Origin of the sequence: Sphingomonas sp. (assembly GCF_050725575.1) — a bacterium.
In the GTDB taxonomy this organism is placed as follows: domain Bacteria; phylum Pseudomonadota; class Alphaproteobacteria; order Sphingomonadales; family Sphingomonadaceae; genus Sphingomonas.
In genome coordinates this window covers 1-56621 of record NZ_JBOHHW010000012.1, presented here as the reverse complement: position 1 = coordinate 56621, position 56621 = coordinate 1, and the positions used below count along the sequence as shown (strand labels likewise).

Below are 56621 nucleotides of genomic sequence, written 5' to 3'. Positions count from 1 at the left end.
CGCGCACGATCGTGATCGAGCAGGACGGCAATCCGGTCGTTGGGCTGCCGATGGTCCGCTTCGGCCCCGGGCCGGCGCGGCTGGCAGCGGTGCCGGGCTGTTACTGGCCGTTCCGCAGCTTCCCGGCGAGCCGATCGGCCGACGCAACCGCCTTTGAAGCGCTGGTCGAACGGCTCGGCGCAGAGATCAACGCACTGCGCATCGGCCCGGTCTATGATGGCGACCCATCGCTCGAACCCCTTTTGGTGGCAGCGCGGGCGAAGGGGTGGGCGGTGCTCGACCGTTTCGTTGCTGACAGCTATCGGCTCGACATGGCAGCGGCCCGGACCGACGGCACCTGGCCGCGCAACTCGACGCTGCGCAAGAACCGCTTCCACGAAAAGCATCTCGGCGAGCATGGTATGCTCGACTGGCGCTTCCTGAGCGGCGAAGACTGGGTGGCGGGCGGCTTCGACGCACTCGCCTCGGTCGAGGAGAAGAGCTGGATCGCGGCGCGCACCGACGGCCGCGATGCGAAGTTCACCGAGAGCGGACACGGCGCTTTCTGGCGCGCCGCGGCGGCGGACCCAGCATTGGCGGCGATGATGTGGGCGGGGTTGCTCACCGTCGATGGCACACCTGCCGCTTTCTCGTTCGACATCAATGCCGGGGCGCTGAAATACGCCATCGCCAACAGCTATGATCCAGCTTTCGGTAAGCATTCGCCGGGCAAGCTGCTCTATTACCGCAATCTTGTCCGCGCACTGGGGGACGGGATCAGCACGGTCGACTGGGGTGCGGGCGACAGTGGCTATAAACGCGTTATCGGCGCCGAACGGGGGCCGGCGATCCGCGACTGGCTGCTGGTGCGGCCGGGACTGCCGGCACTGCTCGGCCGTGCGCTGAAAAGCGTGTGGGAGCGCAGCGGCAATGCGCCGGTCCACACCGACGCCGACGCTGCGGAGAGCTGAAACTTACCCTCCCGTTACCGCCACCAGATTGTCGTCGCTGTTGCGGTCGATATAGGTGTTGTACGGATCAATCCCGGCAAAGGCCGGTTTGCGCTTCGATACCACGCGGATCACTTGCTGCCCTGATTTGACCGGCAGGCGAGTCATCGAGATCACGTCCTTCGCGGCAAAGGCGCCGAGCCCGGGACGCTGGTCGAACAGGCCGATATCGATGCTGTCGGCCAGTGCTGCGGGCTTTTCGACGCCGGTGCCGTTGGCATAGAATTTCGCTGCATTGACCGTGATCGCGGTTTCGAAACTGCCGTCGGCCAGCTTGCGCGTCGTCGCGCTCGTCGCCTTCAGATCGTAGATGGTGATGCGGTCGAGCAGATCGAGCACCAGCTCGCGCTCGGCAGGGGTCCGTGCCAGCGACAGAAAGCCGTTCACCAGGTCGAGCGAGCGGGCATAGGGCTGGCTCTTGAAGCGGTATTTGTCGAGCAGGCCGGCAAGCATGTGGTTGACCCGATCCTCGCCGAGGCGATCCTGCAGCAGGTACATCACCACGGCCCCCTTGCGGTAATGGATATAGGGCTGGTTCTCGACCCGATCGAGCGGCAATTCCTCGATCCGTTCCGACCCGCGCGCGCGCAGATAGCTGTCGAGCTCATATTTCAGGAAGCGGCGGATCTTGTCCTCGCCATACATGTGCTTCATCACCATCAGCGCGGAATATTGCGCCATGGTCTCGACCAGGATGGTGCCGCCCTGCATGTCCGCGCTGATCAGCTGATGCGCCCAATATTGATGGCCCAGCTCATGCGCGGTGACATAGGTGACATAGTCGATCTTGTCGGGGTTGCGGGTGTCGGCGATGAAGCCGATCCGTTCCGAATAGGGGATCGTGCCGGCGAACGCCTGGGCGAAGGTCTGATAGCCGGGGAATTCGATGATCCGCGCATAGTCGAACTGATAGGGCCCGAAATGGGCGCGGTAATAGCCGAGCGACGCCTTCATCGCGGCGAGCATGCGGTCGACGTTATAGCTGTGCTTGGGATCGTAGAAGACCGACAGCTTCACGCCGTCGGCCATTTCCGATTTCTCGGCATAGCGCGCCGACTGGATCGAGAAGAAGGCGAGGATCGGTGCGCCCGATACGAAGTGCGCGGTGCGCCGTCCGTTCACGGTCGTGTCCGCAACCTTGCGACCCGGCGCGATCGGCACCTGACCCGCATCGGTCGACACGGTGATGTCGGCATGTACCCAATCGGCGTCGCCGACATAGTTACGGCGCTGCGCCGCGACATCCTCGAGCTTGGCCGGGCGCAATTCGGGCGTCAGGCCGTATTGGCGGCGCTTGGCCCGGTCGGTCAGCAATCCGTCGCGGTTCATGCCAATCTGCGGCATGAGATTGAAGTTGTTGAGGAAGGTACCGTTGGCGATCAGCGAGGTGTCGTCGCCATTGGCGCGCAGGCCACGCTGTCGGCGCTCGGTCCGGAAAGTGAGGGTGCCGGTGGCGCCGGGCGCGAGCGGGGTGGCGAAGCGGTAGATGCGGTACTTCATGTCCGCATCGTCCATTGCCAGCGTCGCGCCGGGAATGCCGATCGCGACGATCCGGGTATCCTCGTCCGTCAGGCGGACATGCAGCGCCGGCAGCGGTGCGCCGGTATCGTTGACGAAGCGGTAGGTGCCACTGGTCTCGGCGCGCCGCTCGGCGGGATAAAGCGCGACATTCATCGTGATGTCGGTCAGCGACGGCTGCAGCAGTTTTTCGTATTTGAGATATTTCTTCTCGAATGCCGCGAGCCGCTTCTCGCCGTCTTCCTGGGTACGGTAGGTGTTGAGGATATCCATGTTATAATAGAGGAACCCACCCGTCACCGCTGCGACGACCAGCGCGCCGCCGAGGATCGCACCCGGCGGGCCGACCAGCCGCCGCGGCAATTGCGCGAGACGGGGCTTCAGCCGTGTTTCGGTGCCGCGCCGCCAGAGCAGGTGCGTCAACACCGCGAGGATCACCGCGAACGCGCCCCAATAGAGCCGCAGCCACCAGCCGAGCGCGCCGCCGATCTGCGCGCCGTTCATGTCGGAAAATTGCTGTGATCCGACACTGCCGTAATTGTACAGCGGGTGACCGAAGCCGATATTGCTGAGCGTGATGGTCCCGACGAGATAGATGACCATGACGGCCCAGCCAGTATATTTGTTCGGGCTGAGCGCCTGGACGAACACAGCGAGGATCGCCGTGATCGCCAGATCGACCGCTTGCGGTGCGATGTACCAGGCGAGGTAGTGGCCCAGGGCGAGGTCGTGCTGGCCACGGAATAACTGGACGACTATCGCCGCGATGACCGAAATGACCACCGTCGAGAGCAACACGCCAGTGACCGCCAGCGCCTTGGGCAGCAAATATGCCCAGTTGGGAAGCGACGTCGCGTCGATGATCTCATGCATCTTGCGCTCGCGGTCGCGCCAGACGAGTTCACCCGAATAATAGATTGCGATGATTATTGGGATAATCCCGAACGCGCCGAGCAGCGTGTCGATGATGGCAAAGGTCAGTGGGCGAGCGGGCGTACCATAGATCTGGTTGGAGAGAAGCAGGCCCGACACGGCGTTGAACAGTCCGAGCACCACCAGCACGAAATAGGCCGGGCTGCGGAACACCTGCCGCATCTCGAACCGGCATCGTGCCGACAGGCGCGCCCAGGTCGCGGCCGCGGGCCGCACCGGCGGCAATGTTGAAACGATCAGCGGTTCGGTGGCGGCGAGCTTCGCGTCCTTGCGCGCCTGCTTGCGCAGTGTCCGCTTCGACGTACCGCGCTCAGTGAAGCTGAAACGAGTATAGGCGAGCGCCAATGCCGCGAGCCCGATGGCGAACCAAACCAGGCGGTTGACCATCATTATGCCGGTGATTGCAGGGGTCGATCCGTTTGCTTCGCTCGCCGTCCAGTAGCGTGTGGCGTTGCGGAATGCGGCGATGCCGAACGGCTCGATATAGCCCGACATGTCGCGCAGCTCGGGTTTCGACCCCATGACGGTGAGGAGCACGGTGTAGAGGATAAGGAAAACGACGACGCCGAGATAGCTGTACATCATCGACCGGGTCATGGTTGCAACGGCGAAGAAGATCGCTGACGTCATGAACAGGTTGGGCAAGGCGAAGAGCAGGTAGGCGTAAAGAAAGTCGCCCCAGCGGTTCGGCCCGAGCGTTTCCGAATCGATCCAGGGCATCAGCGACCCGATCCAGATCGCCAGCGGTACCGCGAGAAAGGCGACCGCCGCGGCAACGAATGCGCCAAGGAAGCGCGCCATCAGATAATCGAACTTGTTGACCCGGGTCGATCGGACCATCGGCCCGAAGCCGCTTTCATCATCGCGGACGATCACATTCGCGACGAACGCGGTCGTCACGAACATGAAGAACAACGACAGGATCATGTGCGTTTGCGCAATTGCGACCGGCGCGTTCTTGTGGATGTTGCCGCCGCTGCCGATCTGGATCTGGTCGACCGTCATCGATCCGAAGGTCATCAGGAAGAACAGGATGGCGACCACCCAGAAAACCGGGTTGCGGAGTTGATAGCGGAGCTCGAACCGCGCGATCTTGCCGAACATGTTCCTGGCTTCCCTTAAGCGGCGAGCGGCGGGGCGACGCGGCGTGTGCGGGCCAGCGTCGAGAAATAGACGTCCTCCAGGCCGCCTTCGGTCGGGGCGAACCCGTCCTGCGGATCGCGGTCGGACAGGATATGGATGATCGTCCGGCCGCCGAACAGGCGCGTCGAAATGATCTCGTGCCGGGTGCGATACTCCTCCAATGCCGTCCGATCGATCGTCTTCGCCCAGACATTGCCGCGCGTCTGCGCAATCAGGTCGAGCGGCGCCCCTTCGAGCTGGATCCTGCCCGCCGCCAGCACCGCCATGCGCGGGCACAGGTCGGCGACATCGTCGACGATATGAGTCGACAGGATCACCACGACATTCTCGCCGATCTCGGCCAGCAGGTTGAGGAAGCGGTTGCGCTCCTCCGGATCGAGGCCGGCGGTTGGTTCGTCGACGATGATCAGCTCGGGATTGCCGATCAGCGCCTGGGCGATGCCGAAGCGTTGCCGCATGCCGCCGGAAAAGCCGGCAATAGCCTTTTTGCGCACTGACCAGAGATTGACCTGGTTGAGCAGGGTCTCGACCGTTTCCTTGCGCTCGCGTGCCGACGCGACGCCCTTCAGCACCGCCATGTGATCGAGCATGTCGTAGGCGGAGACGCGCGGATAGACGCCGAAATCCTGTGGTAGATAGCCAAGCCGCTCGCGCAGTTTCTCCGGGTTTGCGACGATGTCGATCTCGCCGAAGCGAATCGTGCCCGACGTCGGCGTCTGCAATGTCGCGACCGAGCGCATCAGCGTCGACTTGCCGGCACCGTTCGGACCGAGCAGTCCATACATCCCTTTGGGAATGCTGAGCGTCACATTATCGAGTGCGCGGGTTCCGTTCGGATAGACATGAGTGACGGCGTTGAGTTCGAGCACGCTGAATCTCCCTTTGCGCGGTATCCTATCGCGTGTGTTAGAAAGCTAAAGCACTTATTTGCCCATTCTGGACGTTTGAACGTGCGCCGTCCGTCTAACTTCTTCTTAACCGCGTTTTCCTAAGGGTCGGAAGTCCGCTCGCTGTTCGAAGCGGCCATCTTGAATGGAAGCGCCATGGCCAAGCACCTCCCCGAACCCGGCAGCATCAGCGAGATGCTGGATATCACCGAAAAATTGTCGCTGTTCGGCTTTACCCCGGCCGACCTCGATGTCGCGGCGACGATCTGGGAGATTCTCGAACCCGAAGCGCGGGCGGTGTCCGAAACGCATTGGGAGCAATGGCACCGATTCTTCGGCGATCAGCAGCGCTTCGTGTCGCACGATCATGAACGCGCCATCAAACTGGGCATCGATTATCTGCGCAACCGATTTCGCCACCCCGACCAGCTCGAATGGGTGCGCTCGGCCGAGCGTACCGTGGCCGCCGCGTTCGGCACGGACGTTTCGCTTACTGCCTTGCTCTCGATGACCTGTGCCGGGGCGTCCAGGGCGCTCGACATATTGTCGAACCGCCATGATTGCTCGAAGGAAGAGCGCCAGCGCATGAACGAAGTCTTTTCACGGCTGCGTTCGCTCGAATGCGACATCTACGCGACGCTCTACGGCGCCTATACGATGTTCGATGCGCGGCATCAGCGCGACATGCTGGCCGATAGTTTTCGCGACGGGATTGCGGCAACGGTCGAGTCCGCGACACAGGAAAGCAGCGATCTGCGCAAACAGGCGGCGCGCAGTTCCACATCGGCGCGCGGCATGCTGACCAAGACATCGGAAGTTGCGGCCGCGGCCGAACAATCGGCCGTCGCGATGCGTGAGGCGGCGCACACTGCCGCCGGCCTGATCCGCGCGATCGAGGATGCGCGCAGCGAAGTCGAGGCGGCGACCGGCATTGCGATGCGTGCCTCGGTCCAGGCGGGGCAGGCGGTCGGCATGTCCGAGACGCTGTCCGATCATGCCAAGTCGATCGAATCGATCCTGGCGCTGATCCGCGACATTGCCGGGCAGACCAATCTGCTTGCCCTGAACGCCACGATCGAGGCGGCGCGCGCCGGCGATGCCGGACGGGGCTTCGCGGTCGTCGCGCAGGAAGTGAAGTCCCTGGCCAGTCAGACTGCCCGCGCCACCGACGATATCGCCGCCAAGATCGCGGCGATCCAGTCGGCCACCCGTTCGACCGTTGACACCAATGCCGGCATCAAGGCGACGGTTGCCGAGGTGCAGGAAAGCGCCAACCGCATCCGCGTCGCGATGGAAGCGCAAGCGCAGACCGTCACCGCAATCACCGCAGCGGTCGACGAAACCGCACTTGCCGCGGATTCCATGTCGAACACCATCGCCGCGATCCGTGAGGATACCGAAACCGTGGCCGCGGATATCGACGGTGTCGGGCGCGGGTTCGATGTGCTTGATGGCCGGTTGAGCAATCTCAAGGGCAGCGCGGGCGATTTCGCGGCCAGGGTCGCCGCCTGATTGCCCGGCTCTAGCACCTCGAACTGGCTGTTATTGCGGAAAATAATTTTTCCTGGCTGTTAAGTTGGATTTCCGAGGACGAATTCTGATTTGTTTTCAGCATCTTACGTCCGGCCTGGCTGTTATCGAATAACAGCCAGCTAACAGCCAGCATAACAGCCAGGTAACAGCCAGTTAACAGCGAAGAAGCTGGCTGTTCTCGCAGGAACAGCCAGTGCCAACCAGATCCATTTCACGATGAGAAAGAGCGCGCCGGATTCCGCAAAGGAAGAGCCGTCCAGCAAGGTCTGCCTCAAGTGGCGTTTGCGTTGAATCGCGGCGCACACGGACCTTCTGCGGATGATCCGTGTTTGGCTATCGTTGCAGCCATGACATCGGCATGTGCATAGCGGCTGGGCACGCCACCCCAACGGGGGCCAGGGGAGAATGCCAGGGGAGAATGAATGTCGCATCACTGGTGTGCCCGCGTTGCGGCCTGTCTCGCGCTGCTTGCGCCGTTCCCGGCCATCGCGTCCGAATGGTGGTATGTGAACAGCGGGCCCGGCCGGGTGCTGTTCGTCGATGCGCGGTCGATCGAGCGGCGCCAGGATATCGTCACCTATTGGACGATGCATGTCATCCGCCCCGGCGAGCCGGAGGTCATGACCAAATCCCGGATGCGCGCCGATTGCGGCAAGCGCAAGCTCGGCCTGCTCACCATGGTGCGTTACGACGAGCAGGGGCGGGGGATCGGGCAATCGGTGACGCGCCCCGGCCCGATGCGGACGGTCCCGCCGGATACGCTGGGCGATGCCGAGTTCCGCTTCGCGTGTGGCGATGAAAGTCATCGGGTCGCGAACGACCTGTTCCCGCTTGCGATGGACGAGGTAACCTTTGCCGAAGCGTTGATTGCACGCGGCAACAAGCCCGACGAAGCACATACCCTGCACGAAGCGCTGACGGGTCAGGCGGCTCTTGTTGCGGACTCCGTTTCACCGCCTGCCGAGGCGCCTGCGTCCGCGGGCGAAGAGACTCAGCCGCCCCCCGAAGAAGATGTCGCGGAGCTCAAGCAACTCGAGGAGGCGTGCGGCGCCAAAGACGCGGTGGTTTGCCGACGGCTCGGGACCAGGTTTGCCGAAGGAGATGGCGTCGCGAAAGATCAATTCCGTGCCGCGGCGCTGTTCGATCAGGCCTGCACGATGGATGAGGCCAATGGCTGCACCTTGCTCGGCATTGCCTACCATAATGGCGATGGCGTCACGCGCAATGCCGAGCGCGCGGCCGCCTTGTTCGCGCAAGCCTGTGAGAAAGGCGGGCCGGCCGACTGCGGCAATATTGGGCTCGCTTATGTGAAGGGCGAAGGGGTGGCGAAGGATGTCCGACGCGGGGTCGGCTATTTCAAAATGGCGTGCGACAAGAAGAATGCCGCCGCCTGTTCCAGCCTCGGCGCGGCCCATACGCTCGGGATCGGGACGAAGATCAATTTGAAGCGCGCACGACGCCTGTTCGAAAAGGCCTGCGACGGTGACGACGCCGGCGGATGCTATAATCTTGGCGTGGTCTACGATCAGGGGCTGGGCGTGACAAAGGATCCGGTGCGTGCAGCATCGCTCTATGTCGGGGCGTGCGACCGGGACGATGCCGCGGCGTGCGGCAATCTCGGATCACTGACCCAGAATGGCAGCGGCGTTGCGAAGGATGTGGGGCAGGCGGGTCTATTGTTTGCCAAGTCCTGCGATCTGGGAGATGCCGATGGCTGCCTCAACCTTGGCCGTGCCTATCAGGCCGGCTCGGGCGTGACGCGCGACCTGGCCCGCGCCGCCGACTTCTTCCGGCGTGCGCTCGTGATCGAGCCCGACAAGGCTGATGCCCGCCGCGCACTCGCCGCCGTCACCCCGCGCTAAGCTCGCGTCACCAGCCTGAGCCGCCGCCGCCGCCGCCACCACCGCCCGAAGAGCCGCCACCGGAGGAGCCACTTGACGAGCTGTCGCTCGAACTGTCGCTGCTGGACGACGCCGGCGACGTCGCCGCCGAAGCGATCGTCGACGAGAGTGATGCGCCGACTGTCGAGACGAACGCGGTGGTGCTGTTCCAGGGGTCGCTGCTGCCGCTGTACCAGCTGACCGATGGCGTCGTCGTGCCGTCTGCCGCGGCGGCCGCCAGCACCCCGGTAAAGCGCTTCGCCCAGCGATTCTCCACCTCCAGCGCGATCGCATAGGGCAGATAGCGTTCGAACAATGCCGCGGTCTTTTCCGGCGGATTGAGTGCTTCCAGCCGCTCCTCCTCGGTCACCGACAGATAATGGCGAAAGCCAAGTATCCGGTCGCGCATCGGCCATCCTTCGGCGGTCGGTGCGCGCAGCCGCGATTGCGTGACCGCGATGAACGGAATCGCGATTAGCGGCAGGATCAGGGCCAAGGGGTTATAGCTCGTCACTGCGATGGCGATCAGCGCGACGGCGAACATGGGCACCGTCATCCAGATCAAGACCGTTGCGATCCATGAAAGGATGCGCCAACCGCCTTTACGCGCGCGGGTCTTCTTGCGCGCCCAGCTGAGCAAGCGCAGCGCGACCAGCCCGGCGACGAGCCCACCGACAACGCCGAAAATGGTCAGCAGCGGGTTCGACGTATCGACCAGCGCCACGAACAGCGCCACGAGCAGGAACAGGCCGCCGAACAATGTCCAGCCCAGGAAGCTCTTCTTTGCGGCATCGGAAAAATAGCGATCCTCACCCAGGCTGCGATCCAGGCCGTCACCTAGCGCAGCACGGGCGTCCGATAGCGATTCGTAATTATCCTGGGTCAGTTCGATCGTCGTCCGGCGGCCCTTGAACAATTGCCCGAACATCTTCTGCTCGGCGGCCGGCAGGGGCGTGCTTCCCGCGGTCTCTTCCAGCGTCCGGGACGGCTTGCCCCAGCTACCCGGCGCCTCGACGATGCGCAGCCAGCCGCGCACGGCGACATCGACGATCGCGGCGGAAAAGGCGCGGTTGTCGAAGTCCATCCGCCAGATCAGGCGTAGTGCCGCGGCCGAAAGATCGTCCGGCGGGGAAAAGAGCGGGACGACCGGGCGAGGGTCCGGATTGCGCTTCACCCGCCACCAGGTGAGCGCGAGATAGGCGAGAATCCCGAGCAGCCCGACAATCGCCAGCAGCATCGCGCCATTTTCGCGCAATGCCCAGCCAAGCCGGGTCGCGGTGCTCGGTTGCGCCACCACCCCCTTGCGCCATGCGACAGCGATGGTGAGGCCTTCATATTGACCAAGCGGCTGTGTCGTGCGGAAGACGATCCGCCCCGGCTGTTCGTCCACGACCGCCGCATCCTGCGCGGTTGCGCCCTGCTCGCCAGTATAGACGGCGCGCTTGCCGAACGGCACCGCGGCGGGCAGCGTGATCCGCGCCTCCGCCTGCTCGATCGGGAAGGCCCAGCCGGTGCCGGTGGCGTTCCAGTAAAGCTCGTCGAAATCGCGGTAGAAGCCGATCTGGCGCGTGGTGCGATACTGAATGCGATAGACATGCTCGCCCGACGGCAGCAGCGTGTCGGCATCGCCGATCTGCACCCGCCGGCCATTAGCCATCCCCATCAGCTTATAGGGTTCGGGATGCCCGTCGCGCGCCACCGAGACCATTTCGAAGCCGACCACGATGTTCCGCCCGATCCCGTTGCGATAGCTGGTGGGGAAGTCGCGCCGGATGCCGCGTTTGATCTGGTCGCCCGCGGCGACGATGTGGATCGTCTCGACCACGTCGAGTGTGCCGTCGGCCCCGACCTGCACGTCGCTGACGAAGCTGGTGATGCGTTCCTGCGCCCCGGCAGGGACAGCGACGAGCAACGCCAGCGCGGCGAGCAGCCTCGGCAATCCTCGCATGACGATCAGCTTTTCCAGTCGAAATGAACCGCAGGGGCGGTCGCGATCGCGGGGTCGTTATCCTCGAAGAACGCTTCCTCGCGAAAGCCGAGCGGGCGCGCCACCAGCAAGTCGGGAAAAGAAGCGATCCGCGTGTTCAGGTCGCGGACGGTGGCGTTGTAATAGCGCCGCGCACCCTGCAATTCGCTCTCTATTTCCGAAAGTTCATCCTGCAGCTGGCGGAAATTCGCATCTGCCTTCAGCTCGGGATAGGCCTCCGCCACGACCATCAGCCGGCCGAGCACGCCGCCGAGTGCGCTGTCCGCGCGGGCGGCATCGCCGGGGTTGGCCGCCTGGGTCGCTTCGCTGCGCCGGGCGGTGACTTCGTCAAGCAGGCCGCGCTCGTGGTCGGCATAGCCGGCGACCGTATTCACCAGATTGGGGACGAGATCGGCACGGCGGCGCAATTGCACGCTGATGCCGCTCCATCCTTCGCGCACCAGCGCACGGGCACGAACCAGCCGGTTATAGATCAGCACGACGCCGATGAGCGCGAGGGCCACGATGATAATCGGTAACCATAGGGCAATATTCATCGGGTTCGTTTTCCTATGCAGACCAGGATGGCCTACCATGCGGGCTGACGCCGGCTTTGAGAAGGCCGGACATGGCCGTTGGCGAATTTGGCCACGGTGCGCTGACATCGCGCGATCCATCCCTATATCGGCCGTACCTCCTCACTAGCGGTGCCCGACATGACCAAGCCAATGAAGATCGATTTCGTTTCGGACGTCTCCTGCCCCTGGTGCATCATCGGCCTGCGCGGGCTCGAACAGGCATTGGCCAACGCATCCGACGTGGTGACGGCGGAGATCAGCTTTCAGCCATTCGAGCTCAATCCGGCGATGCCGCCCGAGGGGCAGAATATCGTCGAGCATGTCGCGGAGAAATACGGCTCGACACCCGAACAGTCGGCTGCCAATCGCGAGGCGATCCGCGCCCGTGCCGCGGCACTGGGCTTCACCATGGCGGGCACCGACCAGAGCCGGATCTACAACACGTTCGACGCGCATCGCCTGCTGCACTGGGCCGGGCTGGAAGGGCGCCAGGCGGCGCTGAAGAATGGCCTGTTCGAAGCCTATTTCACGCATGGGCGGAATCCCGGCGACCATGACGTGCTGGTCGAGGCGGCCGAGCGCGCCGGGCTCGACCCGGTGGCGGCGCGCGAGGTGCTCGCCTCGGGCCGCTATGCGCAGGAGGTGCGCGATGCCGAGCGCCTGTGGCAGGGGCGCGGCATTTCCGCCGTGCCCGCGGTGATCGTCAATGACCGCTATTTGATTTCAGGTGGCCAGCCAGCCGAAGCGTTCGAACACGCCATTCGCGAGATCGCGGCCGAAGCCTGATCCAGCGTTTGATTCAGCAAGCCGGCACCGGCTTTCGGCGCAGCCGGATCAAACTCTAGCCCGAAAGCGACTGGCCGTCGTCGATCGTCATCACCGAGCCGGTCATATGCGCGCTGTCGTCCGATGAGAGATAAAGCAGGGCGCTGTCGAGTGCGTCCTGGTTCATCAGGCGGCGACGCGGCCATTTGGCGATCTGGCGCGCGCCGCCCTCGGTTTGAAACCAGTCGGCGTTGAGATTCGTCTCGATATAGCCCGGGCATAAGATGTTGACGTTGATGCCCTGGCGCACCCAGTCGCGCGCCAGGGTGCGGCCAAGCTGCAGCGACGCGGCTTTCGATGCGGCATAGAGCGCGAGGCCGGGCGAGATCGCCGTCGCGGTGATCGACGAGATGATGACGATGCGCCCGCGTCCATTATCCGGCGAGCCGGCTGCGATCATCCGCCGCGCACCCTCACGCACGGTCAGGAACACGCCGCGCACATTGACCGCCATCACGGCGTCGATCGCATCGGCATCGACCTCAAGCGCAGGGCCCGCCACGTTCATCCCGGCATTGGCGATCACCGTGTCGACGGCGCCGAAGCGCGTCTCGGCCGCATCATAGGCGGCGATCACCGATGCTTCGTCGGTCACGTCCATTGGCACGGCGAGCGCCGCGCCGCCCTTGTCCTCGATCGCCTGAACGAGATCGGCGAGCTGCGCCGTGCGCCGCGCGCCGACCACCACCCGCGCACCGGCACTGGCGAGGACCTGCGCAAAGCGTGCGCCGAGCCCCGAAGACGCCCCGGTTACCAGCGCGACGCGCCCCGCAAGCCTGTCCATGGTCACCGACTCCTATCTGCCTTGCGACGCCTGAGCATCGCGCTTGATCTTTTTGGCGAGGCTCCATTTACGCTCCTCGGTCAGGCCGTCATAGATGCGGAAGGCGCGCACCTCACGGAAGATCTGTTTGACGATCGTGTCGCCCGACACGTCGGTGCTGCCCATCACCTTGCACGCAGTGATCGGCGACGTGGAACAGTGCGGCTGCAGGGTCCTATCCTGCATAAGTCAGCCGGTGGTGGCGAAGCGAAGTGTTGGGGTCTCGTGCAACGGCGCCATCTGGTGGCGCAGAGCGAAATCGACGACTTGCCGCCCGACCATCGAAAGCTGCTCGACGATCTCGGGCGCGCTGGCCCCGTCGGCGTCGCATTTGGTCTCGCGGCTGTTGATCGCGGCGGCGAATGGTGTCGGCCAGCCGCGGAAGGCATGGGCGATCGAGCGGAGCGCAGCGATTGTGCTGCCGGTCGCCTGCCAGCCATAGGCAGTGGCGATCAGCCCGACCGGCATATCACTCAGATAGGGGCGGCAAGTATCTCGCGCCGTATCCTCAAGCAGGTCGAGCGCGTTCTTCACCAGGCCCGAGACATTGCCGTGATAGCCGGGGCTGGCGACAATCAGCCCGGCCGCGGCGCGGACAGCCTCGACCAGCGCGCGCTCCTCGGCCGTGCGGGCCGGCGACTTGGGATTGTAATGCGGCAGCAATGCCAGCGCCGCGCCGTCGAAGAGCATGGTCCGTGCCCCGGCAGCCTCTGCAGCGGCGAGAGCGATGCGCAGCGCGGATTCAGTCGATGAGGGTCCGCCGGTCGTCCCGCCGATTCCAACGATCAAGGGCCTGTCATCGTTCATGACGCACTCGCCTATTATTCAAACAGTGATTGGTTTCTACGCAACCCGCCGGATTGTCAACGCTTGCGGCCGCAGCTCAGGGTCAGAAACCCGGCGTATGATCGCTGCGCAACACCACGCGCGAGGTGGCGAGCAACAACGGGGACGGGCCTTCGAGAAAGTTGATCTCGTCGGCACGGGTCCGCCGATACGCCTCGATCCGAGCGGCTGAGCGCATATCGTCGGTCGTCTCGAACCAGGTAATGGCGGCGCCGTGGAACGGGATCGCCGGTGCTGCCGCGGCGGCCGGCGTCAGATGATTCTGCTCATAGCGCAGGAACGGAATCGCGCGCGCCAGCGGGCCATGCCGTTCGAGCCAGTAAAGATCGAAATCCGCCTGCGAGACATCGGGCCGGCGGCGGATCAGTTCGATGCTCTTGATCGCCCCTTCGGGCACATCGCCGGGTTGCAGCACCGCCACCGTCACCGGCAGCGTGACACAGCGTGCCTTGCACTCCATCGCGATCGGCGACCCTGCCGGTGTGCCGCGCGCATCGCGTTCTTCTGGTGTGGCGTAATATTCCTCGGAATAGCCATCGAAGATCGGCTCCATCTTGCGATAGGCGCCGGGCAGGCAGTGATTTTGCACATAGCCCACCAGCCCCGGAATCTCCTGCGCATGCGCCTGCGCGTCGGCCAGCCACTTGGCCGCGAACGTGGTTGGGTCGAGCCCGCCCGGGCGCTTGAGCAATCGTATCAGCTTGTGCATCTGTGCCTCGCGTTCAGCTTTCCTGCGCCTGGGGGCGGATCAGGATTTCGTTGATATCGACCTCGGCGGGTTCACCGATCGCATAGGCGATGGCGCGTGCGACCGTATCGGCGGGCAGTGCGATCTCGGCGGCGCTGGCCAGGCGGCGTTGCGCGGCGGGATCAGTGAGCTTGTCGAACAATTCGGTCTGGGTTGCGCCGGGCGAGATGATCGTGGTGCGGATGCCGTCGGCGGTGACTTCCTGGCGCAGAGCTTCGGAGATGACGCGCACCGCGTGCTTGGTCGCGGCATAGACCGCCGACCCGCCGTTGATGCGGTGCCCGGCGACCGACGAGATCGAGATGATATGCCCGCTGCGCTGCGCCTTCATGCCCGGCAACACCGCGGCGATGGCATAGAGGACGCCTTTGATATTGGTGTCGATCGTGCGGTCCCAGCCGTCCACATCGAGCAGGTCGAGCCGCGACAGCGGCATGATGCCGGCATTGTTGACCAGGACATCGACCGTGCCGAAGCGGGCGACGGCGTGGGTGACAAGCGCGTCGAGGTCCGCACGCCGGGTCACGTCGGTCGCTACCGCCATCGCCTTGCCGCCGCGCGACTCGATCGCCGCGACGAGCGTGTCGAGCCGATCGGTGCGCCGCGCCGCCAGCGCCACCGCGGCGCCGCTTTCGGCCAGCCGGATCGCGGTCGCCTCGCCGATCCCGCTGCTCGCGCCGGTGATGATCACGGTCTTGCCGGCGATGATGCCCATCGATCCCCCCCTGATTTTCGGCCAGACACTGTCTGTCGTTATTATCATTCGTGGTAGCACAGAGGCGCCACATGCTGTGCTTCTCCGCTGAGTATATTATCTAACATTGATTGGAAACAAGCTCGCTGATAGAGGCCGGGTTAAACAAAGTTTCAACCGGAAGAAGATTCTTGGCCCAGCCGACCGCCTATATCGTCGACGCCCTGCGCACCCCTGGCGGGCGGCGCAACGGCAAGCTCGCCGGCTGGCACCCGGTCGATCTCGGCGCTGCGGTGCTCGATGCGCTGGTCGCGCGGACCCGCATCGATCCCGGCGCGGTCGAGGATGTGATCATGGGCTGTGTCAGCCAGTGCGGGCAGCAGGCGGGGCAGGTCGGGCGCAACGCGGTGCTTGCATCACAACTGCCCGACGGCGTGCCGGCGGTGACGATCGACCGCCAATGCGGATCGTCGCAACAGGCAATCCAGTTCGCCGCGCAGGCAGTGATAAGCGGCACGCAGGACATGGTGATCGCCAGCGGCGTCGAGAGCATGACGCGCGTACCGATGTTCTCGCCCAGTACGTTGTTCGAGCAGGCAGGGCTCGGCACGTCCAAGTCTCCGGGTCTGGAACTACGCTATCCCGGTATCCAGTTCAGCCAGTTCAGCGGCGCCGAGGCGATCGCCCGCAAATATGGCCTCTCGCGCGACGATCTCGATCTTTATGCGCTGGAAAGCCATCGCCGCGCGGCGGCGGCGACCGATCGCGGCGATTTCACCGCCGAGCTGGTGCCGCTGACGATCGAGACGCCGGATGGCGCCGTGCTGCACGACCGTGACGAGGGGATCCGCTACGACGCGACGCTCGAGTCGATCGGCGCGGTCCGGCTGTTGCAGGAGGGCGGGGTGATCTCCGCTGCCAATGCCAGCCAGATTTGCGATGGCGCGAGCGCGGTGCTGATCGTCAGCGAACAGGCGCTGAAGGATCACGGCCTGACGCCGCTCGCGCGGATCCATACTCTGACCGTGACCGGCGGCGATCCCGTGATCATGCTGGAGGAGCCTTTGTTCGCGACCGACAAGGCGCTGAAGCGTGCCGGCCTGCGCATTCAGGATATCGACCTTTACGAGGTCAATGAAGCGTTCGCGCCGGTGCCGCTTGCCTGGCTCAGGCACACCGGCGGTGACCCGGCCAGGCTCAACGTCAATGGTGGCGCGATCGCGCTTGGCCATCCGCTTGGCGCATCGGGCACCAAGCTGATGGCGACGCTGATCCATGCCCTGCGCAAAAGCGGCGGGCGTTACGGCCTGCAGACGATGTGCGAGGGCGGCGGCACCGCCAATGTGACGATCGTCGAGCGGTTATGAGCGTGCTGATCATCGAGCGCCGCGGGGCGGTGGATTGGGTGACGCTCAACCGCCCCGAGCGACTGAATGCGCTCGACGAGAATTTGACCACCGCGCTGAGAGGCTATTTCGAGCGCCTCTATCGCGATGAAGAATGCCGCGTGGTGGTGCTGCGCGGCGCGGGTCGGGGTTTTTGTGCTGGCGCCGATCTTGCCTCCGACCTGACGCGTGAGGTGCAGGAGGATGGCATCGGCGCGGCGATGCGCGTGCAGCGCGGCATCCGCGATATCATGGTGGCGATGCGCCGTTGTCCGCAGCCGATTGTCACTCTGCTCCACGGCGCGGCGGTCGGTGGCGGCTTCGTCCTTGCGCTGGCCAGCGACATCCGCATCGCCGCGACCGGCACGCGGATGAATGCCGCTTTCATCAAGATCGGGCTGGGCGGATGCGATGTCGGCGTCAGCTATCTGCTGCCGCGGCTGATCGGCGGATCGGCTTCGCATGAATTGCTGCTCACCGGGCGCGATCTCTATGCCGATCGCGCGCTGCGGCTCGGGCTGGTGTCCGAGGTGGTCGCGGAGGAAGCGCTGGCGGCGAGTGCCGCGCCCTATGTCGAGGCGATGCTGGCAACCGCGCCGCTTGCTCTCGCGATGACCAAGGAAGTGCTCGACATCAATCTCGACGCGCCGAGCTTTGCCGCCGCGCTGGCGCTGGAGGATCGCAACCAGGCGCTGCTGTCGCAGGGCGATGATTTCCGCGAGGGCGTCGCGGCCTTTCGCGCCAAGCGGACGCCTGAATTCAGGGGCCGATAGACGGCATCATCTTGCTTGTTATCTAACAGTGCATGGTTTAAGCTTTGGCAAAACAGGAGAGGGTATGACGCCGATCACGGTCGCTGACGCCGATGCCGTCACATGGGACGACCATGCCGATGTCGTGGTGGTGGGTTTTGGCGGTGCCGGGGCCAGCGCGGCGCTGCAGGCGCGCGAGGATGGCGCCGAGGTGATGCTGCTCGACCGCTTCGGCGGGGGCGGCACGACGGCGTATAGCGGCGGCGTGATCTATGCCGGGGCGACGCGGTTCCAGCGCGAGGCCGGGCTCGACGACAGTGTCGAGAATATGCTCGCCTATCTCAGGATGGAAGTCGGCGATGCGGTCCGCCCGGAAACATTGCGGCGCTTCTGCGAAGGCAGTGCCGGCGACGTCGAATGGCTGGTCGGGCACGGCGTCGGCTATGCCTCCGACACCTATCTCGACAAGATCACTTACCCGCCGGAGGGCAAATATCTCTATTATTCCGGCAACGAGAAATCGCCCGCGTTCGCGGCGCATGCCCGGCCCGTGCCGCGCGGCCACCGCGCCGTCGGTCCCGGTTTCGGTGGCGGGCATTACATCGCGGCGCTGCGCCGCGCGGCTGAGCGCGAGGGCGTGACGCTGTCGCTCCACACCCGCGTGACGCGACTGGTCATCGCGTCCGGCCGCGTTGTCGGGGTCGAGGCCGTCACCATGCCGGCAGAGCGGCATGCCGCGCATCAGGCGCTGTATGAAAAGGTCAGCCCCTATGTTCCGCACAATCACAAACGGACCGAGCACGCGCTGACCGCGATGCAGGCGATGGAAGCGCGCGACGGCCGCACGATCCTGATCCGGGCACGCGGCGGTGTGATCCTGAGCACCGGCGGCTTCGCCTATAGCCGCGAGCTGATCGGCCGGCACGATCCTGTGCTGGCGCAGCATTACGAGGCCAGCCACCGCCTTTCGACCATGGGCAGCGACGGATCGGGTGTGGCGCTGGGCATGTCCGCCGGCGGCGCAACGGCGCGGATGGACTCGCTCTATATCGCGCGCAACATCGCCCCGCCCGAGGCGCTGCTCGAAGGCATCCTGGTCAACCAGACCGGTGAACGCTTCGTTGCCGAGGATGCCTATGTCAGCCTGATTGGCGGGCTGCTCGCGCGCCAGCCGGAGGGCAAGGCGTGGCTGATCGTGCCGGCCCGCGCGTTCCGCCGGTCGATCCGGGAGGCACTCACCTGCGGGTGGCAGCGGTTCAAATATTTCGGCGTGCCGATGCTGATCAATTACGCGCTGGGCGGTACGCGGCGGGGGCGCGATGCGGCGGCACTGGCGCGCCGTGCCGGCATCGATCCGGCGGGGCTGAGTGCGACGATCGCGGCGCATGACGGCGATCTCGCCGCCGGCCGGCCGGACAGCGTCGGCAAGACCGAGGAGCTGCGCGCGTCGCTTGGTACCGGGCCATTCTATGCGGTCAACATGGCGATGGAGAACCGCCACGCGCTGACCAAGTTCATGACGCTTGGCGGACTGACCGTGGATGAGGAGAGTGGGGCGGTGACGCGCGATGATGGCAACAATATCCCCGGGCTATACGCTGCCGGCATGTCGGCGGTCGGGCTGCATTCGAACGGCTATATCAGCGGCCTGTCGCTCGCCGACGGCGTGTTTTCGGGCCGTCGTGCGGGACGTGATGCCGCTGCTGCGTCCGGCCCTAAACCCGCCAACCGTCCGGTTGAATCGGTCCCGGCGCTATGATGCCCGGTCAGCCACTCGCCAGCATCGAGGAGATCATCGACGAGGCCCGCAACGGCCGGATGTTCATCCTGGTCGATGACGAGGATCGCGAGAATGAGGGCGATCTGGTCATTCCCGCGCAGATGGCGACGCCCGATGCGATCAACTTCATGGCCCGCGAAGGGCGTGGACTGGTCTGTCTGGCGATGCTGCGCTCGCGGATCGAGGAGCTTGGCCTAGATCTGATGAGCCGCGACCACCGGTCGCCCTATGAGACCGCCTTCACTGTCTCGATCGAGGCGCGAGACGGGGTGACGACCGGCATTTCGGCGGCCGATCGCGCGCGGACCGTCGCCGTCGCGATCGATGCAGGGAACGGTGCGGAGGCGCTGGTCACGCCGGGCCATGTCTTCCCGCTGGTCGCGCGTGACGGCGGGGTGCTGGTGCGCGCCGGCCATACCGAGGCAGCAGTCGATATCGCGCGGCTCGCCGGGCTGAACCCGTCGGGCGTGATCTGCGAGATCATGAAGGACGACGGCACGATGGCGCGGATGGACGATCTGCTCGTCTTTGCCGAGCGGCATGGCCTGAAGATCGGCACGATCCGCGACCTGATCGCCTATCGCCTGCGCCGCGACCATAATCTCCGCCGTGTCGGCGAGGCGCCGTTCCACAGCATGTTCGGCGGCGATTGGACCGCGGTGATCTTCCGCAACAAGGCGGTCGACAGCGAGATGCTGGCGCTGGTCAAGGGCAGCGTCGACCCCAGCCAGCCAACCCTGGTGCGCATGCATGTCGTCGACGCCTTTACCGACATGCTCGGCGTGGAGGGCGAACGCCACGGCCTGCTGCAAAGCGCGATGGCCGAGATCGGGCGCGAAGGTGCCGGCGTGATCGTGATGGTGACGCAGCAGATGCCCAATATGCTGACCCGCTTCGTCGCACGCAAAACCGATGCGAGTCCCGGCGTGAGCGACCTGGAAGTGCTGCGCGATTACGGCGTCGGCGCGCAGATCCTTGCCGATCTCGGGGTGCATGACATGGTCCTGCTGACCAATTCGCCGCGCACCGTGGTCGCGTTGCAGGGCTTTGCGCTCAACATTGTCGGGCACCGCGCCATGACCAGCACGCCGCCGTCGAGCTGGATCCGCTGAGCGGTGGTCGCCGCGCTGCACGATCCGCTGGGTTTCCGCCGCGGGCCGGCGATGGCCAACCGCATGGTGCTGGCCCCGCTGACCAATTTGCAAAGCCATGACGATGGCACGCTGTCGGATGACGAGTTCGCCTGGCTGGTGAAGCGCGCGGCGGGGGGCTTCGGGCTGGTGATGACCTGTGCGGCGAGCGTGCACCCGCTCGGCAAGGGCTTTCCCGGACAGCTCGGCGTGCATAACGATGCGCATCTACCCGGTCTGGCACGGCTCGCCGCGGCGTTGCGCGCGGGCGGCGCGCTGTCCTCAGTTCAGCTCCAGCATTCCGGCATGCGTGCGCCGCAGGCGCTGATCGGGGCGCAGCCGGTGGGTGTTGTCGATGATCCCGAGCGCGGGGTGCGCGGTCTTTCGACTGCTGAGGTCGAGCAGGCGGTTGAGGATTTCATCGTCGCCGCGCTGCGCGCCGAACGCGCCGGGTTCGACGGCGTCGAGATCCATGGTGCGCATGGCTATCTGCCGTGCCAGTTCCTCGACGTGCGGCGAAACCAGCGCCACGACAAATATGGCGGCAGTGCGGACAATCGCGCGCGCTTGCTGATCGAGATCATCGCCGGCGTGCGTGCCAGCGCCCGACCGGATTTCCAGATCGGTGTGCGGCTCTCGCCCGAACGCTATGGCGTCGATCTCGGCGAGAGCCGTGCGCTCGCCGCGCGCATCCTGGCCGGGGGGCAGGTCGATTATCTCGACATGTCCTGCTGGGACGCATTCAAGCAGCCCGAGGATCCGGCCTGGGCGGGCCGCGCGCTGATCGACTGGTTCACCGATCTGCCGCGCCATGGCACGCGGCTTGGCATTGCGGGCAAGCTGACCGATGCGCGCAGCGCGCGCGAATGCCTGACGCGCGGCGCGGACTTCGTGCTGATCGGGCGCGGCGCGATCCTGCATCATGATTTCGCGCGGCGTGTTGGGCAGGACGCGGATTTTGCGAGCGTTGCGCTGCCGGTCGGGCGCGCGCATCTTGCCCGCGAAGGGCTGGGCGAGAAGTTCATCGATTATATGGCGACATGGCAGGGCTTTGTTGCCGACGGGCAGGATGCGCGATGACGAGAAAAGTGGAGATCGTTGAAGTCGCCGCGCGTGACGGGCTGCAGAACGAGAAGATCCTGGTGTCGACCGCCGACAAGGTCGCGCTGATCAATCGCATGATCGACTCCGGTGCGCGCCGCTTCGAGGTCGGCAGCTTCGTCAATCCCGCGCGCGTGCCGCAAATGGCCGACACGCCGCAGGTGATCGCCGCGCTGCCCGATCGTGCCGATGTCAGCTATATCGGCCTGTGCCTCAACCGGAAGGGCGTCGAGCGCGCCGCTGCGTCGCGCGCCGGCAACAAGCGCGGTGTCGATGAGGCCGGTTGTGTGACGGTGGCGAGCGACGCCTTTGGCCAGGCCAATCAGGGGCAGAGCTCGGCAGAGTCGGTGGCCGAAAATGTTGCGATGCTGGCGCTGGCGCAGCGCGAGGGACTGGTGCCGCAAGTCACGATCGCGGTCGCCTTTGGCTGCCCGTTCGACCATGATGTGCCCGAGGATCGGGTGATCGCGATCGCGCAGCGCCTGGCCGAGGCCGGGCCGGTCGAGATCGCCGTCGCCGACACGATCGGCGTCGCCGTGCCGGGGCAGGTGCGCGACCTGATCGGGCGGCTGCACGATGTGCTGCCCGACACGATCCGGCTGCGCGCGCATTTCCACGATACGCGCGCCACCGGCATCGCCAACGCCTGGGCTGCGTGGGAAGCCGGTGCGGAGGTGCTCGACTCTTCGCTTGGCGGGCTGGGCGGCTGCCCCTTTGCGCCGGGCGCCACCGGCAATATCGCGACTGAGGACCTGGTCTATCTGCTTGAGCGATCGGGTGTGGCGACGGGCATCGATCTGACGCAGGCGATTGCGGTCAACCGGTGGTTCAGCGGCGTGATCGGCAAGCCGCTGCCATCGAGTGTGGGGCGTGCAGGGGGATTCTAACGGGCGTTGGCTTTGGTGGAATCACTCCCGTTCGTTTCGAGCTTGGGGGAGATATGGGACACCGGTTGTGCCGTATCTTTTCTCGCCGTCGCTTCGGCGAGAATCCTATATAATTTATTGTATATCAGCTAGTTAACCTGCAATAGCTGATCCATCAGGCGATGTCCGAGTATCAGCTCGCCGGCGGTAGCATTGCGCTCGAAATACCCTGATCGGCGAGCAGGAAGCTGCCCTGCAGCGCGCGTGCGGCGTCCGACACCAGGAACAGCACCACCTGTGCGATATCGTCCGGTTCCATCATGGCATTGCCGTAGGGGCTGACCGACCGTGCCTCGCGGCGGACCATCGCTTCCTGCTGTTCGGGCGTGAGTTCGTCGCTGGTGAAGCCGAGCATCTGGGTGCGCACCGATCCCGGGCCGATCGAATTGACCCGGATGTTCGAGCGCCGCAGTTCGGGCGCGAGCGTGCGGGTGAAATGCGCGATCGCCGCCTTGGTCGCGGCATAGACCGCGAACTCGTTGACGCCGAGCACTGCCGCGCCCGACGAGATGTTGACGATCGCGCCGCCGCCGGCGCGCCGCATCACCGGGATCGCCGCCTGGATCATCGAGATCGGGCCGATCGTGTTGACGCCGAACATCGTGTCGATCTTGCCCGCCGACATGTCCTCGATCGGACCCCAGAAACACACGCCCGCACTCTGCACGAGGATGTCGACCTTGCCGTGCGCACGCTCCGCCCCGGCGAACAAAGCGGCGATCGCCGCGCGGTCCATCACGTCACAGGTCGCGGCCTCCGCCGATCCGCCCGCCGCGACGATGCGATCGACCACCGGCTGCATCGCCGCGACCGCCAGTTCAGAGGTGACGATCACATGCGCACCGTTTTTGGCGAGCAACGCCGCGGTCGCGGCGCCGATACCGGTGCCGCCGCCGGTGACGATGGCGATCTTGCCGTCAAGCATTGTGGGTCTCCTGGATACGGCCGGCCATATGTCCCTCGCGGATCGCCATCAGCAGGTCGCGCGGGGCGTTGGCATCGCCGATCAGCTGTAGATCATAGGGTTTCGGCACGCGCGTGCCGCCGCCCAGTGCGCGGTAGAGCTCCGACTGCGCTTCATTGTACGAGATGAACACCACCGTCTCGGCGGGCACGTCCCATGTCTGCTCGCCGTCGAGATAGCCGAGCGTGCATGTGTCCTCGCCGATCGCGACCAGCCGCCCGCCGACCACCAGCGTGAAATCGCCCTGGCGCAGGCGGCGCAGCGCCGGGCTGGTCCGCACGATCACCTCGATCTGCGGCGCGAAGGAGGAATGGCGCGCGACGAAGGTGACCTTCACGCCGTGAGCGATCAGCTGCTCCGCCGCGGCGATGCCTTCATAATGGCCGACATCGTCGAACACGACCGCCGATTTGCCGAACTTTGCCGGATCCATGAACAGCAAATCGTGCGAGGACAGTACATGGCGCCGGTCGAACCCCGGCACCGGCGCCTCGGGACGTGCCGCCTGCAACCCGTCCATTCGCGGCAGCGAGCCGGTGGCGACGATCACCACGTCGGGGTTTTCGGCCAGCACATCGTCCGCCTCGGCATAGGTCGACAGGCGCACATCGACGCCGAGATGATAAAGCTCCTGTTCCTGCCAGTAAGTGATGTCGCCGATCGTGGCGAGTTTCGGCGCGCGCTTGGCGATGTTGATCGTGCCGCCAAGCGCCGGCTGCGCCTCGATCAGCACCACCTTGTGGCCGGACAAGGCGGCGAGCCGCGCCGCCTCCATCCCGGCCGGGCCGCCGCCGGCGATCACCACTTTTTTCGGCGCCGATACCGGGCGGATCAGGTCCTCGGAGAGAGTGAGTTCGTAACCGACTGCCGGGTTGACGGTGCAGCCCATGCGCTGCTGCGCGGTGCGGATTCCGCCAATACAGCCCTGATTGCAGGCGATGCACGGCCGCACGCGTTCGGCATTGCCCGACAGCGTCTTGGCGACCAGGTCGGGCTCGGCGATCATCGGCCGTACATAGCTGACCATGTCGCCCAGTCCCTCGCGGATCGCCTGATTGCCTTCCTCCAGCGTGCGATAGCGGCCCGCGATCATCGTCGGCACGTCGGCGCGCGCGACGATCGGTTCGGCGGAGCTCAACATATAGCCGGCGGGCTGGTCCATTGCGCCGAGCATCGTCGCGATGCTGTACGGGCTGCCCATCGATCCGCTGACATAATCGACCATCTTGTCGGCGCAGAGCCGCGCAACGATTTCACCGGCTTCATCGGGGCTCAGCCCGCCCGGGACATTATAGTCCGACAGGCGGATGCCGACCGGATAAGCCGCACCGACACGGTCCCGCACCGCCTGCAACACGTCGCGGCCGAAGCGCATCCGGTTGTCGAGGCTGCCGCCATAGTCATCCTCGCGGCGATTGGTCAGCGGGCACAGGAACTGGTGGATCAGATAGCCATGGCCGAAATGCAGTTCGATTCCGTCGAGCCCGCTTTTCTGCACGCGCAGCGCGGCGTCGACATAAGCCTCGGTGATCTCATCGATCTGGTCCTGAGTCATGGCGAATGGCGTGTTGACCAGGCCAAGCGGGCAGGGGACGGTCGAGGCGGAGAGCGGCGCCTGGCCGCTCGCCGGGGCCCAGCGATGCCCGCCATGCCAGAGCTGCACGAAGGTGCGCATGCCGTGACGCTCCGATGATCTGGCGAGCGCGGTGAAGCCGGGAATGACCGAATCGTCGATCGCATCGACGGTATGATTGGCCGACGACCGGTGGATCACCGTCGCCTCGAGGATGTTGAGGCCGACGCCCGATTTCGCGCGGGCCTCGTGATAGGCGATGAGATCGTCATTGACCGTGCCGCGGCCATAGCTGGTGCCGTGGCTGGCCCGCGCGATGCGGTTCTTCACTTCCAGGCCGTTGATCGTGATGGGACTGAGGATCTGTTCAAGCGACACGGGATTCCAGCCTCTCCAAACGATGCCGGCCTTTATGGCTCGACCGATAGTCTATAGCGACCAGACCGCCTTTTGCGCGATCAATGCCGCAATCTCGTCCGCGGTGAACCCGGCCTCGGCCAGGATTATGTCTGCTCCCCGCGTGCCGCGCGGATTGATCTCGCTGACCAGTGTCGGATGGCCCGACAGTCGCGGTGCGGGCGCGGCGGTCAGCACGCCGCGGTCATCCGCCGTCACCGTCGCGCGGGCGGCATTGTGCGGATCGGCGGCCAGCTCGCCGACCTCGAGCACCGGCGCACCGCATGAATCCACCGCGCCGAACAGGCCGGTCCAGTCCGCCTGCGGCCGGGTCCGGAAGGCGGCGGCGATCCGCTCGCGCAGCGCCGGCCAGGCCGACCGGTCCATCTGCGCCGCCGCCGAGGCGTCGACATCGTCGAGCCCGAGGATGTGGAGCATCGCGGCGTAGAATTTCTGCTCGATCGCCCCGACCGAAAACCACTTCCCGTCAGCGCAGGTATAGACGCCGTAGAAGGGCGCCGCGCCGCCGAGCATCGAATGCGCCGGATCGCCGTCCCACAATCCAAGTTCAAGCTCGCCGAACATCGCACCCAGCATATAGGATGCGCCATCGACGATCGCGGCGTCGATCACCTGGCCGCGCCCGGTGCGCTGCCGCTCGACCATCGCCAGCAACACGCCGATCATCATCGTATAGGAGCCATTGGCGAGATCGCCGAGCAGCCCCGGCGGCGCGGTCGGCCGGTCCTCGCCGATCACCTTCAGTGCGCCCGAAATCGCCAGATAGTTAATGTCGTGCCCGGCGCGCGCCGCATAGGGGCCGGTCTGCCCCCAGCCGGTCAGCCGCGCATAGATCAGGCCGGGATTGGCCGCCATCAGCGGTTCGGGGCCAAGCCCGAGCCGCTCCATCACGCCGGGGCGGAAGCCCTCGACCAGAACATCGACCGTCTCGGCCAGCCGCCGCGCCGTGGCCTGGCCGGCGGGTGAGCGCAGGTCGAGCCCGATCGCTTCCTTGCCGCGCGACATCGCCGCCGCCGGATCGAACGGCAGCGGATCGGGCCGGCGCACACTCAGCACCTGTGCGCCGAAATCAGCCAGCATCATGGTGGCAAAGGGCGCGGGGCCAAGCCCGCTGAGATCGAGGACGCGAACGCCCGCCAGCGGACCGCGACCGGCCGGCCTGGCCCCTGCATCGGCCGTAGCAGTCATGCTCAGGCGTTCACGGCGATTGCCGGGCGCGATTGCGTGTTCAGTTGCGGCACCACCTCAGTCCCCAGCAGTTCGACCATCTCGACATACTCGTCGCGACCGACGCCGCCCATGTCCATCTTGATCAGATTGACATCGGCGCCGACCAGCTCGCTGAGCAGCATCAGGCGATCGGCGAACTTGGCCGGGCCGCCGACGATCGCCGGGCCGTGAGTCGACAGGAATTCATAGTCGAAGGTCGAGGTCAGATAGGCCGGTGGATTGTCGTTGACGCTCTTGATCATCGCCATGTTGAAGGCGTGATAGCCGCGATAGCGCGGTTCATAGCGTTCGCGCGCCAGCGCATCGGTCTTGCCGACCCAGCCATGCCAGCAGGCGCCGACGCGTGAGGCGTGCTTGTGGCCGGCTGCGGCGAATGCCTCGCGGTAGATTTCGGCCACCGCGACGAACTTGTCGGGTTTGCCGAAGGCGCTGGGCAGCATCAGGTTGAGGCCGAGCCGGCCGGCGAGCTTGGCCGTGTCCGGCGAGCTGCCCCCGCCGACCCAGAAGGGCAGGCGGTCCTGCTGGATCGGGGTCGGTTCGAGATGCTGGCCGGTGATCGGCGGGCGGAATTCCCCCTGCCAATGGACCGGCTTGCCCGGCCAGAGCTGGCACGCCAGCTCCATCGCCTCGGCGAAGCGTGCCGGCGACTCGGCGGCGGACTGACCGAACAAGTCATAGGTCTTCTCGAAGAAATTGCCCCGGCCGGTGACCAGTTCGAGCCGCCCGTTGGAGATCACGTCGACCGTCGCATAATCCTCGACCATGCGCAGCGTGTCGAGATTGGCGGCCAGCGCGACCGAGGTACCGAGGCGCAGCCGCTTGGTGCGCTGCGCGATCGCCGCCAGCACCACCGCGGGCGAGGAGAAGGTGTAGGCGATGCCGTGATGCTCGCCGATATAATAGCCCTGGATGCCGGTGCGGTCGGCCACCTCGGCCGCATCCAGCGTCATCCGGTAGCGCTCTGACGCAGAGAAGCGACGGCCCGTGACCGGGTCGTCCATGATGTCGCCCAGGGACATGAGTGCGAGTTCCATACATCCTCCCGTTTACGCTTTTTACGACTCTTACAGTGTATGTTTCAAATCGCAATAGCCTTTCATGTCGGGGTTCGTTTACGGCCCGTCAGCGGCGGAATATCACTCTTTCCGATATCTGTAGAGCGTTTGAATAAAGCGGTTGCGGGGCAATTCTGTCGCTGTTAGGTTAAAGGTCTCAAAAAGCACCGACCCGGACCGGGGTGCAGCAGAGAGAGGATCACGGCGATGGGCGTTCACCACTTTGCGATTGCTTCGAAAGATTTTGATACCGCGCACCATTTTTACACCGAGGTGATGGGCTTCCCGCTGGTCGCGGGGGTCAAGCGCAAGGCGCCCGGCGGCGGCTGGACCAAGCATATGTTCTACGACATCGGCGACGGTGAGACGATGGCGCTGTGGGACCTGCGCGGGATCGAAGGCATCCAGCTCAACCCCGATGAGTGGCGCAGCGCGATCTCGACCGGCCTTGGCCTGCCACGCTGGGTCAATCACTTCGCGTTCAACTGCAAGGGCGGCGAGGAAGAGCTTCAGCAGCGCAAGAAGAACTGGCTCGATAACGGCTATCATGTGTCGATGACCGACCATGAATTCATCCGCTCGATCTACACCTTCGATCCCGACGGCAATCTGATCGAATGGACCTATGACACGCGCCCGATCGACGCCGACGACACCAAATACGCCCATGACATATTGGTCGATGATTCGCCCGCGACCGAGCCCGATTACGAGGGGCCGTTCGAACGCTCCACGGTCAAGAAATACCGCGCCGAGCCACGGCCCGCACCCGTCCACTGAGACGGGGCGGATCATCTCGCGTCCCCGTTGCCGGTCGTGCGGCGGCGGCGACGGCACTGGGAGGAATGATGGGCAAGGGGATCGAGGCCGCGGCGGATCAGCGCGGCGCGGGCGCGCGCGGCCGCAATGCGGGCGGCCCGGAACTGATCGAGCTGTATCGCCGCATGGCGCTGATCCGCGAGGCGGAAAGCAATTGCGGCGCGCTGTTCGCGGCCGGCGAGATTCCCGGCTTCATCCATCTGAGCGATGGTCAGGAAGCGGTCAGCGTTGGCGTGATGGCGTCGCTGCGCCCCGACGACACGATCGCGTCGACGCATCGCGGGCATGGCCATGCGCTGGCCAAGGGGCTTGGGCTCGACGGCTTTTTCCGCGAGCTGATGGGCAAGGCCGATGGCGCGTGCAAGGGGCGCGGCGGCAGCATGCATGTCGCGGACCTGTCGGTCGGCATGCTCGGTGCCAACGGCATTGTCGGCGGCGGTGTGGCGATCGCGCTGGGTAGCGGTCTGGCGCAACGGCTTGGCGGCGGCGACGGGCTGGCGGTGTCCTTTTTCGGCGATGGCGCGCTGGCCGAGGGGATTATCCATGAATCGCTGAACATCGCGCAGCTCAAGCGAATCCCGATCCTGTTCGTGTGCGAGAATAATGGCTGGTCCGAATTCAGCCCGACCGCGACTCAAGTGACCTTCACGCTGGAGAAGCTCGCCGCCGCGTACGGTATTCCCTATTTCGGGATCGACGGATCGGACGTCGAGCTGGTCGCCGAATGCGCTGCGGAGATCGTCGGGCGGATCCGCCGCGAGCGGGGCCCGGTGGTGCTGGAATGTTCGACGACGCGCATCCGTGGCCATTATGAAGGCGATTCGCAGCGCTATCGCAACGACGCCGTGCCGCCGGTCGATCCGCTCGCCATCGCCCGGACCAGGCTGGAGGCGCAGGGCATGGCCGATGCCGAGCTCGAGGGACTTGAAGCCGAGGTGCGGCAGGCCGTCAAACATGCCGTCGACGCCGCTCGACTGAGCCCGGAGCCGACGATCGGCTCGGCCTTTGACGAAGTATATGCGGTCGCCGGAGCGATACGATGAGCGAGGCGCGCTTCGCCCATGCGATCAACCGCTCGCTCGACGATGCGATGGCGCGCGATCCCAAGGTCGTGCTGCTTGGCGAGGACATCGCCAATGCCGGGGGCAGCTTTGCGGTGACGCGCGGCCTGCTCGCCAAATATGGTGCCGACCGGGTGATCGACATGCCGATCGCCGAGAATGCGATCGCCGGCATGGCGGTCGGTCTCGCACTGGGCGGGTTCCGCCCGGTGATCGAGATCATGTTCATGGATTTCATGACGCTGACCATGGACGCGATGGTCAACCAGGCTGCGAAGCTCCATTTCATGTTCGGCGGGCAGGGTTCCGTGCCCCTGGTGGTGCGCACCCAGCATGGCGGCGGGCTGAACGCCGGGCCGCAGCATTCGCAGTGCCTGGAGGCGTGGTTCGCGCATATCCCGGGCTTGAAGGTGGTGGTGCCGGCGACGCTCGACGATGGCTATGCGCTGCTGCAAAGCGCGATCGACGATCCCAATCCGGTGCTCTTCATCGAGCACAAGGCGCTCTATCCGATGAAGGGAGAGCTGGCCGATCCGCCCGCGCCGGTGCCGCTGGGCAAGGCGCGGATCGCGCGCAGCGGCAACAATGTGACGATCGTCAGCTATGGCGCGATGGTTCACAAGGCGCTCGCGGCGGCGGAGACGCTGGTGGGCGAGGGGATCGACGCCGAAGTGATCGACCTGCGCACGATCCAGCCCTGGGATGAGGCGGCGGTGCTTGAGTCGCTGTCGCGCACCCACCGCCTGGTTGTCGCGCATGAAGCGGTCGAGGCGTTCGGGGTTGGCGCGGAGATTGCCGCGCGGATGGCGCAGATCGGCTTTGACGAGCTTGACGGGCCGATCATGCGCGTTGGCGGCGCGTTCATGCCGGTGCCGTTCGGGCGCACGCTTGAAGCCGCCTATATGCCCGCGGAAGCGCAGATCGTCGCAGCGGTGCGGGGCACCTATGGCTGAGCCCGCACCCGGCGAGACGGCGATCGTCATGCCCAAGCTGGGGCTGACCATGTCCGAAGGGCTGCTTGCCGAATGGCATGTGGCGCCGGGCGACGAGGTGCGCGCCGGGCAATTGCTGTTCGTGGTCGAGACCGACAAGATCAGCAGCGAAGTGGACGCGCCGGGCAGCGGGCGGATCGTGTCGCTGCTGGTCGGGATTGGCGAGACGGTCAATGTCGGCGTGCCGGTGGCGACCTGGACCGGCGCCGGGCTGGTCACGCCGGAGCCCGAGGCTGAGCCGGTTGCCGCACCAGTCGCTGAGCTCGTGCCGGTGGTTGTTCCGGCGGCGGCGGGGTCGCGGATCCGCTCGACGCCGTTCGCCCGCCGGCTGGCCAGGCTCGACGGCATCGATATTGCGCAGGTCACCGGCAGCGGTCCGCGCGGGCGCATCCAGGCGCGCGACGTGAAGGCGGCGATCGACGGTCGCGCGGCGGTGCCTGCGCCGCCGGTCGGCGCGGTGCGCGACCTGCGCCCGCTGATCGCGGCGCGCGTCTCGCGCAGTAAGGCGGAGATCCCGCATTTCTACGTCACCGCCGAGGTCGCGTTCGACGCGCTGATCACACTGCGCGGCGATCTCAATAGTGATCCGCTGGCGCCGGCAAAGCTCAGCGTCACGGCGCTGCTCGGTGCGGCGGTGGCGCGCGCGCTGACGCTGGTGCCGGAGGCGAACCGGGTGTGGCGCGACAATCGCGCTGTGCCGCTGGCGGGGATCGCGATCGGCATTGCGGTCGATACGCCGGCCGGCGTGATGGCGCCGGTGGTGCCGGCACGCGGCGGTGTATACGCCTTTGGCGACGCGCTCGACGCCGCGATCGGCCGGGCGCGGCAAGGCCGGCTTGGTGCCGCCGATACAGGCGAGGCGGCGATCGGCATTTCCAATGTCGGCATGTTCGGGGTGCGGTCGCTGACCCCGATCATCGACCCCGACCAGAGCTTCATGCTCGGCGTCGGCGCACCGCACGGCGTGTTCCGTCCCGGCCCGGACGGCGCGCCGCTGGCGGTGCGGGAAGTGACGCTGAGCCTTGCCTGCGACCACCGCGTGATCGACGGAGCGGGGGCGGCGCGATTCCTGGCGACGATTGCCGAGCTGCTCGAACATCCGGCGCGGTTGCTGCTTCCGGCCGCATGACCAGGGCGAACCGCGATTGCGACGTGCTGATCGTCGGCGGCGGGGGCGCCGGCATGGCGGCGGCGATCGAAGCGGCCGACCAGGGCGCGGCAGTGGCGGTGCTGGAGGCGGGCACGCGGCCCGGCGGATCGACCGCCTTGTCGGGTGGCGTCGTCTATGCGGCGGGCACCAGCATCCAGCGCGCCGCCGGTTGGGACGACGATGCCGAGCGGATGTACCGCTATTACATGACCTTCAACCGCTGGAACCTCGAGCCGTGGCTGATCCGCCGCCTCTGCGAGGAGTCCGCGCCGACGCTGGGATGGCTGCTTGGCCTTGGCGTCGAGATGCCGGTCGACGGGCTCTATGTCTCGGGCGTCGAGGATGTGCCGCGCGGCCATCACACTCGCGGGTCGGGCGCGGCGCTGCTCGAACACCTGCTCGGCGCGGCGTCGGCGCGCGGCGTGGCGATCAATTCCGGTGTGCGGGTTGAAGCGCTGCTGGTCGAGCAGGGCAGGGTCGCGGGCGTGGTCGCGCAGGGTGCGGTGATGCGGGCCGGAGCGGTGGTGCTGGCGACCGGCGGTTATGGTGCGAACCGCGCGATGCTCGCCGAGTTCAACCCCGAGATCGCCGAACAGGACGAGCGCTGGTCCTTCTATTTCGGGTCGGAGACGAGCCGCGGCGACGGTATCCGCATGGCGCGCGAAGCCGGCGCAGCCGTCACCGGTGCGGGCCGGTTGCTGGTCAATGCGTCGCCCGGCTTCTCGCGCGACGTCGCCGATTTCCACCCGCCCTGGCTGGTGTTCGTCAATCGCCATGGCCAGCGCTTCATGGACGAGACCTGGCCCTATTGCATTGCCGGGCACCGGATCGAGGAACAGCCCGGCCGGCGCTGCTTTGCGATCTTCGACGAGCCGGCCCGCGCCGCGTCGCCGTCGCGTCATCCCTTTGCCGACAAGCTCGGTGTCGGCGACTTCGCCTATTCGGGCGACCGGCTGGCGGCGGAAGTGGCGACGGGCCGGGTGATCGCCGCCGCGTCGCTGGACGAACTCGCGGCACGGGCGGGAATCGATCCGGTCGGGCTGGCCGGCACGGTAACGCGCTACAATGCCGATGTGCGCGGCGGCGGGGACCGGCAGTTTTTCAAACAGGGCGCGCTGGCGACGATCGAAACGGCGCCCTTCTATGCCGCCGAAGTCCATGCGGCGAGTTTCGGCGCGACCTCGGCCGGGGTGCGGATCGATCCCGACGCGCGCGTGCTTGGCGCGGATGCGGGCTCGATCCCCGGCCTTTACGCAGCGGGCGAAACGGCGGGTGGCGTGCTCGGCGAACGCTATGTCGGGGGCGGCAATTATCTCAGCAATGCGCTGATCTTCGGCCGGATCGCCGGGCGCGGTGCGGCGGCCGATGCGCGTCAGTCGGCGTAGCGCACGACCTGATCGAGCGACGCGCGCTTGGTGCGAAAGCCATTGGCGGGATGCGCCGGATCGGCATAGCCGAACGAAATGCCGCACACGATCCTGCGTTCGGGCGGAATCGCGAAATGGTCGCGCACGAAACCGGACACGCCGGCCAGCGCCGCCTGAGCGATCGTCGCCAGCCCCAGGCTTTGCGCCGCGAGCATGACATTGGCGACATAGGCGCCGCAGTCGATCGCGCCATAGACACCGAGATCCTCCTCGGTGGTGATGATCATCACATGCGGCGCGCCGAACAGGCGGAAATTCTCCAGCATCTGGCGGCCCGATGCCACGCGGTCGCCATGCGTCACGCCGACGCTTTCGTAGAGCGCCCAGCCGGTCTCGCGCTGCCGTTCCTTGTAGATGCCGACATAGCGCGCTGGAAAAGCGAAGTCGGGCGCTTCCGGCCGCGCCTTCTGGTCGGTCCAGTTGCCGCCGGCGGCATGGGCATAGAGCGCGTCGCGGAAACGATCCGTCGCCGCACCCGTGGTGACAATGACCTGCCAGGGCTGCGAATTGCACCATGAGGCAGTGCCTTGCGCGATCCGCAACATGGTTTGAATCACCTCATGCGGCACCGGATCGGGCAGATAGCCGCGACAGCTGTGCCGCGTCGCGACCAGCCGCGCGAGCGTCGCGGCATCGGGGGGCAGATCGGTCTCGGTCATTCACCATCCTTGCCGGAATCGCGCCCTTTACGGGCTGTTTCGGATTTGACTACCATACAGCGTATGGTATCTCACCGACTATAGGAGAGCGGTGATCGACACCATCAAAAAGATCGGCGAAACCGCGCGGCGCGAGCGGATCGCCATGCTCCGCCGGCTGATTGCGCGGTTTGGCACGATCGTGCCGGCAGGCGAGGATCGCTTCGTCGTCGCACCGTCGCCCGGTGCGTTCGACCGCGTTTATGGCGGGCAGAGCCTGGCCGAAGCGCTGCTCGCCGCGGCGCGCACGGTTGACGGGGATCGCCAGGTCAATTCCGCGCATTGCTATTTCCTGCGGCTCGGCGATCCGGCGATCCCGATCACCTATATCGTCGACCGGTTGCGCGACACGCGCGGCTTTTCGATCCGGCAGGTGCGCGCCGAGCAGAATGGCCAGGCGATCATCACCGCGACCTTCTCGTTCGCCGCCCCATCGCAGGGAATCGCGCATCAATGGCCGATGCCTGAGGCGCCCGCGCCCGAAACGGTGCGGCCGCGCGATGTCGAGCTGATCATGCTGCACGGCGACGACCTGCCGAAAAATGCCGGCGTGCCCTGGCCGATCGATTTGCGCCATGTCGATCACCGCCCATGGGACAAGGAGATCGGCGATGGCCGCCACCGCGTCTGGATGCGCGTCGACGAAGCGCTGCCCGACGATCCGCTGCTCCACGCCGGCCTGCTGCTCTTTGCCAGCGACCTGACCATGGCCGATGCGGTGACGGTACAGCACCCGATCGTGTGGGAGGACCTGATCGCGGCACGCGGCATGTTCGGCGCATCGCTCGACCACGCCTTCTGGCTGCACATGCCGGTGCGGCTCGACGGCTGGCTGCTGCATGTGCAGGAATCGTCGCGCGCGGCGGACGGGCGCGGGTTCACCACCGGCCGCTTCTTCGACCCGGCGGGCAATCTGGTCGCGTCGGTCGCGCAGGAAATCTTCATCAAGCAGGTAGCGGGAGAGCGGGGATGAAGCCCTGGGTTCGTGACTGGATTGCCTATCATTCGGCCCGCCATCCCGATGCGCCCGCGCTGACCAGCGTTGAGCGCGGACTGACGATCAGCTGGGGCGAGCTCGAGAAACGCGTCGGCCGGCTCGCGCATTTGCTGCGCACCCGGTTCGGCCTGCAGCCGGGCGAGCGCGTGGCGATGATCGCCGAGAACGATACCCGCATCTTCGAATTGCAATTCGCCTGTATGCGCGCCGGGCTGATCCTGGTGCCGCTGAGCTGGCGGCTCGCGATCGGCGAGATGGTGACGCTTGCGCAGGACGCGGCGCCGCGGATCATCTTCTACGATATGGTCTGGCGCGACGCCGGCGATGCGGTGGCCGATGCGGTCGGCATCGAACAGCGCGTGCTGTGGAACGACGATCTGAGCGACAGCCCCTATGATGCGCTGATCGCGGAGGCCGGCGAGGCGATGCCGGGCGGCGTGCATGACGAGGATGAGATCACGCACATCCTCTATACCTCCGGCACCACCGGCCTGCCCAAGGGCGCACTGTGCAGCCACGGCACGCTCAAGCACCACGCACTCAATGCCGCGCAGGTCTCTCGCCTGGCGGAGCGCGGGGGCCATCATCTCAACATCGTGCCGCTGTTCCATGCCGGGGCGCTCAACACCATGTCGAACCCGATGCTGTATTGGGGCGGCCATGTGACGACCACGCGGCGCTTCGATCCGGCGGTAACGCTGAAGCTGCTGACCGATCCCGCGATTGGCATCACGCATCTGTGCGGCGTGTTGCAGATGTACGAGCTGATCACCGCGCAGCCCGATTTCGACGCCGCGACCTTTCCCGCGCTGCGCACCGCCTTGTTCGGCGGGTGGGGGCCAAAGACCGTCTGGGTGCACCAGAAATGGCAGGATCGCGGGTTCTTCCTGCAACTCGCTTATGGCTCGACCGAGCAGGGACCGAATGTCTCGGTGCTTGAGGAAGGACGCGAGCTGGCACTGAAAAACTGCTCCGGGCATATCGTGCCGGGCACCGATCTGCGGCTGGTCGATGCCGAGGGCCATGACGTGGCGCGAGGGCAGATCGGCGAGATCTGGACGCGCGGCCCGGCGATCACGCCGGGATATTGGAACCGCCCGCGCGAAGACTATTTCACCGGCGACTGGTTCCGCACCGGCGATTGCGGGCGGCAGGACGAAGCCGGGCGGCTCTACATCGTCGACCGGCTGCGCGAAGTGTACCGCTCGGGCGGCGAGAATATCTATCCGGCCGAAGTCGAGCTGATCCTGGCGCAGGCACCGGGGGTGCGTGAGGTGGCGGTGATCGCGGTGGCGGATGAGCGCTGGGGTGAGGTCGGCATGGCGATCGTCGAGCCGCTGCCCGGCGCGACGGTGACGCTCGACGGTCTGCTTGCCCATGCGGCCGACCGGCTCGCGCGGTTCAAGCATCCCAAATATATCGCGACGATCGACGAGATGCCCCGCAATGCGACGCTCAAGATCGACCGGTCGACGCTGAAAAAGACCTTTGGCGGGGCCCCGGCGGTTTAGATTGAATCGCCCAGGAACGGACGGCTGCGGCGATGCACTGAGATGGTGGATATGCCCCCAAATTCCCGCAGCTGCGGGAGTTGCTGCGGGAAAATGCCTTTTTGCGCGTTCTGCGGGAATCTGCGGGAATTTCTGCGGGAATTTTGATGGATCCACACGGGAGTTTTTCGGGTGTGCTGCGGGAATATCGGGAAGGTCGGAAATCGCCGGGGCAGAGGTCATAATCTTCTCGCTTTTGGTCCGTGCGATGCAATTGCCTGGCGAACAGGCGTTCATGCGCGACGCGCCTGTGGATGAGAGCAGCATGATGTCATCCGCGAGCGATGTGAATCGGTGCTGCGAACCGAGGGGAAGCAGGTTGTTTGAAGGGACATCGGGACGGCCCGGGTAACGGGTGATCCGGCTTAGCGGAGGGTACGCCGCAGGAAATCGTCGATCGCATCGCCAAAGGCGTCGTTGCGGTCGCCTGCCACCATATGTCCGGCGCGCTCGATCGCGACGATTTCGGCCTGCGGCGCCTGGCGCCGGAACTCGGCGGCGGCGGCGGCGTCGACCACGTCGCTGTTGACGCCCGAGACCAGCAGCAGCGGCAGCGATGGCGGCAGTGCGGCGAGCCGTTCGCTCAGCAGCGCCTCGAGCTCCGGGCCGGGCGGATCGCCGATCACGGCGGGATCCCAATGCCAGCGTAGCCGTCCGTCCGGTCCGGTGCGGAGCGAGCGCATCAGCCCGTCGGGGTTCTTCGATGGCGTGCGATTGGGATTATAGGCCTGGACCGCGGCGGCGGCCTCTTCGGTCGTGGCGAAGCCATCGGGATGCGCCTGCATGAAGGCGCGCACGCGCTCGACTCCGCCCTTGGCGAAGCGCGGCACGATATCGACCAGCACCAGCGCCGTGATCAGCTCGGTCGCATCCTGAGTGGCGAGCAGCGCACTGACCCCGCCCATCGACGCACCGACCAGCGCCGCCGGCCGGCCGATCGTCCGCTGTATGGCGACCAGGTCGCGCGCATGTGCGGGCAGCGAATAATCCCCGGACGGCGACCAGTCGCTGTCGCCATGGCCGCGTGCGTCGTACCGCGCCACCGCGAACCCCGCGCCGGTCAGCCGCGCGGCGGTGCCCGACCAGGCATGGCGTGTCTGCCCGCCGCCGTGCAGCAGCAGCACCAGCGGCGCAGTGCCGGGACCGTCACACTCGCCGATCAGGCGGATGCCTCCCTCGGTCGTGACGGACAGCGGGTGGCTGTCGCTCAAGCGGGCGGTGCCTTGCGCGCAGCAAAGGCAGCGAACGCGGCCGCCGCCTCCGGTGTTGCGAGCTGGCGGATAAAGGCATCGCGATCGGCGCTCAGCGCCGCCTCGATCGCGCCCGCATCGCGCATCAGCCACTTGGTCGCGGCGATCGCCGATGCCGGCTTGAGGGCGACCGCCCGTGCCGCAGCGAGCGCTGCGTCGGCGACCTGGTCCGCCGGCAGCGCGGCATTGGCGATGCCGAGTTCGGCGGCGCGCCGGCCGCTCAGCCGCTCGCCCAGAACGAACAGGGCGAAGGCGCGGACATGACCGATGCGTGCGGGGACGAGCAATGCCGACGCGGCCTCCGGCACCAGGCCGAGATCGATGAACGGCGTGGCCAGCTCGGCATCCTCCGCGACATAAACCAGGTCGCAGTGCAGCAACATGGTCACGCCGATGCCGATCGCGCGGCCGGTAACGGCGGCGACCAGCGCCTTGGGGAAAGTGCTGAGCGCGCGCAGGAACGGCCCGACATTCGATGTCGCGATGTCCTCGGTCCCATTGGCCGACGCGGCGAACATCGAGATGTCGTTGCCGGCGCAGAAATCGGCGCCCGCGCCACGCAGCAGCACGGCGCGGATCGCAGGGTCGGTCGCGGCATGATCGAGCGCGTCGGCGATCGCGCCGTACATCGCGTCGGTGATCGCGTTCTTCTTGGCCGCGCGGTCGAGCGTGATCGACATCACGCCCTGATCGATCGCCACCGCGATATGGGGATCGTGCCGCATCACCGGCTTCCGGTCGCCGCAGCCGGCGCCTCTGGCGCGCGTGCCGGGCCGATGCGCGACAGTGACGATCCGCCATCGCAATCGAGGATCGCGCCGGTGATATATTTGGCGCTGTCAGTGCACAGGAACAGCGCCAGATCGGCGATGTCGCGCTTCTCGCCATAATCGCCGAGCGGGATGACGCTTTTCAGTGCTGCCTCGGATTCCGGCGTTGGGGTGAGCCGCGCCATGCCTTCGGTATCCTTGATCGGCCCCGGCGCGATCGCGTTGACGCGCACGCCGGCCGGGCCCCATTCCAGCGCGAGGCATTTGGTCAGCATGTTGATCCCCGCCTTGGCGGCGCAAGCGTGCGACTGGAACAGGGACGGGTTCACCGCCTGCCCGGCCGTGATCGAGATCACCGAAGCGCCGGGCCTGCGGAGGAATTCATAGCTGGCGCGCAGCACGTTGAAGGTGCCGAGCAGGTCGATATCGATCACTGTCTTGAAGGCATTGGCCGACATGCCGATCGCGGGGGCAAGGAAATTGCCCGCCGCGCCGGACACGATCACGTCGATCGGTCCCCATGCCTCATGCGTGGCGCGGAGCGCCGCCTCGACCCCGGGATAGTCGCGCACATCGACCGCCAGCCCCATCGCCTCGCCGCCGGCGGCGCGCAGTTCGGCAACCGCCGCATCGACCTTTTCGATCCGGCGGCTGATGATCGAGATGCGCGCGCCGGCTGCGGCCAGTCCGTGCGCGATGCCCAGGTTGATGCCGCTCGATCCGCCGGCGATGAACGCGATCTTTCCCTTCAACAACTGCGGCGTGAATGTTTCCATGATCTGTGTCCTTTCAGGCGGCGGTGCGGGCGCGATGGGCATCGGCCCGGTTGACGATGGCGCCGGCATGCGCCGATGAACTGGCGGCGCGGGTGATCGGGCCATCATCGGCAAGCGACGCGAAGCCCCGCGCCACCGAGTCGATGGTCGGTGTGAAATCCCAGAATCCGTCCAGGTCGCCGATCAGCGAGCGGCTGAACCAGCCCGCCATGCCTTGCAGGATCGCGCCGTTCTCCGGGCAGTCGGGATGGCACAACCAGGCGGCGAGCGGTGCGACCAGATCGGGCGCGAGATTGCGGCGCAAGGCGGCGGTGAAGTCGGGCGGCCGATCGGTACCGTCGATCATGCGCGTGAATGCGCCAGGGCTGATGCAATTGACCGCGACGCCGGTGCCGCGCACCGCCGCTGCGAGCGACAGGGTCAGTCCCTGGATCGCGCCCTTGGCCGAGGCATAGGCAGTGCTTTGCGGGCCACCGTAAAGTCCCTGGGTCGAGCCGGTGTTGACGATCCGCCCGGCCCCGGCCGCGCGCATATGCGGCAGTACCGCGCGGCACAGATTATAGCTGCTGCCGAGATGGCTGCGCCAGACCAGCGCGAACTCGTCCAGCGTCGTTTCGGCAAAATCCTTTGCGGGGAGGAAATTGCCGGCATTGTTGATCACCGCGTCGATCCGGCCATGATCGGCGATCAGCCGGGCGACCAGTGCCTCGGCCTGTTCGGGTGACGCGACGTCGGACATGTCCGCGCTTGCCTTGCCCCCGGCCGCGACGATCGCATCGGCCATCTCGCGGGCGGGAAGATCCGAACGGCCGGAGCCCTCAGTACCGACGCCGAGATCATTGACCAAAACAAACGCGCCGAGTCGCGCGAGGTACTGGGCATAGGCCGCGCCGAGGCCACGGCCTGCCCCGGTGACGAGGACAAGCTTGCCATCCATGCGCAGCGCCTGTTGCACCATCATCCTCCCGCTTGACGCAATTAATAGAACGTCGTTAGGTTTGTTGTTGCAGGAGAAACAGCGCATGACAAGTCCCGCGATCACCCCCCCAACTATCTACGCCAGTGTGAGCGCTGAACTCGATCATCCGATCGACGCTGTCTGGGCGCGGATCGGCGCGTTCGGCGGACTGCAACATTGGGCGGACGGTATCAGCGGGTGCAGTGTCGAGGGCGAAGGGCAGGGCGCGATCCGCACCGTTGTGCGCAACGGGTCTGAGGTGCGCGAGCGGCTCGAGGCGATTGATCCGGCGGGCCATATGATCCGCTACCAGATCCTGGCGCCGCATTCGCTACCGGCGGACGATGTTCACGGCGTCATGATATTGCGCGCGATCGGGCCCGCAACCACCCGGATCGTGTGGCGATCGGACGCGACCGCGTTCCGCGTGCCGCCAGAGGCACTCGGCGCGCGGATCGAGCAATTCTATGCAGCGTCGATCGAGGGGTTGCGGCGGCTGCTCGATGCCGGCTGACGGCAGCAGCGCAATCAAGAGCCATATTATTTTTGAGACGATTCCCCGTTTTGCAAATACGGCAGCGATCGTTACGATGCGCATAGGAAGCGGTAAGCGAGGTTTCCAATGTCACTGGCAATCGGTGCGTTCCTGGTTTTGCTTCCCGACCTTTTTGCGGGTGTAGCTGGCTGGAAATCCGGCGTCTGGCAGAAGCGGAATATTGCGCTGCTCGTTGGAATCGCCGTGTTGTTAAGCTTCCCGCTGATGCTGAGGATGACGGGGCTTTATGATGCGTTCATCTTCGTATTGGTGTTTACGACCCGTTTGGCGCTTATGTTTGTGAGCTACTGGTTGGGTTGTGCACTGAAACGGTATCAAATCCGCGTGCATCATCGCCCGTCTTAAAGATCACGGATGCGAAAACCGCCGTCGACGCTCAGCGTCGCGCCGGTGATGAAGCTCGCTTCGTTCGAGGCAAGGAACACGGCGGCATCGGCGATCTCGCGCGGGGTACCGAGCCGGCTGATCACTTGCTTGCCGGTCACCGTGGCGAGCGCGGCGGCATCGTTCAGCCCTTCGAGATGGCGACGCATCAGCGGGGTTTCGACCACGCCGGGGCAAATCGCGTTGCAGCGGATCGGCAGGCCATTCTCGCCGCAATGCAGTGCGGTGCTTTCAGTCAGGTTGAGCACCGCCGCCTTGGATGCGGAATAGGCGCATTGCGTCGACCCCGGCCGCTGGCCGCGTGCGGAGGCGATGTTGACGATCGCGCCGCCTGTGTTCGCCATCAGCCGGACCGCGTGGCGGCAGCCGAGAAAAGTACCGAACGCATTGACGTTCATCACGAAGCGCCAGTCCACGTCACTGGTATCGGCGACCGTGCCGGTACGGCTGGTGCCGGCATTGTTGACCATGATGTCGGGCCGGCCGAAGACCTTTTCCACCGCGGTCAGCGCGGCGCGCCAGTCGGTGTCGGAGGTCACGTCGAGCCATTGGTAAAGCACTCGACCGGGATGCTCGGCCTCGATCTCCCTGCCGTCCGGGTCGAGATCGCCGACCAGCACCAGCGCGCCTTCCGCAACGAAACGGTCGACGATCGCGCGGCCAATGCCGCGCGCGCCGCCGGTAACCACCGCAATGCGGGATGCGAGACGAGTCATCGGGTCGGGCGCGGTATCGGCCGCGTCACCGCGGGGTGAAGCGGACGCGCAGTTCGCGATAGCCGTAGAAGATGTAGCTCGGCACCATCTCGAACTCCTGCTGCAGAATCTCCACGTCGAAACGCTGAAAAGCGCGGGTGAAGAATTCGGTCAGCTCGGTGCGTGCGAGCATATGGCCGACGCAGAAATGCAGCCCGGGACCGAACGCCATCGAGTCACGCAGATTGGCGCGGTCGATATCGGTCTCGAACGGGTCGTCGAACACGCGCGCGTCGATATTCGCGCCGGCATGCATGATCCACAACAGGTCGCCCTTGGCGATCTTTGTCCCGCGTATTTCCAGATCCTCGCCGGCGAAGCGGGTCATGCATTTGACCGTACCGGGATAGCGCAGCAACTCAGTGGTCAAGTTGAAGGCGCAGGCCGGATCGTCGCGCAGGCGCTGCGCCAAGGCGGGATTTTCGACGATCTTGACCAATTGAGTGGCAAGCGTGTGGGCGGTGGTTTCCGCGCCCGCGACGACCATGCCGTGGAGCTGGGCCAGCATCTCGTCATTGCTCAGCTTGCTCAATCCGTCGCGTGCATGGACCATCAGCGAAATGAGATCGTCGCCAGGATTCTTTTCGCGTTCCGGGATGAAGGTGTTGAACACCTCATTCATGGTGCGGATCGACTGGTCGAGTTGAAGCAGCAATTCGGGCGTCACCGTCGCGGCGGAGCTCGCCGCGGTGAAATCCGATGCGAGCTTGAACAGCAAAGGCTGATATTCGTCGGGCAGGCCGAACAGGCGCTGCATCACGCGCGTTGGCAGCGCCGCGCTGACGGTTTTCATGAAATCGAACGTACCGAGCCTGGCGCAGTCGTCGAGCACCTCATCGACCACTTCGGCGATGAAGCTTTCGACCTTGCGAATCGCGCCGCGATCGAACGCCTTCAGCATCAGCACGCGGATGCGCATATGGTCGCGCCCGTCGAGGCGGTTGACGATCAGCCCGGTATAGAGCCGGACCGCCGCGAGCCGCTCCTGCAATTCGGTCGGCATGCCGCGGAACAGCTGGTCGACCCGCGCGGCGGACAGCCGGCGATCGGCAAAGGCGGCGCGGACATCCTCGTAGCGCGAGATGATCCAGCCGCCCTGATTCTTGCTGTAGTAGACCGGCGCCTCTTCCTGCAGCCGGATCAGCGGCGTCCAGGGATCGGCGAGGAAGGCGGGGTCGGCGAAGCTGACATCTTCAATTCCGTCGGGTTCGATCCCGTCGGGCCCAATTCCTTCGGATTTGGTCAGGGCGGCGTTCTGTCCACTGCTCATCGCTCTCTCCCGCGGTGGTTCCCGCCGTTTGCCGCGCCCATCGGGCTTAGGCTTACACCGATAGATAAACGATTCGGCACGGATTTGGCAAATGCTGATTTGCGGTTCGGCGCTGATGCGAGCTTTGGCTCACCATATAATCGAACATTGCTTGAATAATGGCCATGCCGGACTTAGCCTCGCGCAAAATCGAGGAGGACAGGATGCCTAATTCGCTGCTGAGTCGCGTGCCGGTCGATCAATTGCCCGAGGATCTCCGCCGGCTGCGCGAGTCGAGCATCGCGGTGGCGGGCGATGGCGACCGGCTTGAAATCTTCGGGAATCATCCCGCGCTCTATCGCTGGTATCAGGCCAATTTCTACGGCGCGATCTTCCATAACGGCACCGGCGAGATGGTGGTCGATACGAAGTGGAAGGAGCTGATCCGGCTCAAACTGTCGCTGACCAATGGCTGTTTCGTGTGCAACGCGCATAATGTACCCGCGGCGCTGGCGGCGGGGTACAGCCAGGCGCAGATCGATGCGATGGGCGATGCCGACAGCCCCTTGTTCGATGCGCAGGAGCAGGCCGTGCTGGCGCTTGGCGAGATGTTCGCGATCCGCAATGGCGATGCCGTGCTGACGGCTGAATTGCATGCGCAACTGTCACGTTTCTTCGACGATGCGCAGATCCTGGAAATGGGCTTCTTCGCCACGATCGTGAGCGGCTGGACGAAGATGATCTTCGCCTATGACATGGTCACCCGCGAATGTTCGATCGACAGCCCGGAGCGGGTCTTGTCGCCCAGCCGGACGCATGGGGTAGGGGTGTGAGGTGAGGGCGCATTGGTGTTGTGAGGGATAAACCAGCCGTCACCCCGGACTTGTTCCGGCGTCCACCGAGCCGCTTGAGCCGCTTATGCCATTTTTGCGGCACCATGGACCCGGAACAAGTCCGGGGTGACGGAATTGGTTTTGCGATCGTTCGCCTACCCTGGGCGTCGATCCGGCTACAGATCCACGCCCCTGGGATGAAGCCGATACAGCGGATCATCCGGCTTGGGCGCGCCGCGATTGTCGAGATCGGCGTAACGCCCGCTGTCCCATACCGAATTGCCCGTGCGTTCATTGTACCAGTCGATCGCCAGGGTGCGCGCGATGATCCGCCATTCGTCGCCGCGGCGTTCGTGCCGGTCCAGATAGCGCCCGCCGACCACCCGCTCGAGCCGTCCGCCGCCTTCGGCCGGGAAATCATGGAAGCCGGAGAAATAGCATTCGGAAAAAGCGCTGTCCGGGCCGGTCAGGTCGACCCAGATATTGGTGATGCTGTGCGCGGAGATCACCCCTTCCATGAAGGGAAAGCTATAGGCGATGAATTGCTCGACATTGCCCTTGAACACCGCATGGTCGTCGATCGCGTCGGGCCAGTATACCCGGCGCATCAGCTCCGCGTCGCGGCGATCGATCGCGCGGCAATAACCAAGCAGCACCTCGGTGATGGCCTGTTTGTCGAGCAGGTCCTGGAGTGCTTCGGCGGATGGCTGAGCCATTTCTCTCTCCTGTTTCTTTCGCGCTTGACCCCGCGAAAGGTTCATCCCTAATTACCTATCGCCGTTAGAGAAACAAGCGCGTCGAGCGCGTCCGCGGCCATTTCAGGAGAGTGATATGGACGCCGAACAGACCGTGCTCGCCTTTGTCGCGGCATGGAACACGCTCGACGAAGAGCGCATCTATGGCCTGATGGCGGACGATATCGTCTATCACAACATGCCGATGCGGCCGGTGGTCGGGCGCGAGGCGGTGCGCGCGCATCTGGCCGGCTGGCCGGTCGATGCGTGCGAATGGATCGTCAGCCATATCGCGACGCGGGGGGCGGTCGTGCTGACCGAACGGGTCGACCATTTCGTGCGCGGTATGGACCGCATCACCGTGCCGGTGATGGGCGCGTTCGAAGTGGCGGACGGGCGGATCGCGCAGTGGCGCGACTATTTCGACATGGGGGCGCTCAAGCCGCAATCTTCCAAACCGCAGTCCAATCCTCAAACCAAGCCGGTGCAGGCATGAACGCGCCGATCGCCAGTGCGAGCGCGGATCGGCTGCGCAGCATCGCCGATCACGAGACCGGCGCCTACAAATGGTATGTCGCGGCGGTGCTGGGCCTTGCCCATACCATTGCGGTGATCGACCGCTTCGTGATGGTGCTGGTGACCGAACCGATCCGCGCGGCGATGCAGTTGTCGGATACGCAACTCGGCCTGTTGCAGGGGACAGGCTTCGCAATCCTTTATTGCGGGTTTGCGGTGCCGCTCGGCTGCGTCGCCGACGCAACCAACCGACGCAATCTGATCATGGCCGGCCTGTCGCTGTGGAGCCTGGCGACGATAGCCGCAGCGTTCACCACCTCGTTCGAAACCCTGTTCGCCACCCGCATCCTGGTCGGCATGGGCGAGGCGTGCCTGATCCCGGCGGGCATGTCGCTGCTGGCGACCTATTTCGCGCCGGCCAATCTCGCGCGCGGCACGTCGATCTTCGGGCTCGGCGCCAATTTCGGCTATGGCTTCGCATTCCTCGGCGGCGGCGCGATCCTCGCCGGCCTGCAGGCGAGCGGCGGTCTCGCGCTGCCCGGCATCGGCCGGCTCGAACCATGGCAGGGCATCTTCCTGATCGCCGGAGCGGCCGCCGTCCCGGTGCTGATCATGCTGCTGTGGCTGCGCGAGCCGCCGCGCAGGCCTGGCTCGGCGGTCGAAAAAGGCATGGCGGCGCAGCTTGGCGCGATGCGTGAGGGGTTCGGCTATCTCTGGGCCAATTTGCGCAGTTATGCCCCGTTCCTGCTGATCGGCGCGATGACCGCGGTGACCGGCTATGCCATGACCAGCTGGTCCTCCAGCCTGTTCGTGCGCGTCCATGCAATGAGCGCGGCGGATGCCGGCAAGCTGATCGGCCTGATCGGCGTGATCGCCGGGCCGCTCGGCACGATCAGTGGCGGCTATCTGCTTGATCGGCTGCGCGGGAAAGGTGTGGCCGGTGCGCCGCTGATCATCATGGCCGGCGGCGCGATCGTCGCGCTGCTCACCGCGATCGGCGTCGGCTATGCGCCAAGCCTGCCGGTCGCGGCGGCATTCTTCTGCCTGTTCATCTTCGAATCCACCTTTGTCCTGCCGTCGCTTTATGTCGGCATGCAGTTGCTCACGCCCGATCGCTATCGCGGCGTCGCGGCGTCGTTCAACATGATGATCTATACCCTGGCCGGGCTTGGTCTCGGCCCGACGGCGGTGGGGGCAATCAGCGATCACCTGACCGGAAGCAAGGGCCTGGCCGAGGCCGTGGTGATTGTCGAGGTCGCAATGGTGCTGATCATCGTCCCGACCGCCTGGCTTGCGCGGAGGCGTTATGACGCGCGGATGCGGGCGGCGGCAGCCTGACCGGCGTGGCGCGATCCGAAGAAAATCAAAACAAACAGTGACGTAGCAAGATTTCAAGCCATTAATTGGCACCATATTGGTTTGATATTGACACAAAACAAATCACCATTAGATTTGTGCTCAGGCGCCCGGACGAGGAGCCGACAAGCGCGCCGCCGGGATCACCGGAGGTGCGGCATAATCAGCATGGGAGGGTGTCCGATGAGGAATGACCGTAAATCCGGAATAGGCGGCGCATCGCTGGCGATACTCGCCGGGGCGCTGGTCTCGCTGCCCGCCACGGCGCAAACTGTGGAGCCGGCCCCCGCCGCGTCGGCTGCCGTGCCTGTTGCGGCGCCGGCCGCCGAGCCGGCCCAGGATGCCGCACCGGATGCCGCGGCACAGGAAGGGGCCAATGACATCATCGTCACCGCGCAGCGCCGCGACCAGCGCCTGCAGGACGTGCCGATCTCGATCACCGCGCTGACCTCAAGCGAACTGACCGGGCGCGGCATCACCTCGACGCACGACATCGCCCAGTCAGTGACCGGCATGACGATCACCGAAAGCGGCGGCTATGTGCAGCCATTCATTCGCGGCGTCGGATCGACCGTGACCAATCTCGGCGAGCCGGGCTCGGCCGCGACCTATATCGACGGCGTTTATATGCCGACGGTCAACGGCCAACTCTACGAACTCGCCAATGTCGACTCGATCCAGGTGCTGAAGGGGCCGCAGGGCACATTGTTCGGCCGCAATGCCAATACCGGCGCGATCATCATCACCACCCGCCAGCCGCAGCAGGAAGCGGCGGGCTCGTTCACCGCGGGGTTCGGCAATTTCAACTCGGTGAAGCTTAACGGTTTCCTGACCGGCGGTCTTGCCGAGGGGATCGCGATCTCGCTGGCGGGCAATTACGACCGCCATGATGGCTGGTTTCACAATCTCAATCCGGCCAATGGCGCCGGCGCGCGGATCGGCGATTCGGAGCGCTACACGCTGCGCGGCGCAATCCTGATCGAGCCGAGCTCGACGCTGAAGATTACGCTGAGCGCGGACGGATCGCATGGCGACGACGCCAGCCCGATCATCCTGCAGCCGATCAACGGCTATCAGGGTTATGTTCCGGGCGGGCTGCGCCCCTATGCGCCGTACGATTACATCGGCAATGAGAATATCCGTTACCTCACCGGCCAGTGGGGCCTGTCCGGCAAGATCGACTGGGATCTCGGATCGGTCTCGCTCGTCTCGACCACGGCGTTCCGCCACTATCTGTCGAAATCGGTCTTCTATGATTCGGATACCACGCCGGCGCGACTGTCGGCGATCAACAACCGCGATGTCGGCAATAATCTCACTCAGGAGCTCCTGCTCAGCTCGAACGGCAGCGGCGCGTTCAGCTGGGTCGTGGGCGGCTTCTATCTGCGCCAGAACGGCAAGCTCGATCCGTTGCGCATCTATTCGGGTGCGGGCAGTACCACGATCGAGGTTCAGCAGATCACCGAGGCCTTTGCCGGTTTCGCCGACGCGACACTGAAGCTCGGCAAATTCGAGATCACCGGCGGCCTGCGCTACAGCAATGAGACCAAGACGATCAGCGGCCAGTCCAACGGTATCCCGGTCCTGACCGACGAGAGCCACACCTGGAATGCGTTCACCCCGCGTGCCGTGCTGGCCTATCATCCTGACCATGACACGATGGTCTATGCGAGCTTCTCGCGGGGCTTCAAAAGCGGCGCGTTCAACGCGAACGCGCTATCGAAAGTGCCGATCAACCCGGAAAGCGTCGACGCGTATGAAATCGGCGCGAAGCTGTCGCCGATGCCCGGCGTGACGATCAATGGGTCGGTGTTTCACTATAATACCAAGGACCTGCAGGTGCAGGCGCTCAATCCGAATACCAATTTGATCGAGCTGCGCAATGCGGCGAAGGTGCGGTCGAACGGCGCGGATCTCGACATCGTTTATTCGCCGTCGCGCGAACTGAATCTGAAGCTCGGCGTGTCCTATCTCAACGCCAAGTTCACGGAGTTTAAGAACGCCCAGGTGTTTGTCCCGTCGGACATCGTAAAAGACGGCCGCAACATGACGAGGATCGTCGATGTGACGGGCAAGCGCAACGTGCGCTCGCCCGACTGGACGATCAACTTCGCCGCCGACTACAAGGTGGAGATGAGCAATGGCGGGTCGATCGTGCCGTCGTTCAACGTCTATTATTCGTCCAGATTCTACTGGACGACCGACAACCGCATCGCCGAACCGTCGCACGTCGTGGCCAATGCCAGCGTGACCTGGAACCTGCCGGGCGACCGTTTCTCGGTCACTGTCTGGGGCCGCAATATCACTGACGAGGTCCGCTTCCGCAACGTCTCCGCCACGGCGCAGGCCGATCGGCGCGCGGCCGACGAACCGGCGCTGTACGGCGTCAGGCTGGGGTATAAATTCTAGCATGTCAGAGCGGATGAATCGTGATGAGTGACGATCGGGACGAACGGGCGATCGATCATCACGGCGCGGATTTCGCCCGCGACCATCATGCCTTGTACCGCGAGGCACGCGGGTCCTGTCCGGTGCTTCATTCCGGCGCGCATGGCCGGTTCGCGATCGTGACCCGCTATGCCGATAATCGCGCCGCGCTGCGTGACTCCGCGACATTTTCCTCGGGCCGGTTTGCGCTCGATAATGGGCGGCTCGGCGGCGGGGTCGCGATTCCGCCCAACGGCATGCGCATCGGCATGATCGAGATGGATGCGCCGCGCGCGGGCGAGTTGCGTGCGATCCTGCAACCTTGGTTCACGATTCCCGCGGTCGAGGCGGCAAGCGCGCGGATCGGGCAGATTTCGCGCTGGCTGATCGACACGCTGATCGAGCGCGGCGCGTGCGATGTGGTCGACGATCTTGCCAAGCCGATGCCCTCGCTGCTGATCCTCGATGTGCTCGGCCTGTCGCTTGACCGCTGGCGCGACTATGGCCGGGTGCTGCATGAGGCGGTGGCCAAGTCGAGCGGGTCGATCGAGGGACTGCGCTGGCTTGCCGCGGATCTGCGCCGTAGCGTCGCCGAGGGCGATTATGATCAGGACGGACTGCTCGCCGCGCTGATGGCGGCAGAGGTGCAGGGCGAGCCGCTTGGCGCCGCCATGGTCTGCGAACTGGCGATGATGCTGTTGTTCGGCGGCACCGACACGACGATCGCCGCGATCGGCCATATGCTGCGGCATTTGACCGAGCACCCAGAAGACCGCGCCCGGCTGATCGCCGAGCCGGCGCGGATCGGTGCGGCGGTCGAGGAAATCTTCCGCCTCCATTCACCCAGCACCGGGGTCGCACGCACCGTGATGGCGCCGATCGAGATTGCAGGGAGCAGCTTTGCGCCGGGCGACCGGGTGATGTTCGCGATCAATTCGGCCAATCGCGACGAGGCGGTGTTCGTCGATGCCGAGCGCTTCAATCTCGACCGGCCCAAGCGGCCGCATCTCGCCTTTGGTTGGGGCGCGCATGCCTGTCTCGGGCAGAATCTCGCGCGCGCCGATCTGCGCATCTTCCTCACCGAGATCCTTGAGCGGATGCCCGACTTCCAGGTCGATCTTGATCGCGCGGAGCGCTATACGAGCATCCCGCTGGTCAATGGCCATGCGCGCATGCCGATGCGTTTCACTCCTGGTACGCCGAGCCAGTCACCGGTCGGCACCTGGCCGGTGCTGACCATGCCCAGGCTCCGGCCGATCGCGTAACGGATCAGCGGCCCAGGTCGAGCCGCGCATCGGCCAGCCACGGCGCGGCGGCGCTGGCATGGTCCTCATGCTCGGCGATCGCGGTCTCGAAAGCGAGCGACTGGGCGATGTCGTCGATCCCGCCGAGGAGGCGCGCACGGCGTGGCGCATCGATCTCGAACCGCGTCACGCCGCCGTGGCGCGCGATGGTCTGCGTTTCGAGATCGACCGTCATCGTCGCGGTGTCGGGATCGGCCGCCTCGGCCATCAACAGATCGACCGTATCGCGCGGCAGGCAGATCGGCAGGATGCCGTTCTTGAAGCAATTGCCGTGGAAGATGTCGGCAAAGCCCGGCGCGATGATGCAGCGTATGCCGAAATCGAGCAGCGCCCAGGGGGCATGCTCGCGGCTCGAGCCGCAGCCGAAATTATCGAGCGTGATCAGGATTCCGGCCTCGCGCCATGGCGTGCGGTTGAGGATGAAATCCGCGCGCTCGCGCCCGTCGACATCAACGCGCAAGGCATGGAACAATCCCTTGCCGAGCCCGGCGCGCGACACCGTCTTGAGGAACGCGGCCGACAGGATCATGTCGGTGTCGATATTGGCGATCGGCAGCGGCGCGGCGATCGCGGTGAGATGGCGGAACGGCGTCATCACGCCATGTCCCGAACGTCGGTCAGATGCCCGGCGATCGCGGCGGCGGCCGCCATCGCCGGCGAGACGAGATGCGTGCGCCCGCCGGGACCCTGACGCCCCTCGAAATTGCGGTTGGAGGTGGAGGCGCAGCGTTCGCCCGGCGCGAGCCGATCGGGATTAAGGCCAAGGCACATTGAGCAGCCCGCGTCGCGCCAGTCGAAGCCGGCGTCGCGGAAGATGCGGTCGAGTCCCTCGCGCTCGGCCGCCAGTTTGACCGCAGCGGAGCCGGGCACGACCAGCGCGCGGACATGCGGCGCGACATGGCGGCCGCGCGCGACCATCGCGGCCGCGCGCAGATCCTCGATCCGGCTGTTGGTGCAACTGCCGATAAAGGCGACCTGGATCGGCAGACCGGCCAGCGCCTGGCCCGGCGCCAGTCCCATATAGTCGAGCATGCGAATGATTTGGGCGCGCCGTGCCGGATCGCTTTCGGCAGCGGGATCGGGCGCGGCACCGGCAATGCTCGTCACCGCCTCCGGGCTGGTGCCCCAGGTGACCATTGGCGCAATGTCGCGCGCGTCGAGTATCACCTCGGCATCGTAAACCGCACCGGGATCGGAGGCGAGGTCGCGCCATTGTCCGACCGCGCGGTCGAACGCCGCGCCCTGCGGCGCGCAAGGCCGGCCCTTCAGCCAGGCGAAGGCTTTCTCGTCGGGCGCGATCATGCCGGCGCGCGCGCCGGCCTCGATCGACATGTTGCAGATCGTCATGCGTCCCGCCATGTCCATCGCCGATACGGCCGCGCCGGCATATTCGATGACATGGCTGGTCGCGCCGGCGGTACCGATGCGGCCGATGATCGCGAGGATGACATCCTTCGGCGTCACACCGGCGCCAAGCGATCCATCGATGCGAATCAGCATGGTTTTCGCTGGCTTCTGCACCAATGTCTGGGTTGCCAGCACATGCTCGGCCTCCGACGTGCCGATGCCGAAGGCCAGCGCGCCGAACGCGCCGTGCGTCGACGTATGGCTGTCGCCGCACACGATCGTCGCGCCGGGCAGGGTCAGGCCGAGTTCCGGACCGACGACGTGAACAATGCCGTGGCGCGGCCCGTCGAGCGCGGCATAATTCAGCCCGAACTCGCGCGCGTTGCGTTCGAGCGTTTCCACCTGAAGCCGGCTGTCCGGATCGCGGATTGCGGCCAGCCCGCCGGCGCGATTTTCGGTCGGGACATTATGGTCGGCAACCGCGAACGTCAGGTCGGGACGGCGCACCCTGCGCCCGGCGGCGCGCAGGCCATCGAAGGCCTGCGGGCTGGTCACTTCGTACAGCAAATGCCGGTCGATATAGAGCAGCCATTCGTCACCGCCGAGCGGGGCGACGGCATGCGTGTCCCAGACTTTGCGATAGAGTGTCCGGGGTGCTGCGGCCGGCATCAGATCACGCCGTCGCGGCGCAGCGCAGCGATTGCCGCGTCGTCCAGTCCGAGAAGTTCGCCCAGCACCTCGCCGGTATGCGTGCCGATCGCCGGCCCGGCCCAGCGCACCGCATCGGGATCGCCCACCATGTGCGGCACCACGCCGCCGTGAAGTACTGGCCGGTCGAAGCCGGGATCGGCGACCTCACGCACCATGCCGCGCGCACGATATTGCGGATCGGCGGCGATGTCGGCGGCGGTATAGACTTTGGAGCTGGGGATGTCGGCCTGCTCCAGCAGCGCCACCAGCGCCGTCGCGCTGTGTTGGCGTGACCAGTCGCCAATCAGCGCATCGAGCGTGGCCGAATTGGCCACACGTTGCTGGTTGCCGTCATAGCCCGGTGCGCCGATCAGGTCGGTCCGGCCGATCAGAGTCATCAGCCGGGCAAAGAGCGGCTCGGAATTGGCGGCGATCAGGATCCAGGCGCCGTCGGCACTGGGATAGGCATTGGTCGGCGCAGCGGTGGCGATGCCGCCCCCGCCCGGCTGCTTGACCTTGCCCAGCGCACCATATTCGGGAAGCATCCCCTCCATCAGGCTGAGCATGCTTTCGGTCAGCGCGACGTCGATCGTCCGGCCACGGCCATCGCCCGCGGCGCGGTCGCGTTGCCACAGCGCTGCGAGCACGCCGAGCGCGGCATAGAGGCCGGAGACTGAATCGCCGACGCTGACACCGACCCGGACCGGCGGCAGGTCGACGGTGCCGGGCGGATGATCGGTCAGATACCGCAAGCCGCCGATCGCTTCGCCAATCACGCCAAAGGCGGCGCGGTCGCGATACGGTCCGGTCTGCCCATAGCCCGAGATGTGCGCGACGATCAGGTCGGGCCGCGCGGTGCGGAGCGTCTCGGGCGAAAGGCCGAGCTTGGCAAGCTGTCCGGGGCGGAAATTCTCGATCACTGCGTCGCAGTGCGGCACCAGCGAGAGGATCAGCTCGCGTGCCTTTGGATGCTTCAGATTGACGGTGATGCTGCGCTTGCCGCGGGCATGCATCGACCACCACAGCGACTTGCCGTCGATCTGCTCGCCCCATTGCCGTGCCGGATCGCCCTCCGGCGGTTCGACCTTGATGATATCGGCACCGAGATCGGCAAGGATCCGGGTGGCGAACGGCGCCGCGACGAAATGACCGATTTCCAGCACGCGCAACCCGGCAAGCACCTGCTGCGTCTCGCCCGCATCCTCGGCCATTCTGCCCTCTCCGCTTATTCCGATTTGATTAGCTAACGATGTTAGATATACAAGTAAATGCCAGGAGGGCGATGATGTACGAACGCGCACTGAGCCCGATCAAAATGGGCGGCGTCGAGATCAAGAACCGTATCGCGCGGACCGCGCATGCGACAATGATGGCACGCGGCGGCCAGATCACCGATGCGCTGATCGCCTATCATCTGGCGCGCGGGCAGGGCGGGGTCGGGCTGACCATCCTCGAGGCGGCGGGGGTTCATCCATCGTCCTTGCTCTCGCTCGCCAATCTCGATGACTCGGTCATCGATGGTTACCGGCACTTGATGAATGCGATCAGGCCCACCGGCATGCGCGTGTTCCAGCAGCTCTGGCATGGCGGCCATATCTATATGCAGCCGGACGGGTCGCCGCCGCTCGCGCCGTCGGCGGTGCCGAGTCCGATTGCCGGGATTGCGCCACAACCAATGACGCGCCGCCAGATCGACGCACTGGTTACGGCCTATGCCGCCGCCGCAGCGCGCTGCGAGCAAGGCGGGCTGGACGGGGTCGAGATTCATGCCGGGCATGGCTATCTGCTGGCGCAGTTCCTCTCGCCGGTACTCAATCGGCGTGAGGATGATTATGGCGGGCCGCTGGAAAACCGTATGCGGCTGCTGTTGCGCGTGCTGACAGCGGTGCGCGACGCGGTGTCGCCCGGTTTCGCGATCGGTGTTCGGCTGAGCGACAGCGCTGACCCGCGCATCCTCGGCATGGACGAAGTCGGGCAGGTCGCGCATCGGCTCGAACGCGACCGTCTGATCGACTATGTCAACATGTCCTATGGCGACTATTACGCGCTGCACCGGCAGGTCGGGGCGATGGACGTGCCGACCGGCTTCCAGATTCCGCACACCGCGCCGCCGGTTGCCGATATCAGGCTGCCGCGCCTGCTCAATGGCCGGTTCAGGACACTCGAGGAAGTCGAGCAGGTGCTGCGCGCCGGCGAGGCCGACATCATCTCGATGGTCCGCGCGCATATCGCCGATCCCGATATCGTGGTGAAGTCCGCCGCCGGTACGCCTGAACGCGTGCGTCCCTGCATCGCCTGCAACCAGGGATGCATCGGGCGTGTCGCGACTTTCGGGCGCCTGGGCTGTGTGGTGAACACCGCCGCCGGTGATGAGGTGATGCTGGCCGAGCGGCTGATCCGGCCCGGCCCCGCGCCGGCGAGAGTCCTGGTCGTCGGGGGCGGCCCCGCGGGAATGGAAGCGGCGCGCATCGCCGCGCTTGCCGGACACCATGTCGTGCTGGCCGAGGCGATGCCGGCGCTGGGCGGCCTGACTGCACTTTACCGATCGGCACCGCGTATGGGCACGATCGGCGACATCGTCGGATGGCTCGAACAGGAAGTCTATCGGCTCGGCGTGGAGGTGCGCCTGTCAACCTATATGGATGCCGATGACATCGCCGAAGAATCCGTCGACAGCGTGATCCTGGCAATCGGCGCCGAACTCGATCCGCCGCTGCAGCAGATCCAGTTTCCTGCCGATGATATCGTTTGCGCGCCGGATGCCGGCATCATCACCTCGATCGACCTGTTCACTGACCGGGTTGCGGATCGCGGGCGCAGTGCCCTGGTGGTCGACGAGACAGGGCATTACGAGGCCGTTGCCTGCGCCGAGCATCTGCTCGAACGGGGATTGGCAGTGACCTTCGTGACTCGGCACAAAATGTTCGTGCCGGGCATCGATATCACGCTGCGCACTCAGTCAGCGCTCGAACGGCTTTATGGGCGCGGCGACTTCACCTTGCGTGTTGGAACGCGAGTGGCGGCGGTGCGCAAAGGGGCGGCGGATATCGCACCCAATTTCGGTGCGACGATCGAGACGGTTGCCGCCGATAGCGTGATCTGGGTGCCGGTCCGCCCGGGCCAGCCGGATCTCATCGCCGAGCTTGAGGCGCGGGGCATCCACGCGGTTGCGGTTGGTGATATGCTGGCGGGCCGGAATTTGCAGACCGCGATCCGCGAAGGCCATCTGGCCGCGCGGGCACTCCCGCCGGGCGCGGCGCAGCGGCTGAGCGTTGCCGCCTGATGCCACTATGAGAGGATCGGCCGGGTCGGTCGGCTTGAGGAGAATGACAATGTTCCGCGAAAATCTCGATGCCGACGGTATCCTTGAGCTGGTCGTCGACCGGCCGCCGGTCAACGCGTTCAGCATTGGCCTGCTGCGCGATCTCGCGGCGCGGATCGATGCGGTGCGCGGCGAGCCCGAGGTCAGGGCCGTGGTGCTGCGTGCCGACGGGCGCGGCTTCTGCGGTGGCGGCGACGTGAAGGAGGTCGAGAGTCTTGCCGGCTTCGAGGGAATTCTCGGCCAGTCGGCGGGGTCGCTCGGGTTGAGCCTTGCGGTACTGCACTGCGTCGTGCCGGTTGTGTGTGGCGTGCATGGTTATTGCATCGGCGCGGGCGTGCTGATCGCCGGGGCAGCCGATATTCTCGTCGCCTCGCGCGACACCCGCTTCGTGCTGGCGGAGATCGACAATGGCGCCACCGCCGGCGGCGTGCAGGCGTTGAAACTGATGCCTGAAAAGCGCGTCCGCGCGGCGATGATGACGGCCGAGCCGGTCATGGCGCAGGAGCTTCATGCGCTGGGCAGTATCTGTCGGCTGGTCGATGCGCATGACGCGGTGGCGGTCGAGACGATGGCCGTCGCGCGCGCCATCGCCGCCAAGAGCCCGGAGGCGATGCGCCGGCTGAAGCTGTCGCTGAACAACACGACCAAGGCGCATGAACTGCTCACGCTCTACCGCGCCGAGATGAGCTATACCTATGAACTCAACATCATGGGCGAAGCCAGTGCCGGGCGGACCGCCTTTATCGAGGGCAAGCGCGAAAGCTATGCGCGGTAGAATGCCCTTTCGATCGGCGAAGATCGGACCGCTGCACACTGCCAAGCGGGCCGGCACGACGGCTCGCGCCGATTCAACCTTGCTGCTGGACATGCCAGTGTCGTGGTGGACGGAACGCTTGTCGGCGCCGCCCCGCTCTTTGACATGACTGGATAATTTACGCGTCCTGCGCGACCGCTGTTCCGGCATGAACAGCGGTCGCTCACCCCTGTTAATGCGCTTTCCCACCCCTGTTATTGTTAACAGGGG

49 protein-coding genes and 1 pseudogene (1 of these 50 running past the window's edge) are annotated in these 56621 nt (G+C 65.6%); 26 read left to right on the top strand and 24 right to left on the bottom strand.

What is annotated here, in order from left to right; genetic code table 11:
• On the top strand, nucleotides 1-950 hold the 3' portion of the coding sequence (locus tag ACRECS_RS10555) for a GNAT family N-acetyltransferase (protein WP_431582924.1). The gene continues 175 nt to the left of window position 1, outside the view; the window shows 950 of its 1125 coding nt (coding positions 176-1125); its start codon lies off the left edge, out of view; its stop codon occupies nucleotides 948-950.
• A 3-nt stretch (nucleotides 951-953) separates the two neighbouring features.
• Here ACRECS_RS10555 and ACRECS_RS10550 read toward each other — a convergent pair whose 3' ends face one another.
• Nucleotides 954-4544 carry a M1 family aminopeptidase gene (locus ACRECS_RS10550; RefSeq protein ID WP_431582923.1) on the bottom strand — a complete coding sequence of 1197 codons (3591 nt, stop codon included), beginning with the start codon at nucleotides 4542-4544 and terminating at the stop codon, nucleotides 954-956.
• Between the two features lie 14 nt (nucleotides 4545-4558).
• Complete coding sequence (locus tag ACRECS_RS10545) at nucleotides 4559-5452, bottom strand: ABC transporter ATP-binding protein (protein WP_431582922.1); 894 nt, start codon at nucleotides 5450-5452, stop codon at nucleotides 4559-4561.
• 174 nt (nucleotides 5453-5626) lie between these two features.
• On the opposite strand from ACRECS_RS10545, the gene ACRECS_RS10540 reads away from it, so the two are divergent.
• A complete protein-coding gene (locus ACRECS_RS10540; RefSeq protein ID WP_431582921.1) occupies nucleotides 5627-6982 on the top strand; it encodes a methyl-accepting chemotaxis protein in 1356 nt (451 codons plus the stop codon).
• 443 nt (nucleotides 6983-7425) lie between these two features.
• A complete protein-coding gene (locus ACRECS_RS10535) occupies nucleotides 7426-8865 on the top strand; it encodes a tetratricopeptide repeat protein (protein ID WP_431582920.1) in 1440 nt (479 codons plus the stop codon).
• A gap of 7 nt (nucleotides 8866-8872) precedes the next feature.
• On the opposite strand, the gene ACRECS_RS10530 is transcribed toward ACRECS_RS10535, so the two are convergent.
• A complete protein-coding gene (locus tag ACRECS_RS10530; RefSeq protein WP_431582919.1) occupies nucleotides 8873-10831 on the bottom strand; it encodes a DUF2207 domain-containing protein in 1959 nt (652 codons plus the stop codon).
• Nucleotides 10832-10836: 5 nt separating this feature from the next.
• Nucleotides 10837-11373: a LemA family protein gene (locus tag ACRECS_RS10525; RefSeq protein WP_431582918.1), complete on the bottom strand. Its 537-nt coding sequence runs from the start codon at nucleotides 11371-11373 to the stop codon at nucleotides 10837-10839.
• Between the two features lie 192 nt (nucleotides 11374-11565).
• On the opposite strand from ACRECS_RS10525, the gene ACRECS_RS10520 reads away from it, so the two are divergent.
• Nucleotides 11566-12213, top strand: a complete 648-nt coding sequence (locus ACRECS_RS10520; protein WP_431582917.1) for a DsbA family oxidoreductase — start codon at nucleotides 11566-11568, stop codon at nucleotides 12211-12213.
• Nucleotides 12214-12268: 55 nt separating this feature from the next.
• Here ACRECS_RS10520 and ACRECS_RS10515 read toward each other — a convergent pair whose 3' ends face one another.
• The 5 genes and pseudogenes from ACRECS_RS10515 to ACRECS_RS10495 form a co-directional block, all read right to left on the bottom strand.
• A complete protein-coding gene (locus ACRECS_RS10515; RefSeq protein WP_431582916.1) occupies nucleotides 12269-13036 on the bottom strand; it encodes an SDR family NAD(P)-dependent oxidoreductase in 768 nt (255 codons plus the stop codon).
• Between the two features lie 12 nt (nucleotides 13037-13048).
• A pseudogene (locus ACRECS_RS10510) lies at nucleotides 13049-13238 on the bottom strand (acyl-CoA dehydrogenase family protein); the annotation flags it as partial.
• Between the two features lie 26 nt (nucleotides 13239-13264).
• Nucleotides 13265-13882, bottom strand: coding sequence for an NADPH-dependent FMN reductase (locus tag ACRECS_RS10505; protein WP_431582915.1), 618 nt, complete (start codon nucleotides 13880-13882; stop codon nucleotides 13265-13267).
• Between the two features lie 82 nt (nucleotides 13883-13964).
• Nucleotides 13965-14630 (bottom strand): EthD domain-containing protein, encoded by a 666-nt coding sequence (locus tag ACRECS_RS10500; protein WP_431582914.1) that lies wholly within the window; start codon nucleotides 14628-14630, stop codon nucleotides 13965-13967.
• Between the two features lie 13 nt (nucleotides 14631-14643).
• Entirely contained in the window at nucleotides 14644-15384 is a 741-nt protein-coding gene (locus ACRECS_RS10495) for an SDR family oxidoreductase (RefSeq protein WP_431582913.1), read from the bottom strand.
• A 170-nt stretch (nucleotides 15385-15554) separates the two neighbouring features.
• On the opposite strand from ACRECS_RS10495, the gene ACRECS_RS10490 reads away from it, so the two are divergent.
• The 6 genes from ACRECS_RS10490 to ACRECS_RS10465 all read left to right on the top strand — a co-directional run bounded on the left by ACRECS_RS10490 (nucleotide 15555) and on the right by ACRECS_RS10465 (nucleotide 22398).
• Nucleotides 15555-16730: an acetyl-CoA C-acetyltransferase gene (locus ACRECS_RS10490; RefSeq protein WP_431582912.1), complete on the top strand. Its 1176-nt coding sequence runs from the start codon at nucleotides 15555-15557 to the stop codon at nucleotides 16728-16730.
• Nucleotides 16727-17521, top strand: coding sequence for an enoyl-CoA hydratase/isomerase family protein (locus ACRECS_RS10485; RefSeq protein ID WP_431582911.1), 795 nt, complete (start codon nucleotides 16727-16729; stop codon nucleotides 17519-17521). The genes ACRECS_RS10490 and ACRECS_RS10485 overlap by 4 nt, the downstream gene beginning before the upstream one ends.
• Before the next feature lie 64 nt (nucleotides 17522-17585).
• Nucleotides 17586-19259: an FAD-binding protein gene (locus tag ACRECS_RS10480; protein WP_431582910.1), complete on the top strand. Its 1674-nt coding sequence runs from the start codon at nucleotides 17586-17588 to the stop codon at nucleotides 19257-19259.
• The gene (ribB, locus tag ACRECS_RS10475; protein WP_431582909.1) at nucleotides 19259-20392 is read left to right on the top strand and encodes a 3,4-dihydroxy-2-butanone-4-phosphate synthase; all 1134 of its coding nucleotides are present in this window, start codon (nucleotides 19259-19261) and stop codon (nucleotides 20390-20392) included. Before ACRECS_RS10480 ends, ribB begins: the two co-directional genes overlap by 1 nt.
• A 3-nt stretch (nucleotides 20393-20395) precedes the next feature.
• Nucleotides 20396-21490 (top strand): NADH:flavin oxidoreductase, encoded by a 1095-nt coding sequence (locus tag ACRECS_RS10470; protein WP_431582908.1) that lies wholly within the window; start codon nucleotides 20396-20398, stop codon nucleotides 21488-21490.
• Nucleotides 21487-22398 (top strand): hydroxymethylglutaryl-CoA lyase, encoded by a 912-nt coding sequence (locus ACRECS_RS10465; RefSeq protein ID WP_431582907.1) that lies wholly within the window; start codon nucleotides 21487-21489, stop codon nucleotides 22396-22398. Before ACRECS_RS10470 ends, ACRECS_RS10465 begins: the two co-directional genes overlap by 4 nt.
• Nucleotides 22399-22570: 172 nt before the next feature.
• Here ACRECS_RS10465 and ACRECS_RS10460 read toward each other — a convergent pair whose 3' ends face one another.
• The 4 genes from ACRECS_RS10460 to ACRECS_RS10445 are packed head-to-tail and all read right to left on the bottom strand — an operon-like array spanning nucleotide 22571 to nucleotide 27655.
• Nucleotides 22571-23362, bottom strand: a complete 792-nt coding sequence (locus ACRECS_RS10460; protein WP_431582906.1) for an SDR family NAD(P)-dependent oxidoreductase — start codon at nucleotides 23360-23362, stop codon at nucleotides 22571-22573.
• Entirely contained in the window at nucleotides 23355-25352 is a 1998-nt protein-coding gene (locus ACRECS_RS10455; protein WP_431582905.1) for an FAD-dependent oxidoreductase, read from the bottom strand. The genes ACRECS_RS10460 and ACRECS_RS10455 overlap by 8 nt, the downstream gene beginning before the upstream one ends.
• 51 nt (nucleotides 25353-25403) lie before the next feature.
• On the bottom strand, nucleotides 25404-26579 hold the full coding sequence (locus ACRECS_RS10450) for a CaiB/BaiF CoA transferase family protein (RefSeq protein WP_431582904.1): 1176 nt from the start codon (nucleotides 26577-26579) through the stop codon (nucleotides 25404-25406).
• 2 nt (nucleotides 26580-26581) lie between these two features.
• Entirely contained in the window at nucleotides 26582-27655 is a 1074-nt protein-coding gene (locus ACRECS_RS10445) for an LLM class flavin-dependent oxidoreductase (protein ID WP_431582903.1), read from the bottom strand.
• 228 nt (nucleotides 27656-27883) lie between these two features.
• Between ACRECS_RS10445 and ACRECS_RS10440 the strand changes: the two genes are divergently transcribed.
• The 5 genes from ACRECS_RS10440 to ACRECS_RS10420 all read left to right on the top strand — a co-directional run bounded on the left by ACRECS_RS10440 (nucleotide 27884) and on the right by ACRECS_RS10420 (nucleotide 33083).
• Entirely contained in the window at nucleotides 27884-28456 is a 573-nt protein-coding gene (locus tag ACRECS_RS10440) for a VOC family protein (protein WP_431582902.1), read from the top strand.
• Between the two features lie 68 nt (nucleotides 28457-28524).
• A complete protein-coding gene (locus ACRECS_RS10435; RefSeq protein ID WP_431582901.1) occupies nucleotides 28525-29538 on the top strand; it encodes a thiamine pyrophosphate-dependent dehydrogenase E1 component subunit alpha in 1014 nt (337 codons plus the stop codon).
• On the top strand, nucleotides 29535-30509 hold the full coding sequence (locus tag ACRECS_RS10430) for an alpha-ketoacid dehydrogenase subunit beta (RefSeq protein WP_431582900.1): 975 nt from the start codon (nucleotides 29535-29537) through the stop codon (nucleotides 30507-30509). The genes ACRECS_RS10435 and ACRECS_RS10430 overlap by 4 nt, the downstream gene beginning before the upstream one ends.
• Nucleotides 30502-31677, top strand: a complete 1176-nt coding sequence (locus tag ACRECS_RS10425; protein WP_431582899.1) for a dihydrolipoamide acetyltransferase family protein — start codon at nucleotides 30502-30504, stop codon at nucleotides 31675-31677. The genes ACRECS_RS10430 and ACRECS_RS10425 overlap by 8 nt, the downstream gene beginning before the upstream one ends.
• Complete coding sequence (locus ACRECS_RS10420) at nucleotides 31674-33083, top strand: FAD-dependent oxidoreductase (RefSeq protein WP_431582898.1); 1410 nt, start codon at nucleotides 31674-31676, stop codon at nucleotides 33081-33083. The genes ACRECS_RS10425 and ACRECS_RS10420 overlap by 4 nt, the downstream gene beginning before the upstream one ends.
• Here ACRECS_RS10420 and ACRECS_RS10415 read toward each other — a convergent pair.
• Complete coding sequence (locus tag ACRECS_RS10415; RefSeq protein ID WP_431582897.1) at nucleotides 33071-33784, bottom strand: nitroreductase; 714 nt, start codon at nucleotides 33782-33784, stop codon at nucleotides 33071-33073. The genes ACRECS_RS10420 and ACRECS_RS10415 overlap by 13 nt on opposite strands.
• 91 nt (nucleotides 33785-33875) lie before the next feature.
• Between ACRECS_RS10415 and ACRECS_RS10410 the strand changes: the two genes are divergently transcribed.
• Both ACRECS_RS10410 and ACRECS_RS10405 read left to right on the top strand, forming a co-directional pair.
• The gene (locus ACRECS_RS10410; protein ID WP_431582896.1) at nucleotides 33876-34796 is read left to right on the top strand and encodes an acyl-CoA thioesterase; all 921 of its coding nucleotides are present in this window, start codon (nucleotides 33876-33878) and stop codon (nucleotides 34794-34796) included.
• Nucleotides 34793-36331 (top strand): class I adenylate-forming enzyme family protein, encoded by a 1539-nt coding sequence (locus tag ACRECS_RS10405; protein WP_431582895.1) that lies wholly within the window; start codon nucleotides 34793-34795, stop codon nucleotides 36329-36331. Before ACRECS_RS10410 ends, ACRECS_RS10405 begins: the two co-directional genes overlap by 4 nt.
• A 404-nt stretch (nucleotides 36332-36735) precedes the next feature.
• Here ACRECS_RS10405 and ACRECS_RS10400 read toward each other — a convergent pair whose 3' ends face one another.
• From ACRECS_RS10400 to ACRECS_RS10385, 4 genes are read right to left on the bottom strand one after another with little or no spacing between them, the layout of a single operon-like run.
• Nucleotides 36736-37581, bottom strand: coding sequence for an alpha/beta fold hydrolase (locus tag ACRECS_RS10400; protein WP_431582894.1), 846 nt, complete (start codon nucleotides 37579-37581; stop codon nucleotides 36736-36738).
• A complete protein-coding gene (locus ACRECS_RS10395; protein WP_431582893.1) occupies nucleotides 37578-38345 on the bottom strand; it encodes an enoyl-CoA hydratase-related protein in 768 nt (255 codons plus the stop codon). The genes ACRECS_RS10400 and ACRECS_RS10395 overlap by 4 nt, the downstream gene beginning before the upstream one ends.
• Nucleotides 38345-39166 carry an SDR family oxidoreductase gene (locus ACRECS_RS10390; protein ID WP_431582892.1) on the bottom strand — a complete coding sequence of 274 codons (822 nt, stop codon included), beginning with the start codon at nucleotides 39164-39166 and terminating at the stop codon, nucleotides 38345-38347. Before ACRECS_RS10390 ends, ACRECS_RS10395 begins: the two co-directional genes overlap by 1 nt.
• Before the next feature lie 13 nt (nucleotides 39167-39179).
• A complete protein-coding gene (locus ACRECS_RS10385) occupies nucleotides 39180-40103 on the bottom strand; it encodes an SDR family NAD(P)-dependent oxidoreductase (protein WP_431582891.1) in 924 nt (307 codons plus the stop codon).
• Nucleotides 40104-40188: 85 nt separating this feature from the next.
• Here ACRECS_RS10385 and ACRECS_RS10380 point away from each other — a divergent pair, with 85 nt between their 5' ends.
• Nucleotides 40189-40638, top strand: coding sequence for an SRPBCC family protein (locus tag ACRECS_RS10380; protein ID WP_431582890.1), 450 nt, complete (start codon nucleotides 40189-40191; stop codon nucleotides 40636-40638).
• Between the two features lie 108 nt (nucleotides 40639-40746).
• The gene (locus tag ACRECS_RS10375) at nucleotides 40747-41025 is read left to right on the top strand and encodes a hypothetical protein (RefSeq protein WP_431582889.1); all 279 of its coding nucleotides are present in this window, start codon (nucleotides 40747-40749) and stop codon (nucleotides 41023-41025) included.
• Here the strand turns inward: ACRECS_RS10375 and ACRECS_RS10370 are convergent.
• Together ACRECS_RS10370 and ACRECS_RS10365 are read right to left on the bottom strand one after the other, a co-directional pair.
• Nucleotides 41022-41780 carry an SDR family NAD(P)-dependent oxidoreductase gene (locus tag ACRECS_RS10370; protein WP_431582888.1) on the bottom strand — a complete coding sequence of 253 codons (759 nt, stop codon included), beginning with the start codon at nucleotides 41778-41780 and terminating at the stop codon, nucleotides 41022-41024. The genes ACRECS_RS10375 and ACRECS_RS10370 overlap by 4 nt on opposite strands.
• Nucleotides 41781-41805: 25 nt before the next feature.
• Complete coding sequence (locus tag ACRECS_RS10365) at nucleotides 41806-43089, bottom strand: cytochrome P450 (protein ID WP_431582887.1); 1284 nt, start codon at nucleotides 43087-43089, stop codon at nucleotides 41806-41808.
• Between the two features lie 203 nt (nucleotides 43090-43292).
• Here ACRECS_RS10365 and ACRECS_RS10360 point away from each other — a divergent pair, with 203 nt between their 5' ends.
• Nucleotides 43293-43901, top strand: coding sequence for a carboxymuconolactone decarboxylase family protein (locus ACRECS_RS10360; protein WP_431582886.1), 609 nt, complete (start codon nucleotides 43293-43295; stop codon nucleotides 43899-43901).
• A gap of 176 nt (nucleotides 43902-44077) precedes the next feature.
• Here ACRECS_RS10360 and ACRECS_RS10355 read toward each other — a convergent pair whose 3' ends face one another.
• On the bottom strand, nucleotides 44078-44617 hold the full coding sequence (locus tag ACRECS_RS10355) for a nuclear transport factor 2 family protein (RefSeq protein ID WP_431582885.1): 540 nt from the start codon (nucleotides 44615-44617) through the stop codon (nucleotides 44078-44080).
• Nucleotides 44618-44732: 115 nt separating this feature from the next.
• Between ACRECS_RS10355 and ACRECS_RS10350 the strand changes: the two genes are divergently transcribed.
• The 4 genes from ACRECS_RS10350 (at nucleotide 44733) to ACRECS_RS10335 (ending at nucleotide 50199) form a co-directional block, all read left to right on the top strand.
• Nucleotides 44733-45131, top strand: a complete 399-nt coding sequence (locus tag ACRECS_RS10350) for a limonene-1,2-epoxide hydrolase family protein (protein WP_431582884.1) — start codon at nucleotides 44733-44735, stop codon at nucleotides 45129-45131.
• A complete protein-coding gene (locus ACRECS_RS10345; RefSeq protein WP_431582883.1) occupies nucleotides 45128-46489 on the top strand; it encodes an MFS transporter in 1362 nt (453 codons plus the stop codon). The genes ACRECS_RS10350 and ACRECS_RS10345 overlap by 4 nt, the downstream gene beginning before the upstream one ends.
• A gap of 201 nt (nucleotides 46490-46690) precedes the next feature.
• Complete coding sequence (locus tag ACRECS_RS10340) at nucleotides 46691-48916, top strand: TonB-dependent receptor (protein WP_431582882.1); 2226 nt, start codon at nucleotides 46691-46693, stop codon at nucleotides 48914-48916.
• A 23-nt stretch (nucleotides 48917-48939) separates the two neighbouring features.
• Nucleotides 48940-50199 carry a cytochrome P450 gene (locus ACRECS_RS10335; protein ID WP_431582881.1) on the top strand — a complete coding sequence of 420 codons (1260 nt, stop codon included), beginning with the start codon at nucleotides 48940-48942 and terminating at the stop codon, nucleotides 50197-50199.
• Between the two features lie 4 nt (nucleotides 50200-50203).
• Here the strand turns inward: ACRECS_RS10335 and leuD are convergent, their stop codons facing one another.
• From leuD to ACRECS_RS10320, 3 genes are read right to left on the bottom strand one after another with little or no spacing between them, the layout of a single operon-like run.
• On the bottom strand, nucleotides 50204-50833 hold the full coding sequence (gene leuD / locus ACRECS_RS10330; RefSeq protein ID WP_431582880.1) for a 3-isopropylmalate dehydratase small subunit: 630 nt from the start codon (nucleotides 50831-50833) through the stop codon (nucleotides 50204-50206).
• Nucleotides 50833-52254 (bottom strand): 3-isopropylmalate dehydratase large subunit, encoded by a 1422-nt coding sequence (gene leuC, locus ACRECS_RS10325; RefSeq protein ID WP_431582879.1) that lies wholly within the window; start codon nucleotides 52252-52254, stop codon nucleotides 50833-50835. The genes leuD and leuC overlap by 1 nt, the downstream gene beginning before the upstream one ends.
• Nucleotides 52254-53486, bottom strand: coding sequence for a CaiB/BaiF CoA transferase family protein (locus ACRECS_RS10320; RefSeq protein ID WP_431582878.1), 1233 nt, complete (start codon nucleotides 53484-53486; stop codon nucleotides 52254-52256). The genes leuC and ACRECS_RS10320 overlap by 1 nt, the downstream gene beginning before the upstream one ends.
• 74 nt (nucleotides 53487-53560) lie before the next feature.
• On the opposite strand from ACRECS_RS10320, the gene ACRECS_RS10315 reads away from it, so the two are divergent.
• Together ACRECS_RS10315 and ACRECS_RS10310 are read left to right on the top strand one after the other, a co-directional pair.
• Nucleotides 53561-55558 carry an FAD-dependent oxidoreductase gene (locus ACRECS_RS10315; protein ID WP_431582877.1) on the top strand — a complete coding sequence of 666 codons (1998 nt, stop codon included), beginning with the start codon at nucleotides 53561-53563 and terminating at the stop codon, nucleotides 55556-55558.
• A 49-nt stretch (nucleotides 55559-55607) separates the two neighbouring features.
• Nucleotides 55608-56372, top strand: a complete 765-nt coding sequence (locus ACRECS_RS10310) for an enoyl-CoA hydratase-related protein (RefSeq protein ID WP_431582876.1) — start codon at nucleotides 55608-55610, stop codon at nucleotides 56370-56372.
• Nucleotides 56373-56621: the final 249 nt, after the last annotated feature.

What these genes read in the sequence shown, in the direction of transcription:
- ACRECS_RS10320 (WP_431582878.1), bottom strand. Translation starts at nt 53,486, where the DNA reads ATGGCCGAGGATGCGGGCGAGACGCAGCAGGTGCTTGCCGGGTTGCGC.
- ACRECS_RS10460 (WP_431582906.1), bottom strand. Translation starts at nt 23,362, where the DNA reads ATGCTTGACGGCAAGATCGCCATCGTCACCGGCGGCGGCACCGGTATC.
- ACRECS_RS10520 (WP_431582917.1), top strand. Translation starts at nt 11,566, where the DNA reads ATGACCAAGCCAATGAAGATCGATTTCGTTTCGGACGTCTCCTGCCCC.
- ACRECS_RS10485 (WP_431582911.1), top strand. Translation starts at nt 16,727, where the DNA reads ATGAGCGTGCTGATCATCGAGCGCCGCGGGGCGGTGGATTGGGTGACG.
- ACRECS_RS10370 (WP_431582888.1), bottom strand. Translation starts at nt 41,780, where the DNA reads ATGACTCGTCTCGCATCCCGCATTGCGGTGGTTACCGGCGGCGCGCGC.
- ACRECS_RS10440 (WP_431582902.1), top strand. Translation starts at nt 27,884, where the DNA reads ATGGGCGTTCACCACTTTGCGATTGCTTCGAAAGATTTTGATACCGCG.
- ACRECS_RS10380 (WP_431582890.1), top strand. Translation starts at nt 40,189, where the DNA reads ATGACAAGTCCCGCGATCACCCCCCCAACTATCTACGCCAGTGTGAGC.
- ACRECS_RS10540 (WP_431582921.1), top strand. Translation starts at nt 5,627, where the DNA reads ATGGCCAAGCACCTCCCCGAACCCGGCAGCATCAGCGAGATGCTGGAT.
- ACRECS_RS10345 (WP_431582883.1), top strand. Translation starts at nt 45,128, where the DNA reads ATGAACGCGCCGATCGCCAGTGCGAGCGCGGATCGGCTGCGCAGCATC.
- ACRECS_RS10550 (WP_431582923.1), bottom strand. Translation starts at nt 4,544, where the DNA reads ATGTTCGGCAAGATCGCGCGGTTCGAGCTCCGCTATCAACTCCGCAAC.
- ACRECS_RS10515 (WP_431582916.1), bottom strand. Translation starts at nt 13,036, where the DNA reads ATGGACAGGCTTGCGGGGCGCGTCGCGCTGGTAACCGGGGCGTCTTCG.
- ACRECS_RS10530 (WP_431582919.1), bottom strand. Translation starts at nt 10,831, where the DNA reads ATGCGAGGATTGCCGAGGCTGCTCGCCGCGCTGGCGTTGCTCGTCGCT.
- ACRECS_RS10430 (WP_431582900.1), top strand. Translation starts at nt 29,535, where the DNA reads ATGAGCGAGGCGCGCTTCGCCCATGCGATCAACCGCTCGCTCGACGAT.
- ACRECS_RS10415 (WP_431582897.1), bottom strand. Translation starts at nt 33,784, where the DNA reads ATGACCGAGACCGATCTGCCCCCCGATGCCGCGACGCTCGCGCGGCTG.
- ACRECS_RS10500 (WP_431582914.1), bottom strand. Translation starts at nt 14,630, where the DNA reads ATGCACAAGCTGATACGATTGCTCAAGCGCCCGGGCGGGCTCGACCCA.
- ACRECS_RS10535 (WP_431582920.1), top strand. Translation starts at nt 7,426, where the DNA reads ATGTCGCATCACTGGTGTGCCCGCGTTGCGGCCTGTCTCGCGCTGCTT.
- ACRECS_RS10445 (WP_431582903.1), bottom strand. Translation starts at nt 27,655, where the DNA reads ATGGAACTCGCACTCATGTCCCTGGGCGACATCATGGACGACCCGGTC.
- ACRECS_RS10405 (WP_431582895.1), top strand. Translation starts at nt 34,793, where the DNA reads ATGAAGCCCTGGGTTCGTGACTGGATTGCCTATCATTCGGCCCGCCAT.
- ACRECS_RS10335 (WP_431582881.1), top strand. Translation starts at nt 48,940, where the DNA reads ATGAGTGACGATCGGGACGAACGGGCGATCGATCATCACGGCGCGGAT.
- ACRECS_RS10465 (WP_431582907.1), top strand. Translation starts at nt 21,487, where the DNA reads ATGACGAGAAAAGTGGAGATCGTTGAAGTCGCCGCGCGTGACGGGCTG.
- ACRECS_RS10355 (WP_431582885.1), bottom strand. Translation starts at nt 44,617, where the DNA reads ATGGCTCAGCCATCCGCCGAAGCACTCCAGGACCTGCTCGACAAACAG.
- ACRECS_RS10390 (WP_431582892.1), bottom strand. Translation starts at nt 39,166, where the DNA reads ATGGAAACATTCACGCCGCAGTTGTTGAAGGGAAAGATCGCGTTCATC.
- ACRECS_RS10450 (WP_431582904.1), bottom strand. Translation starts at nt 26,579, where the DNA reads ATGACTGCTACGGCCGATGCAGGGGCCAGGCCGGCCGGTCGCGGTCCG.
- leuC (WP_431582879.1), bottom strand. Translation starts at nt 52,254, where the DNA reads ATGCCGGCCGCAGCACCCCGGACACTCTATCGCAAAGTCTGGGACACG.
- ACRECS_RS10315 (WP_431582877.1), top strand. Translation starts at nt 53,561, where the DNA reads ATGTACGAACGCGCACTGAGCCCGATCAAAATGGGCGGCGTCGAGATC.
- leuD (WP_431582880.1), bottom strand. Translation starts at nt 50,833, where the DNA reads ATGACGCCGTTCCGCCATCTCACCGCGATCGCCGCGCCGCTGCCGATC.
- ACRECS_RS10350 (WP_431582884.1), top strand. Translation starts at nt 44,733, where the DNA reads ATGGACGCCGAACAGACCGTGCTCGCCTTTGTCGCGGCATGGAACACG.
- ribB (WP_431582909.1), top strand. Translation starts at nt 19,259, where the DNA reads ATGCCCGGTCAGCCACTCGCCAGCATCGAGGAGATCATCGACGAGGCC.
- ACRECS_RS10480 (WP_431582910.1), top strand. Translation starts at nt 17,586, where the DNA reads ATGACGCCGATCACGGTCGCTGACGCCGATGCCGTCACATGGGACGAC.
- ACRECS_RS10340 (WP_431582882.1), top strand. Translation starts at nt 46,691, where the DNA reads ATGAGGAATGACCGTAAATCCGGAATAGGCGGCGCATCGCTGGCGATA.
- ACRECS_RS10360 (WP_431582886.1), top strand. Translation starts at nt 43,293, where the DNA reads ATGCCTAATTCGCTGCTGAGTCGCGTGCCGGTCGATCAATTGCCCGAG.
- ACRECS_RS10435 (WP_431582901.1), top strand. Translation starts at nt 28,525, where the DNA reads ATGGGCAAGGGGATCGAGGCCGCGGCGGATCAGCGCGGCGCGGGCGCG.
- ACRECS_RS10310 (WP_431582876.1), top strand. Translation starts at nt 55,608, where the DNA reads ATGTTCCGCGAAAATCTCGATGCCGACGGTATCCTTGAGCTGGTCGTC.
- ACRECS_RS10495 (WP_431582913.1), bottom strand. Translation starts at nt 15,384, where the DNA reads ATGGGCATCATCGCCGGCAAGACCGTGATCATCACCGGCGCGAGCAGC.
- ACRECS_RS10365 (WP_431582887.1), bottom strand. Translation starts at nt 43,089, where the DNA reads ATGAGCAGTGGACAGAACGCCGCCCTGACCAAATCCGAAGGAATTGGG.
- ACRECS_RS10395 (WP_431582893.1), bottom strand. Translation starts at nt 38,345, where the DNA reads ATGCGGCACGATCCCCATATCGCGGTGGCGATCGATCAGGGCGTGATG.
- ACRECS_RS10425 (WP_431582899.1), top strand. Translation starts at nt 30,502, where the DNA reads ATGGCTGAGCCCGCACCCGGCGAGACGGCGATCGTCATGCCCAAGCTG.
- ACRECS_RS10375 (WP_431582889.1), top strand. Translation starts at nt 40,747, where the DNA reads ATGTCACTGGCAATCGGTGCGTTCCTGGTTTTGCTTCCCGACCTTTTT.
- ACRECS_RS10420 (WP_431582898.1), top strand. Translation starts at nt 31,674, where the DNA reads ATGACCAGGGCGAACCGCGATTGCGACGTGCTGATCGTCGGCGGCGGG.
- ACRECS_RS10385 (WP_431582891.1), bottom strand. Translation starts at nt 40,103, where the DNA reads ATGGATGGCAAGCTTGTCCTCGTCACCGGGGCAGGCCGTGGCCTCGGC.
- ACRECS_RS10505 (WP_431582915.1), bottom strand. Translation starts at nt 13,882, where the DNA reads ATGAACGATGACAGGCCCTTGATCGTTGGAATCGGCGGGACGACCGGC.